53 protein-coding genes (1 of these 53 only partly in view) are annotated in these 57,177 nt (G+C 59.1%); 32 read left to right on the top strand and 21 right to left on the bottom strand.

What is annotated here, in order from left to right:
- Positions 1 to 1,205 carry the 5' portion of a murein biosynthesis integral membrane protein MurJ gene (gene murJ, locus ACIPR4_RS19825; RefSeq protein WP_144312497.1) on the bottom strand. The gene continues 619 nt to the left of window position 1, outside the view, so 1,205 of the gene's 1,824 nt are visible here — the first part of the coding sequence; the start codon lies at positions 1,203 to 1,205; its stop codon lies beyond the left edge, outside the window.
- A gap of 31 nt (positions 1,206 to 1,236) precedes the next feature.
- Between murJ and ACIPR4_RS19830 the strand changes: the two genes are divergently transcribed.
- From ACIPR4_RS19830 to frr, 10 genes are all read left to right on the top strand, one after another.
- Positions 1,237 to 2,316: an IS30 family transposase gene (locus ACIPR4_RS19830; protein ID WP_013570452.1), complete on the top strand. Its 1,080-nt coding sequence runs from the start codon at positions 1,237 to 1,239 to the stop codon at positions 2,314 to 2,316.
- 73 nt (positions 2,317 to 2,389) lie between these two features.
- Positions 2,390 to 3,958 (top strand): D-alanyl-D-alanine carboxypeptidase/D-alanyl-D-alanine endopeptidase, encoded by a 1,569-nt coding sequence (gene dacB / locus ACIPR4_RS19835; RefSeq protein ID WP_013570453.1) that lies wholly within the window; start codon positions 2,390 to 2,392, stop codon positions 3,956 to 3,958.
- A 204-nt stretch (positions 3,959 to 4,162) separates the two neighbouring features.
- Positions 4,163 to 4,597: a hypothetical protein gene (locus ACIPR4_RS19840; RefSeq protein WP_245536393.1), complete on the top strand. Its 435-nt coding sequence runs from the start codon at positions 4,163 to 4,165 to the stop codon at positions 4,595 to 4,597.
- A gap of 16 nt (positions 4,598 to 4,613) precedes the next feature.
- Positions 4,614 to 4,958 (top strand): c-type cytochrome, encoded by a 345-nt coding sequence (locus tag ACIPR4_RS19845; protein ID WP_245536394.1) that lies wholly within the window; start codon positions 4,614 to 4,616, stop codon positions 4,956 to 4,958.
- Between the two features lie 6 nt (positions 4,959 to 4,964).
- Positions 4,965 to 5,333 carry a hypothetical protein gene (locus ACIPR4_RS19850; RefSeq protein ID WP_013570456.1) on the top strand — a complete coding sequence of 123 codons (369 nt, stop codon included), beginning with the start codon at positions 4,965 to 4,967 and terminating at the stop codon, positions 5,331 to 5,333.
- Positions 5,334 to 5,368: 35 nt separating this feature from the next.
- Positions 5,369 to 6,280, top strand: coding sequence for a lipoyl synthase (lipA, locus tag ACIPR4_RS19855; RefSeq protein WP_013570457.1), 912 nt, complete (start codon positions 5,369 to 5,371; stop codon positions 6,278 to 6,280).
- Between the two features lie 337 nt (positions 6,281 to 6,617).
- On the top strand, positions 6,618 to 6,914 hold the full coding sequence (locus ACIPR4_RS19865; protein WP_013570459.1) for a type II toxin-antitoxin system Phd/YefM family antitoxin: 297 nt from the start codon (positions 6,618 to 6,620) through the stop codon (positions 6,912 to 6,914).
- Entirely contained in the window at positions 6,904 to 7,215 is a 312-nt protein-coding gene (locus ACIPR4_RS23585; protein WP_041586215.1) for a type II toxin-antitoxin system RelE/ParE family toxin, read from the top strand. Before ACIPR4_RS19865 ends, ACIPR4_RS23585 begins: the two co-directional genes overlap by 11 nt.
- A complete protein-coding gene (locus ACIPR4_RS19875; protein ID WP_013570461.1) occupies positions 7,212 to 8,717 on the top strand; it encodes a CehA/McbA family metallohydrolase in 1,506 nt (501 codons plus the stop codon). Before ACIPR4_RS23585 ends, ACIPR4_RS19875 begins: the two co-directional genes overlap by 4 nt.
- Positions 8,718 to 8,795: 78 nt before the next feature.
- A complete protein-coding gene (gene frr / locus ACIPR4_RS19880) occupies positions 8,796 to 9,380 on the top strand; it encodes a ribosome recycling factor (RefSeq protein WP_013570462.1) in 585 nt (194 codons plus the stop codon).
- 57 nt (positions 9,381 to 9,437) lie between these two features.
- On the opposite strand, the gene ACIPR4_RS23590 is transcribed toward frr, so the two are convergent.
- The 3 genes from ACIPR4_RS23590 to ACIPR4_RS19895 are packed head-to-tail and all read right to left on the bottom strand — an operon-like array spanning position 9,438 to position 10,382.
- Positions 9,438 to 9,659: a type II toxin-antitoxin system HicA family toxin gene (locus tag ACIPR4_RS23590; RefSeq protein WP_013570463.1), complete on the bottom strand. Its 222-nt coding sequence runs from the start codon at positions 9,657 to 9,659 to the stop codon at positions 9,438 to 9,440.
- Positions 9,660 to 9,666: 7 nt separating this feature from the next.
- Entirely contained in the window at positions 9,667 to 9,876 is a 210-nt protein-coding gene (locus ACIPR4_RS19890) for a type II toxin-antitoxin system HicB family antitoxin (RefSeq protein ID WP_013570464.1), read from the bottom strand.
- Positions 9,877 to 9,908: 32 nt separating this feature from the next.
- Positions 9,909 to 10,382: a YybH family protein gene (locus ACIPR4_RS19895; RefSeq protein ID WP_013570465.1), complete on the bottom strand. Its 474-nt coding sequence runs from the start codon at positions 10,380 to 10,382 to the stop codon at positions 9,909 to 9,911.
- Positions 10,383 to 10,417: 35 nt separating this feature from the next.
- Here ACIPR4_RS19895 and ACIPR4_RS19900 point away from each other — a divergent pair, with 35 nt between their 5' ends.
- Positions 10,418 to 12,685, top strand: a complete 2,268-nt coding sequence (locus ACIPR4_RS19900; protein WP_144312498.1) for a molybdopterin-containing oxidoreductase family protein — start codon at positions 10,418 to 10,420, stop codon at positions 12,683 to 12,685.
- 125 nt (positions 12,686 to 12,810) lie between these two features.
- Positions 12,811 to 15,663, top strand: coding sequence for an outer membrane protein assembly factor BamA (gene bamA, locus ACIPR4_RS19905; protein ID WP_144312499.1), 2,853 nt, complete (start codon positions 12,811 to 12,813; stop codon positions 15,661 to 15,663).
- A gap of 301 nt (positions 15,664 to 15,964) precedes the next feature.
- On the opposite strand, the gene ACIPR4_RS19910 is transcribed toward bamA, so the two are convergent.
- Entirely contained in the window at positions 15,965 to 17,344 is a 1,380-nt protein-coding gene (locus ACIPR4_RS19910) for an RDD family protein (protein WP_013570468.1), read from the bottom strand.
- An 86-nt stretch (positions 17,345 to 17,430) separates the two neighbouring features.
- Between ACIPR4_RS19910 and ACIPR4_RS19915 the strand changes: the two genes are divergently transcribed.
- The 3 genes from ACIPR4_RS19915 (at position 17,431) to ACIPR4_RS19925 (ending at position 22,292) form a co-directional block, all read left to right on the top strand.
- Entirely contained in the window at positions 17,431 to 20,034 is a 2,604-nt protein-coding gene (locus tag ACIPR4_RS19915; protein ID WP_013570469.1) for an LPS-assembly protein LptD, read from the top strand.
- Between the two features lie 140 nt (positions 20,035 to 20,174).
- A complete protein-coding gene (locus ACIPR4_RS19920) occupies positions 20,175 to 21,176 on the top strand; it encodes a DsbA family protein (protein ID WP_013570470.1) in 1,002 nt (333 codons plus the stop codon).
- Between the two features lie 33 nt (positions 21,177 to 21,209).
- Positions 21,210 to 22,292 carry a SurA N-terminal domain-containing protein gene (locus ACIPR4_RS19925; RefSeq protein ID WP_013570471.1) on the top strand — a complete coding sequence of 361 codons (1,083 nt, stop codon included), beginning with the start codon at positions 21,210 to 21,212 and terminating at the stop codon, positions 22,290 to 22,292.
- 6 nt (positions 22,293 to 22,298) lie between these two features.
- Here the strand turns inward: ACIPR4_RS19925 and ACIPR4_RS19930 are convergent, their stop codons facing one another.
- Entirely contained in the window at positions 22,299 to 23,549 is a 1,251-nt protein-coding gene (locus tag ACIPR4_RS19930; RefSeq protein ID WP_013570472.1) for a hypothetical protein, read from the bottom strand.
- Positions 23,550 to 23,704: 155 nt separating this feature from the next.
- Positions 23,705 to 24,493 (bottom strand): energy transducer TonB, encoded by a 789-nt coding sequence (locus ACIPR4_RS19935; protein WP_013570473.1) that lies wholly within the window; start codon positions 24,491 to 24,493, stop codon positions 23,705 to 23,707.
- A 77-nt stretch (positions 24,494 to 24,570) separates the two neighbouring features.
- Here ACIPR4_RS19935 and ACIPR4_RS19940 point away from each other — a divergent pair, with 77 nt between their 5' ends.
- Positions 24,571 to 26,253 (top strand): hypothetical protein, encoded by a 1,683-nt coding sequence (locus ACIPR4_RS19940; RefSeq protein WP_144312500.1) that lies wholly within the window; start codon positions 24,571 to 24,573, stop codon positions 26,251 to 26,253.
- Positions 26,254 to 26,291: 38 nt separating this feature from the next.
- On the top strand, positions 26,292 to 27,479 hold the full coding sequence (locus tag ACIPR4_RS19945; RefSeq protein WP_013570475.1) for a serine hydrolase domain-containing protein: 1,188 nt from the start codon (positions 26,292 to 26,294) through the stop codon (positions 27,477 to 27,479).
- Positions 27,480 to 27,549: 70 nt separating this feature from the next.
- Here ACIPR4_RS19945 and ACIPR4_RS19950 read toward each other — a convergent pair whose 3' ends face one another.
- The 6 genes from ACIPR4_RS19950 to ACIPR4_RS19975 all read right to left on the bottom strand — a co-directional run bounded on the left by ACIPR4_RS19950 (position 27,550) and on the right by ACIPR4_RS19975 (position 32,057).
- Positions 27,550 to 28,368 carry a tetratricopeptide repeat protein gene (locus tag ACIPR4_RS19950; protein ID WP_013570476.1) on the bottom strand — a complete coding sequence of 273 codons (819 nt, stop codon included), beginning with the start codon at positions 28,366 to 28,368 and terminating at the stop codon, positions 27,550 to 27,552.
- A 267-nt stretch (positions 28,369 to 28,635) separates the two neighbouring features.
- Positions 28,636 to 29,073: an ExbD/TolR family protein gene (locus ACIPR4_RS19955; protein ID WP_013570477.1), complete on the bottom strand. Its 438-nt coding sequence runs from the start codon at positions 29,071 to 29,073 to the stop codon at positions 28,636 to 28,638.
- 49 nt (positions 29,074 to 29,122) lie between these two features.
- Positions 29,123 to 29,545, bottom strand: coding sequence for an ExbD/TolR family protein (locus ACIPR4_RS19960; protein ID WP_013570478.1), 423 nt, complete (start codon positions 29,543 to 29,545; stop codon positions 29,123 to 29,125).
- 132 nt (positions 29,546 to 29,677) lie between these two features.
- Complete coding sequence (locus ACIPR4_RS19965; protein ID WP_013570479.1) at positions 29,678 to 30,433, bottom strand: MotA/TolQ/ExbB proton channel family protein; 756 nt, start codon at positions 30,431 to 30,433, stop codon at positions 29,678 to 29,680.
- A 105-nt stretch (positions 30,434 to 30,538) separates the two neighbouring features.
- Entirely contained in the window at positions 30,539 to 31,270 is a 732-nt protein-coding gene (locus tag ACIPR4_RS19970) for an energy transducer TonB (RefSeq protein WP_013570480.1), read from the bottom strand.
- A 259-nt stretch (positions 31,271 to 31,529) separates the two neighbouring features.
- Positions 31,530 to 32,057, bottom strand: coding sequence for a GNAT family N-acetyltransferase (locus ACIPR4_RS19975; protein ID WP_013570481.1), 528 nt, complete (start codon positions 32,055 to 32,057; stop codon positions 31,530 to 31,532).
- 65 nt (positions 32,058 to 32,122) lie between these two features.
- Here ACIPR4_RS19975 and ACIPR4_RS19980 point away from each other — a divergent pair, with 65 nt between their 5' ends.
- Positions 32,123 to 33,562 (top strand): deoxyribodipyrimidine photo-lyase, encoded by a 1,440-nt coding sequence (locus ACIPR4_RS19980; protein WP_013570482.1) that lies wholly within the window; start codon positions 32,123 to 32,125, stop codon positions 33,560 to 33,562.
- A gap of 352 nt (positions 33,563 to 33,914) precedes the next feature.
- Here ACIPR4_RS19980 and ACIPR4_RS19985 read toward each other — a convergent pair whose 3' ends face one another.
- From ACIPR4_RS19985 to mltG, 4 genes are all read right to left on the bottom strand, one after another.
- Positions 33,915 to 35,345, bottom strand: a complete 1,431-nt coding sequence (locus ACIPR4_RS19985) for a phytoene desaturase family protein (protein WP_013570483.1) — start codon at positions 35,343 to 35,345, stop codon at positions 33,915 to 33,917.
- On the bottom strand, positions 35,345 to 36,493 hold the full coding sequence (locus ACIPR4_RS19990; protein WP_013570484.1) for a glycoside hydrolase family 130 protein: 1,149 nt from the start codon (positions 36,491 to 36,493) through the stop codon (positions 35,345 to 35,347). The genes ACIPR4_RS19985 and ACIPR4_RS19990 overlap by 1 nt, the downstream gene beginning before the upstream one ends.
- Before the next feature lie 22 nt (positions 36,494 to 36,515).
- Complete coding sequence (locus ACIPR4_RS19995; RefSeq protein ID WP_041586218.1) at positions 36,516 to 37,406, bottom strand: DUF4292 domain-containing protein; 891 nt, start codon at positions 37,404 to 37,406, stop codon at positions 36,516 to 36,518.
- A 91-nt stretch (positions 37,407 to 37,497) separates the two neighbouring features.
- A complete protein-coding gene (mltG, locus tag ACIPR4_RS20000; RefSeq protein ID WP_013570486.1) occupies positions 37,498 to 38,466 on the bottom strand; it encodes an endolytic transglycosylase MltG in 969 nt (322 codons plus the stop codon).
- Positions 38,467 to 38,521: 55 nt separating this feature from the next.
- Here mltG and ruvX point away from each other — a divergent pair, with 55 nt between their 5' ends.
- The 3 genes from ruvX to ACIPR4_RS20015 are packed head-to-tail and all read left to right on the top strand — an operon-like array spanning position 38,522 to position 40,168.
- On the top strand, positions 38,522 to 38,995 hold the full coding sequence (gene ruvX / locus ACIPR4_RS20005; protein ID WP_013570487.1) for a Holliday junction resolvase RuvX: 474 nt from the start codon (positions 38,522 to 38,524) through the stop codon (positions 38,993 to 38,995).
- A gap of 42 nt (positions 38,996 to 39,037) precedes the next feature.
- Positions 39,038 to 39,511, top strand: coding sequence for a GreA/GreB family elongation factor (locus tag ACIPR4_RS20010; RefSeq protein ID WP_013570488.1), 474 nt, complete (start codon positions 39,038 to 39,040; stop codon positions 39,509 to 39,511).
- A 24-nt stretch (positions 39,512 to 39,535) separates the two neighbouring features.
- On the top strand, positions 39,536 to 40,168 hold the full coding sequence (locus ACIPR4_RS20015; protein WP_013570489.1) for a CDP-alcohol phosphatidyltransferase family protein: 633 nt from the start codon (positions 39,536 to 39,538) through the stop codon (positions 40,166 to 40,168).
- Between the two features lie 17 nt (positions 40,169 to 40,185).
- Here ACIPR4_RS20015 and ACIPR4_RS20020 read toward each other — a convergent pair whose 3' ends face one another.
- On the bottom strand, positions 40,186 to 40,515 hold the full coding sequence (locus ACIPR4_RS20020; protein ID WP_245536395.1) for a KTSC domain-containing protein: 330 nt from the start codon (positions 40,513 to 40,515) through the stop codon (positions 40,186 to 40,188).
- A gap of 168 nt (positions 40,516 to 40,683) precedes the next feature.
- On the opposite strand from ACIPR4_RS20020, the gene ACIPR4_RS20025 reads away from it, so the two are divergent.
- Positions 40,684 to 41,601: a D-hexose-6-phosphate mutarotase gene (locus tag ACIPR4_RS20025; RefSeq protein ID WP_013570491.1), complete on the top strand. Its 918-nt coding sequence runs from the start codon at positions 40,684 to 40,686 to the stop codon at positions 41,599 to 41,601.
- Complete coding sequence (locus ACIPR4_RS20030; protein ID WP_013570492.1) at positions 41,598 to 42,167, top strand: Maf family protein; 570 nt, start codon at positions 41,598 to 41,600, stop codon at positions 42,165 to 42,167. Before ACIPR4_RS20025 ends, ACIPR4_RS20030 begins: the two co-directional genes overlap by 4 nt.
- A gap of 5 nt (positions 42,168 to 42,172) precedes the next feature.
- Here the strand turns inward: ACIPR4_RS20030 and ACIPR4_RS20035 are convergent, their stop codons facing one another.
- Entirely contained in the window at positions 42,173 to 43,303 is a 1,131-nt protein-coding gene (locus ACIPR4_RS20035; RefSeq protein WP_013570493.1) for a M20 family metallopeptidase, read from the bottom strand.
- A 217-nt stretch (positions 43,304 to 43,520) separates the two neighbouring features.
- On the opposite strand from ACIPR4_RS20035, the gene ACIPR4_RS20045 reads away from it, so the two are divergent.
- The 5 genes from ACIPR4_RS20045 to lpxC all read left to right on the top strand — a co-directional run bounded on the left by ACIPR4_RS20045 (position 43,521) and on the right by lpxC (position 49,620).
- Positions 43,521 to 44,954 (top strand): hypothetical protein, encoded by a 1,434-nt coding sequence (locus ACIPR4_RS20045; protein ID WP_013570494.1) that lies wholly within the window; start codon positions 43,521 to 43,523, stop codon positions 44,952 to 44,954.
- A 157-nt stretch (positions 44,955 to 45,111) separates the two neighbouring features.
- Positions 45,112 to 46,752 carry a M28 family peptidase gene (locus ACIPR4_RS20050; RefSeq protein ID WP_013570495.1) on the top strand — a complete coding sequence of 547 codons (1,641 nt, stop codon included), beginning with the start codon at positions 45,112 to 45,114 and terminating at the stop codon, positions 46,750 to 46,752.
- 282 nt (positions 46,753 to 47,034) lie between these two features.
- Positions 47,035 to 47,892: a subclass B3 metallo-beta-lactamase gene (bla, locus tag ACIPR4_RS20055; RefSeq protein ID WP_013570496.1), complete on the top strand. Its 858-nt coding sequence runs from the start codon at positions 47,035 to 47,037 to the stop codon at positions 47,890 to 47,892.
- Between the two features lie 79 nt (positions 47,893 to 47,971).
- Positions 47,972 to 48,499, top strand: coding sequence for an SRPBCC family protein (locus ACIPR4_RS20060; protein ID WP_013570497.1), 528 nt, complete (start codon positions 47,972 to 47,974; stop codon positions 48,497 to 48,499).
- A 245-nt stretch (positions 48,500 to 48,744) separates the two neighbouring features.
- Positions 48,745 to 49,620 (top strand): UDP-3-O-acyl-N-acetylglucosamine deacetylase, encoded by an 876-nt coding sequence (lpxC, locus tag ACIPR4_RS20065; RefSeq protein ID WP_041586220.1) that lies wholly within the window; start codon positions 48,745 to 48,747, stop codon positions 49,618 to 49,620.
- Positions 49,621 to 49,925: 305 nt separating this feature from the next.
- Here the strand turns inward: lpxC and ACIPR4_RS20075 are convergent, their stop codons facing one another.
- Entirely contained in the window at positions 49,926 to 51,491 is a 1,566-nt protein-coding gene (locus ACIPR4_RS20075; RefSeq protein WP_013570500.1) for a flavin monoamine oxidase family protein, read from the bottom strand.
- Positions 51,492 to 51,646: 155 nt separating this feature from the next.
- Between ACIPR4_RS20075 and ACIPR4_RS20080 the strand changes: the two genes are divergently transcribed.
- The 3 genes from ACIPR4_RS20080 to ACIPR4_RS20090 all read left to right on the top strand — a co-directional run bounded on the left by ACIPR4_RS20080 (position 51,647) and on the right by ACIPR4_RS20090 (position 54,919).
- The gene (locus tag ACIPR4_RS20080; RefSeq protein ID WP_013570501.1) at positions 51,647 to 52,981 is read left to right on the top strand and encodes an alpha/beta hydrolase; all 1,335 of its coding nucleotides are present in this window, start codon (positions 51,647 to 51,649) and stop codon (positions 52,979 to 52,981) included.
- A gap of 17 nt (positions 52,982 to 52,998) precedes the next feature.
- A complete protein-coding gene (gene folK, locus ACIPR4_RS20085; RefSeq protein WP_013570502.1) occupies positions 52,999 to 53,463 on the top strand; it encodes a 2-amino-4-hydroxy-6-hydroxymethyldihydropteridine diphosphokinase in 465 nt (154 codons plus the stop codon).
- Between the two features lie 139 nt (positions 53,464 to 53,602).
- Complete coding sequence (locus ACIPR4_RS20090; RefSeq protein WP_013570503.1) at positions 53,603 to 54,919, top strand: glycosyltransferase; 1,317 nt, start codon at positions 53,603 to 53,605, stop codon at positions 54,917 to 54,919.
- A 7-nt stretch (positions 54,920 to 54,926) separates the two neighbouring features.
- Here ACIPR4_RS20090 and ACIPR4_RS20095 read toward each other — a convergent pair whose 3' ends face one another.
- Positions 54,927 to 55,898, bottom strand: coding sequence for a hypothetical protein (locus ACIPR4_RS20095; protein WP_013570504.1), 972 nt, complete (start codon positions 55,896 to 55,898; stop codon positions 54,927 to 54,929).
- A 146-nt stretch (positions 55,899 to 56,044) separates the two neighbouring features.
- Here ACIPR4_RS20095 and ACIPR4_RS20100 point away from each other — a divergent pair, with 146 nt between their 5' ends.
- Positions 56,045 to 57,160: a CofH family radical SAM protein gene (locus ACIPR4_RS20100; RefSeq protein ID WP_083811972.1), complete on the top strand. Its 1,116-nt coding sequence runs from the start codon at positions 56,045 to 56,047 to the stop codon at positions 57,158 to 57,160.
- Positions 57,161 to 57,177 lie beyond the last annotated feature (17 nt).

Below are 57,177 nucleotides of genomic sequence, written 5' to 3' on the forward strand. Positions count from 1 at the left end.
CGGTCTACAGATGCAGAGAACTCAGGGATTTTCTTCTGTGCGAAGAGGGAGGCAAAGAAGGGCAGTGAAGCCGCTCCCGCTGCCTGTCCAAGAATCATCAAAGGCGACTGAAAGACGGTCTTCGCCATGTTGATGTGTGTGATTTCCACGATCGAGCTGAAATAGGTGAGAATCCACTTGTCCGCGATGACAAGCGAGACACCGATCATCAGCGGCAACGAAATCCTCAACCACTCCAGGAAGAGTGGATGGCGCAGATTCAGCACAGGCTTGTACCGCATGCCGGAGCGGTACGCACCAATCGCCGTGAGTAGAAACGGCCCGGCAAACGCACCGCCCACCACACCGTACGCCAGCGAATAGATACCTGCCGAATGTGAAAACAGGACACCGCCAGCGATGACACCGATTCCGTAAATGAGCGGCGTAATAGCTTGGTAAACAAAGATCTTCCGTACTAGCAGCCGGGAACCGAGAACTCCACCAGCAAAGAGAAAGAACGGCTGCAGAAGAATGATGCGCGTCAGCGAGGTGCAGAGCGCAAGTTGATCCGGAGCGAACATCGGAAACTTATAGCGCGTGTAGATAGGAGCAAAGATCTCCGCAAGAACGATTGCAACTCCAAGCACCACGGACATGGCATTCAGAATGACGGACATCGCAAGGTTCTCGCGCTCGTCGTCTCCTTCCGCACGAATCCGCGAGAGCATGCTGACCAGCGTGATCGAGATCGACCCGCCAACGATCAGGTAGCCCAGCATATCCGGCATCTCGAAGGCGGCCTGATAGGCGCCCATTGCCGGAGTCGCACCAAAAACATGCGCGATGTACTTCGTCCGCACCAATCCTACGAGCGCGCTCAACAGCGTCGCCCCACCCAGCAGCACCGCAGCCGACCGCGCCGTATGCACCCGCGAGGGAAGCAACATCTGCTTCCATTCACTGCCTGTTTTCTCCGGAACCGCCTCTACCCCTGCATCATCCATCTCAGGTAAGGATATCGTCCCCTCGACCTGTGCCCCATTCTTTCGCGGCTTCTTGCGAAAGGGTGGGGTCGCGCAGAGCGCACAAACCTGATCCATCGGGAAACCAAGATTGAGTGCCCCATGTCCCGCTTCTGGGACATGGGTATACGCAAAGCTCATCGTTCGCTCGAAGAGCGACCCTGACGGCGAAAGAAAAAGCAGGCTGGTGTCAGACTCCAAGTGCAATATTTCTGAAGAGGGAGTGTTGTGTATGGGGATTTGTTATGGTCAGCTGGATGATTTTGAACGTGTTGTGATTCAGAGTCAGCTGCAGATGGGTTGGAGACCAGCGGCGATCGCCGCCGGTCTGCAGCGTTCGCGATCGACGGTGACGCGGGAGCTGCGCCGCAACGGCTGGAAGCGGTCTTGCGAGAGCAGTGCGCAGAGCCGTCGCTGGGGCAACGGCGGCTACGTGGCGCGGCGTGCCGGCCAGCGGGCGCGGCAGGCTCATCGCAAGCCCCGCGTGGAGCGGAAGCTGGTGCCGGGCACTCCGTTATGGACCGAAGTTCGCCGGTATCTTCACCAGCGCTTGAGTCCGTTCCAGATCGCGTCCACACTGTCACGTATGCCCGAGCCTGTGCGCATCTCGCACGAGACCATCTACACCGCGCTGTACGCCATGCCGCGCGGCGAGCTGCGCACGGAGCTGCTGCGCCTTCTGCGACGCAAGCGTCCCCAGCGCGGCACACGCGATCCCAACCGCCACCAGCGGCCCTTCGTGGACGGCATGACCCTGATCGACGAGCGGCCCACCGAGGTGGACGAGCGTCTCGTTCCCGGCCACTGGGAGGGCGACCTCATCAAGGGCAGGATGAACCGCTCCCGCGTCGGCACCCTGGTCGAGCGCACCACGCTCTTCCTCGCCCTGGTCAAGCTCGAGGACGGTCGCGCCGAGACCACCGCCAACGCCTTCGCCACCATCCTCAACCGCTTCCAGAGCCCCATGCGCCTCACCCTCACCTACGACCAGGGAAGGGAGATGGCCCAGCACCGCACCCTCACAGAGAAGTCTGGCGTCAAGGTCTACTTCGCCCATCCCCACAGCCCATGGGAAAGAGGCATCAACGAAAACACCAACGGCCTGGTCCGTGAATACCTCCCCAAGGGACAGGACCTCAGCGTTTACTCCCAGCAGCAACTCGACGAAATCGCCATGCAGCTCAACGCAAGAATCAGAAAATCCCTCGGAAACAAAGCCCCAGCTGAACTCTTCCTCCCAAAAGGAGACTTCGACTTCGTACACTTCTGGCAAAACCCAGATAAAGTAAAAAATGTTGCACTTGAATCCTGAATCCACCCAGATCCCTTCGTTTCACTGTGGGATGACAAAAAAAGGAGTGAACCCAAAATGCTAAACTCCGCCCATGCTCCGGCAAATCTTTCCTTTCCTCGCAGGCTCCGCGTGCTGTGCCCTCGCGCTGTCCGTCTCAGCACAGGACGTCGCCCTCCAGAGCACGATCCAGAACATGCTCGCCACGCCCGCCGTCTCGCGCGCGCACTGGGGAGTCCATGTCACCCAGCTCGACGGCACGCCACTGGTCACCATCAACGAAGGCCAGTTCTTCCAACCCGCCAGCAATAACAAGCTCGCCACCACCGCAGCCGCCATGGCGCTGCTACCTATCGACCAGCGCCTCACCACCACCGTCACCGGCGTCAACCAGAACGGAACCGTCCACGGCGACCTCACCCTCCACGGCGCAGGCGATGCAAACCTCTCCGGCCGCGCCATGCCTTACGTAAGCCCAGCCCTGCGTCCTCCCGGCCCCGCTGAGCCAGTGGACGAACTCCGCTACCTCAACGAACTTGCAGACCAGCTCAAGGCCACCGGCATCACGCATGTCGACGGAGATATCGTCGGCGATGACACCCTCATGCCCTGGGACCCGTACCCGCAGGACTGGTCGATCGACGACGCACTTTGGTACTACGGCGCTCCGATCAATGCGCTGATGATCGGGGACAATGCCTTCAACCTCAAGATCGCCCCAGGAGCGAAAGAGGGCGCGCCTGCCGTCATCACCCTGGATCCCGCCCTGCCCTTTTACTCCATCGAAAACCAGATCGTCACCGTCGCCAAAGGCGCGGAGACGCACACAGACATCCAGCGCAGCGTGATGGTTACTGGCGGATCGCGCGTGCTACGCCTCTACGGGACGATTGCACTCGAAGCGAAGCCGCAGAGCGAAGACCTCGCCATCGAAGACCCCGCTGAGTACGCCGCCCGCGCTCTGAAAGCAGCCCTGGAACAGCGTGGCATCACCATCACGGGAGCCGCCCGCGCCAAGCACCGCGTCGAACCCGTCTTCGGCTTCCACCGCGAAGCTACCGAACCGCTCAACCTCGACACCGCCACGGCGAAGATGCCCGCCCTGCCCGCGAATGTTCTGGCGAAGCACATTGGCGCCCCGCTCTATGACGACGTCGTCTGGACCAACAAGATCTCGCAGAACCAGCACGCGGAGATGTTCCTCCGTCTGCTCGGCCTTACGCTGGCCAAAGACGGCTCCGACGCGCAGGGCGTCCGTGTCGTTCGCTCCTTCCTGTCCACGCGCGCAGGAGTCGACCCGGAAGACTTCGTCTTCCTCGACGGCAGCGGCCTGAGCGGACACGACCTCGTGACCCCCCGCGCCCTCACGCAACTCCTCCGCTACGCCACGACCCAGCCCTGGGGAGCGCGCTGGAAGGCCTCGCTCCCGGTCGGTGGCGAAGACGGCGGTTTGCGCGCCCGCTTCCCTAACTCACCATTGAAAGACCACATCTTCGCCAAGACCGGAACGCTCGGCGAAGTCCACGCGCTGAGCGGCTACCTGGAATGCGCCAGCGGCCAGACGGTCGTCTTCAGCATCATCTCCAACTCCCATACGCCGCGCAGCAGCGGGGATATGCAGGTGATGGATAAGGTGATCGCCGCGATTGCGGCGGCGGAGTAACGGATCTCCACTGGTAAAATGAAGACATGGCCATGGATAAGACAATCCGGCGAGCGGGAAGCTTCGAAGAGCAGAAAGCAGAAGAATACCGCTACTGGCAGAGCCGTTCCATTAGCGAGCTGACGAGCGCCACGTGGCAACTTAGCTTCGAACAATATAGATCACAGGGGCTGGCCCACGATGGACAAAGACTTCAAAGAACTCTTGTCTCTCTTGAACGAAGAGTACGTTAGATACCTCGTCGTGGGTGGATACGCCGTCAACGTCTATTCCCAACCACGGGCGACGAAAGACCTTGATATTCTGATCAGCAACGATCGCGAGAACGCCGAGAAGACGTATCGCGCCTTGATACGCTTCGGCGCTCCGCTCGCGGAAATACAAGTCTCCGACTTTGAAGATCCGGACATCGTCTATCACATGGGTCAACCGCCTCTCCGGGTTGATATTTTGAAGGCGATAGATGGGGTTCTGTTCGAACAGGCATGGGAATCTCGCGTTCCATGCGAGATTGATGGCGAGTTGACTGCTTTTTATATCGGGAGCGACGCCCTCATCCAAAACAAGCTTGCCTCCGGTCGCCTGCGAGACCTTGCGGACGTTGAGGCAATACGTGCCGCACGAAAAGCTCGCGCGTAATGAGAAAATCGAAGTTGTGAAGCTTACCGCCCCATTGATCGCATTTGCCCTGATCCTCACGGGCTGCAAGTCCACACCTCCGCCCAAACCGCTCAGCGAACTCACGCCGACAGAAAGAAGCGGCCGCGCGGTCTACTCCGCGCGCTGCGGAGCCTGCCATAACGATCGCGTCGACAAGCCGCTCAACGGGCCCTCGCTCCTTGGCCTCTACAAAAAGCCTTATCTTCCCAGTGGAGCCCCGGCCAACGACGACCGCATCACCAACACCATCCAGCACGGACGCAACAACATGCCTGCGCTCGGCGATACGATCTCCGCGGAAGAGACCAGCGACCTGCTGGCGTACCTTAAAACCCTGTGAACCTTTATGAGCGATAAAAAGTTAGTCCCCGGGCCGAAGATGCTGCCCGGCATGGCCATGATTGCCATCTTCATGCTGGTGATCTCCATCGGCAACGCCTTCTCCGCAGCGCGCAACACGCAGGCGCGACCCAGCGCCCGCTACGCCATCCTCGCGCTCTGCTCGCTGATCGTGGTCGGCGTCTTCGGCTTCCTGCGTCTCCGCCGCTGGGGTTGGGCGCTGCTGGCGGGCGGGGCGTTCTTCTACTCGCTGGGCAATGTGGTGCTGTTTCTTCAGATGCGCCCGCGCCAAGTCGGCTATCTGCTGCCGGCGGCGTTTACGCTGGTTTTCTTCCTCTACCTCATCCGTGACGAGGTCCGGGACCGCGTCCACTAGCCCCCGCCTCCCCTCCGGCGTAGACTTGGAACTGCATGGCAAGTCCGGTCCTCGACCTCATCCAGATCGATCTTTCGCCGCAGAAACCCGCCGCCAAGCCCCAGTGGCTGAAGGCGCGTGCACCCATGGGCGAGGTCTACCACTCGCTTAAGAAGCTCACCCGCGAGCTTGGCCTGCACACCGTCTGCGAGAGCGCCCATTGCCCCAACATCGGCGAGTGCTGGAACCAGAAGACCGCCACCTTCATGATGTTGGGCAACATGTGCACGCGGCGCTGCGGTTTCTGCGCCGTCCCCAGCGGCAAACCCGATCCCATCGACTATGACGAGCCCCGCCGCGTAGCCTACGCCGTCGCGCAGCTCGGCCTGCAGCACGCCGTCATTACCAGCGTCAACCGCGATGACGACAACACCGGAGCCGCCCGCGCCTTCGTCGAAGTCATCGAAGAAATTCGCAAACAGGCCCCTGGTTGCCAGATCGAAGTCCTCACGCCGGACTTTCAGGGAACGGAAGAGGCAATCCGCCTCGTCGTTGCCGCGAAGCCAGAGATTCTGAACCACAATATCGAGACCGTTCCGCGCCTCTATCGCGTCGCGAAATCCGGCGGCCGCTACGAGCGCTCGCTCGGCTACCTCCGCCTAGCGAAGGAGCTCAATCCGAACCAGATCACCAAGACCGGCATCATCGTAGGCATGGGCGAAGAGACGCACGAGTTGCTGGACGTCTTCCGCGACCTCGCCGCAATCAAGGTCGACATTCTCACCGTCGGCCAGTACCTCCGCCCCAGCAAAGACCACATCCCGATGAAACGCTACTACACGCCGGAAGAGTTCGCCTTCCTGAAGGAAGAAGCGCTGGCGATGGGCTTCCGCCATGTGGAGAGCGGACCTCTGGTGCGCTCCAGCTACCACGCGCACGAGCAGGCGCAGAGCACCGGCCTTGTCTGATCTCAAGGAAGACAAGAGAACTCAAAGTATCCCCCGGCGTCGCGATCTTCATCGCGCGATACAGAGAATTTTTATCGAAGTTTGGGATCCTATTGGGGTAATGAGTGATCCCACCTGGCCTAGGGATGAATATGACGCTTATATCGGAGAGATATCTGATCTTTTAGCGGACGGAGCCTCTCACAACGAAATTGTGGCGTATCTGTTTCAAGTCGTCGACAAGCGTATGGGAATGAGCCCCCCGGTAACGCCGGACGATATGAATCCGACGGCAGAGGCGCTTCTTCAGCTAGTTCGCACACAAGAGGTACGATAAAGTACCTCCAGAGGTCTTTCCATGGCGAAGATCAAACTCTCCGAAGACGTTCAACCCCTCACGACCTTCCGTAACAATTCCGCAGCGATGCTCCAGAAGATGAAGCGTTCCGGACAATCACTCGTTCTTACGGTGAACGGCAAGCCAGAGGCCGTGATGCACTCTGTCGAAGAGTACGAGCGGTTGATGGATCTAGCAGCTGCAGCAGACTTCCATGAAGGAATCCGCCAGGCGGAGGACGATATCCGTCACGGCAGAACCTATCCCGCAAAAGAAGTCTTTGAAGAGCTGAGAGCCAAGCGGAAACGTGCAAGTTGAACTCACAGCCAGAGCGCGCCGAGACCTCTTCGCCATCCATAGCTACGTTGGCGCGGAGACATCCACTGCGGCAGAAAAATGGTTCGACGGACTTCAAGAGGCGATTCTCGGCATGGACCAACTTTCCGCACGAGGAACAGTAACGCCGGAAGATCCTCGGTTTCGCCAAGTCCTCTTTGGTAGAAAGCCTCACACCTACCGCATCATCTATCGCATCGAGGCGAAGAATAAAATAGTTCGTATCATGCAGATTCGACACGGCGCGCGCGATCGCTTTCAGCTCCGGAAAGTCAACTCATGAAAACCTTCCGCGCTCGTCTGCTTCGTTTCCTGGTGTTTGCTGGAACGGCTTCACTTACGCTTCACTCACAATCCAACGAATCCAAGCCCGACCTCACCCTCCACGGCACCGTCACCCGCGCGGACTTCATGCACTACCGCGAACTTCCCTTCACCGTCCCCGCAGGCGTCACGCGCCTCTCCGCCGAACTCTCCTATACGGACAAAGATAAGCGAACCAGCATCGATCTCGGCCTGCTCGACAACGAACGCTTTCGCGGCTGGAGTGGCGGCAACAAGAGCTTCTTCACCCTCTCCGATACCGACGCAACGCCCAGCTACCTCCCCGGCTCCATCCGTCCCGGAACGTGGAAGATCCTGCTCGGCATTCCCAGCATTCGCCCGGGTATTACCAGTCATTACGAGGTAAAGATCTGGTTTGGGCATGCAACGGACGCAACAGCCGTCTCCACCTTCAGCCGCGAACCTCTCCGCGCGGGTCCGGCCTGGTATCGCGGCGACCTGCATATGCACGATGCCCACTCGGACGGCAGCTGCACCTCGCAGTCGGGCAAAAAGATCCCCTGCCCGCTCTACCGCACCGTCGAAGCGGCTGCCGCGCGCGGGCTCGACTTCATCGCCATCACCGACCACAACACCACCGCGCATTTCGACGACCTGCGCGAGTTGCAACCGGCCTTCGATCAGCTGCTCCTCATTCCCGGGCGTGAGATCACGACCTTCCTCGGTCACGCTAACGTCTTCGGCACGACCGCTCCCATCGACTTCCGCCTCACGGACACCGTTCCGAACTTCAACGCTCTGCTCGATCAGGTCCAGCAGCTCCACGGTCTCCTCTCCATCAACCACCCCGCACAACCAAGCGGCGAATCCTGCATGGGCTGTGGTTGGACCGCGCCCAACACCGACTGGAGCCGCATCCGCGTCCTCGAAGCCGTGAACGGCGGCATCACCTCCGGTCCACTTGCGGGCATTCCCTTCTGGCAGACGAAGCTGAACGCGGGATTTCGTATCGTGGGCATCGCGGGCAGCGACAACCACAACAGCTCTGCTTCGCCCGAACACGCCACCTCCATCGGCTATCCCACCACCGTCGTCTACGCGGAGAACCTCTCAGAGCGCGCCATCCTCGACGGCATTCGCGCGGGCCACGTTTTTATCGACATCCAGGGAACGAAGAGGCGCGGCATGGAGTGGAGCGCCACCGCTGACGTGGAACACGTAGCCACTGCGGCGCAGATGGGCGACCTCCTCGGAGCTACCACCGGGCACCAGGTGCGCTTCACGCTGAAGCTGCATCACGTCAAGGGGGCTTCCCCCGTGATCCTCTGCGATGGCAAAGCCGTGGATTGGCTTCCCACGAAGCCTGCGGAAGACGAAGAGGACGAGCGGGGCGGAACGTGGCAGAGCGATGGCGAGCCCCACTGGGTGCGTGTGGACGTTCGCGGACCCGACGGTTCGCTCTGGCTGATGGGCAATCCGATCTATTTCAACCCGCGCTAGGACCTCTACCGGAAAGACGAGACGGTTCCTCGTCCGATAGAATCTCCTTCACGCGTATTTTACGAACGAGGTTGATTCATGGCATCGCAGATGGCAAATATTCCCGCTCTTAAAGAACTTCAGGGCCAGATCCAGACACGCATGAACAAGACGGTGGACGACTTCCGCGCCAGCCTGGTGGGCGTTCGCACCGGCCGCGCCAGCGTCCACATGCTGGACGCCATCCGTGTGGACTACTACGGCAGCGAGATGCCGGTGAACCAGCTTGCAACGGTGAGTACACCCGAAGCGACCCTCATCGTCGTCTCCCCCTTCGACCCCACCGTCGTTCCCATGATCGAAAAGGCCATCCGCAACTCGGGCCAGGGCTTCAACCCGATGCACGATGGCAAGGTGATCCGCATCCCCATTCCTCCCATGACGGAAGAGCGCCGCAAGGAAGCCGTAAAGCAGCTCGCCAGCGTTCTGGAAGACCACAAGACCTCGATCCGCAACATCCGCCGCGATGGCAACGACACCATCAAGAAGGCCACCAAGGACAAGCTCATCTCCGCCGACGACGAAAAGCGCGCGATGGAAGAGACCCAGGCCATGACGGACACGGAGATCAAGCGCGTCGAAGATCTATTCAAAGCCAAGGAAAAAGAAGTTCTCTCGCTGTAACTATTCTCCCCATAACAAAAAGAGAGGCCCCACAAAAGCGGGGCCTCTCTTTTGCGCCTAGAGAAGTTTTAGGAAATCCTCAACCGACATGCCAGCATTCCGTATCAGGGCGCGCAGAGTGCCCACGGACAGTTCTTTATGTTGAGGGACCGACAGATTTGCGCGTTGGCCCTCTTTGGTCAAGACCAGATGGCTTCCGACTTGGCCACGAGAAAACCATCCCGCACGTATAAACGCGGCGGCAGCTTCACGTCCGGAGATATTCGAAAGAGTTCCCATACTCGAATCAGACAGCGACCAGCATCTGTCTTTGATCGCTCGGAAGATTCTCCGAGGCCTTCTGATCCTCAGCCCATAGCCACGCAGTAATTGCTTCTTTCGCGTTAGCGAGGGCTTCTTCGTCATCCACGCCCTGCGAAACGCATCCAGGAAGAGCCGGAACTTCGGCAACAACCCAACCGTCTTCTGCCTTCGAAAGCACAACATGGAAGAGCATGGAGATCCCCTGCCTATGATTCTACTTTGCTTCTAAGTCGTGTGATCCAGAATGATCTTCCATCCGGCATCCGTCTTTTCCAGCACCAGCGAAAACGCACCTTCCGCCGAGCCGCCAAACTTCTTCGCACGCTCCAGGTGGAAGGTGCCCGTGATGATCGCGTAGCTGCCGTCCAGAATCTTCGGGTCGAGATCGCTGAAGGTCAGCTGCCCCATCGTCTCCCGCGTCGGATAACTCTTGTGATAATTCGTCAGCATGGCTTCGTAGCCGCGTACGAAGTTGCTGCCCATGAACAGAATATCGGGGGCATGTTTGTATCCTGTCGCGAAGGCGTCGAGGTCGCCGCGGTTCCAGTCGCGCTCCTGCTGCAGAAGGACTTTCAGGATGTCCAGCTCCGGCTGCGTCATCATCCGGAGCTGTTCGGGACGTTTGTCCTGCGCAGAAATCGGCGCTGCCACCATGAATACAAAGACAAAAGCGAAGACGAGCCTGCGAAAAATCTGCATGAATTGCTCCTGGGATACGCCGTAGAATGCAGGATATGCCCACAGCGGAAGCGGCATCCACCACAATCGTGAAACGCGCCACTTGTTCGCTCGACTGCCCGGACTCCTGCGGCATTCTCGCGACCGTGGACACCGCAAGCGGCCGCGTGGTGAAGATCGGCGGAGACCCGGCCCATCCCGTGACGCGCGGCTTCCTTTGTGGCAAGGTCGCCAAGTACCTCGACCGCGTCTACTCTCCCGACCGCCTGCTCTATCCCATGCGCCGCCGCGCTGACGCTGCCAAAGGCTCGCTCTCGCATGGGCACGAGGCGGAGGCCTTCGAGCGCATCTCCTGGGACGAGGCGCTCGACACCATCGCAAAGAATCTCCAGCGCGTCACCGACCAATACGGCCCGGAATCTGTTCTTCCGTATTCCTACGCCGGGACGATCGGCAAACTCGGTTACGGCTCCATGGATCGCCGTTTCTTTCATCGCATGGGAGCTTCGCAGCTCGACCGCACCATCTGCGCCTCTGCCGGCACCGAAGCCCTGAACCTGGTCTACGGCACGCGTCTCATCACGCCGCCGCAGGACTTCGCCCATGCGAGGCTGATCCTCGCCTGGGGCGCGAACATCCACGGCAACAACATCCATCTCTGGCCTTTCATCGAAGAGGCCCGCCGCAACGGCGCGCGCCTCATCGTGATCGACCCTTACGCCACACGCACGGCAAAGCTTGCCGACTGGCACATCCCCATCCGGCCCGGCACAGACGTCGCGCTCGCCCTGGGCATGATGCACGTCATCCTTCGCGGAAGCCTGGAGAACACGGCCTACCTTGAAGCCTGCACCCACGGCTTTGAAGCGCTCTGCGAGCGCGCTCTCTCCGCCACCTACACGCCCGACAACGTCGCACGTATCACCGGCATGTCTACGGACGACATCGTTAAACTGGCGCGCGAGTACGCCACCACAAAGCCCGCCGTGATCCGCATGAACTACGGCGTGCAGCGCAGCGAAAACGGCGGCACCGCCGCGCGCACCATCGCGATGCTTCCTCTGCTGACGGGGGCGTGGCAGCATCGCGGGGGCGGCTTCGCCCTCTCCAGTTCGGGCGCCTTCGGCTTCAACGGCGCACGCCTGGAGATGCCGGAACTGATGCGCGCCAGTCCCCTCCGGCGCGATGCCCGCGTGGTGAACATGAGTCAGCTCGGCCACGCGCTCACGGAGTTGAACGAGCCGAGAATCCACGCGATGTTCGTCTATAACTCCAACCCGGCTGTTATCGCCCCAAACCAGAGCGATGTCCTGCGCGGCCTGCGGCGCGACGATCTCTTCACCGTCGTCCACGATCAGACCTTCACAGACACCGCCGATTATGCGGACATCCTTCTGCCCGCGCCCAGCTTCCTCGAACAGAGTGACGTGCAGGGATCCTACGGCCACTACTTTGTGCAACTCTCCGAACGCGCCATGGCCCCGCTCGGCGAAGCGCGCTCTAACGTACAGGTCTTCGGCGAGCTTGCCCAGCGCATGGGCTTTGCCGAGCCGTGCTTCCGCGAAACCGCAGACGAGCTCATCGCCCAAGCCCTCGACACCAAACACCCCTGGATGCAGGGCATCACGCGCGACCGTCTACGCGCCGAAGGGCCGATCGAACTGATCTTCCCGCGCAACGCGAACGGCGAATATCTTCCCTTCAGCGACGCGAGCTGGTTCCGAACACCCAGCGGACGCGGCGAGTTCTACTCCGAAACCCTCGCTCAGCGCGGCATGGATCCCCTTCCAGGATGGATCCCAAATCGGGAGTCGCGCCACGGCAACCACGGCACCGCTTATCCACTGGAGCTTCTCGCCCGCAAAGCCGACAACTGGATGAACTCCACCTTCGCGGACATTCCAACGCACCGCAGGTTGGAGGCGGCCCACCTTGGCAAACTGGAGATACACCCGGACGATGCCGCGGAACGCGGTATCGTCGCGGGCGCGGTCGTCACCGTAGCCAATGATCGCGGCACGTTGCGCCTGCTTGCGGAGATCGGCCCCACGGTTCCGCCCGGCGTCGTCGCTACGCGTATGGGATGGAACAAGCTCTCCGCGGACGGCCATGGCGTCAACCTGCTCACCAGTGAAAGGCTCACGGACTTTGGCGGCGGGCCTACCTTCTATTCCACGATGGTCGAGGTGGGGGTGGAAGTTGCCGTAGCCGTCGAACTTGCTCAGATTTCCGCTTTGTCAGGTAGCGCGGAAGATACGTTCTTTCAACCCGCATCCGCAGATGCACCGGATAAGGTGCATACTCCGGCTCTGCCGCTCGTTTAAGCCTCGTCCCTCCCATATAATCAAGCTCTCCGGAACAGTTGGTTCGCGGGCAGATTTCAGGCAGTGAAGGTGTTCGTATTCTTACCGTGAAACAGGAGGGCGTCAGCTCTCTGAAGCATGTGCAAATGATTCTGCGGTCTCCTGGAAGCCAATTCGGCAGATGGTTCCGTCCCGTAGCTGCGGCAGCATTTCTTTCTGCTGCTGTAGCTCCCGCGACCTATGCTCAGGCCACCACCGGACAGACGTTCTGCCAGCCCCAGGTCGTCGGTAACCGCCGCATTCCGAAGGAATCCGTCATTGCGCGCCTCTTTGAGCGCCAGGGCGATGCCTACGACCCCTCCATCGTCGAACGCGATTTCAACTCGCTTTGGAATACGACGTACTTCGAAGACGTCCGCATCGAGAAGGTGGAAACGCCTTCCTGCGTGCAGATGGTGATCTACGTTCACGAGAAGCCGACGATTCGCGAAGTCAACTACAAGGGCCTCAACGCCGTGACGCAGTCCGACGTTTTGGACCGCTTCAAGAAGGCAAAGATCGGCTCCCTCGTCGAAAGTCAGCTTGACTTCACCAAAATCAAGCGCGCGGAAGTTGCCCTGAAGGGACTTCTCGCCGAGCACGGCCACCAGTTCTCGACCGTCCGCACGGAAGTCAAGACGATTCCTCCCGCTTCGGTCGCCATCACCTTCTCCATTAAGGAAGGTCCCACGGTTAAGGTCGGCAAGATTGCGTTTGAAGGCAATCACGAGATCAGTAGCCGTACGCTTCGCGCCGCGATGCGCAACTCGCGTCCCATTGGCATCCCGCACTCGATCATCCTGGAAAATCTCTTCTCCCGCACCTTCGACGCGACCAAGCTCGACGAAGATGCAGAGCGCGTCCGCGCTGCCTATGGCGACAAGGGGTACTTCAAGGCGCAGACCGGTGAACCGCAGACGAAGATCCGCGATGCTGGCGGAGTCAACTTCCTGCTCATGCCCTCTCACGGCAAGCGCATCGATATTCTCGTGCCCGTGGAAGAAGGCAAGCGCTATCGCCTGGGCGGCATCAAGTTCCTGAACGCCAAGGACAAGAACGTCAACATCCTGCGCAATCAGTTCCCCATGAAGGACGGCGATTACTTCAATCGCACGGTCTTCGGCAAGGGTCTTGAGAATCTTCGCAAGGCCTACGGCTCGCTCGGCTACATCAACTTTGTCGGTACGCCGCAGCCGCGCTTCGACGAAGCCAAAAACCTGATCTATCTCGATATCGACCTCGACGAAGGCAAGAAGTTCTTCGTCTCGCGTATCGAGTTCTCCGGCAACACGGTCACACGCGATCGCGTCATCCGCCGCGAACTGATGCTCGAAGAAGGACAGCAGTACAACAATCAGTTGTGGGAGCTTTCCATCCTGCGCCTGAACCAGTTGAACTACTTCGAAAACCTCAAGGCCGATCAGGACTCCGAAACACGCACCAATGCCGACGAAGGCACCGTGGATCTTCTCCTCAAACTGAAGGAGAAGGGCAAGAACTCCATCGGGCTCAACGGCGGTATCAGCGGTCTCTCCGGCTCCTTCATCGGCTTGAACTACGAGACCAACAACTTCCTCGGTCTCGGCGAAACGCTCTCGGTCACCGCGAACGTTGGCGATCTCTCGCGCAACCTGACCCTCGGATTCACCGAGCCTTACTTCCGCAACAAGCCCATCTCGCTCGGCTTCCAGGTCTTCGCGACCAAGTACGACTACAACCCCGCAAAGAGCTACGGCGCTACCAGCGGACAGAGCGCCAACCTCACCAACGCACAGCAGAGCCTGCTGACGAACTACAACCAATCCACAACAGGCCTCTCCATCTCGTTGCAATACCCGATCCGCCGGACCTTTAAGCGTCTCGGTGTTTCGTACTCGCTGCAGCGCGCGTCGGTCACAACCTTCAACGACAACACGCGCAATATCTTCGAGACGCTCGCGTTCCGTAGTGGTCTGGCTGGACAGAACCAGCTCAACGGCATCATTACCTCGACGATCACGCCGAGCTTTACGTACTCGTCGATCGATCGTGCCGTTGGCCCACACAGCGGCCGCGATCTTAACGTCGCCGTGCAGATCGCCGGTGCGGGCGGCAACGTCAAGTACTTTTCGCCCGTAGTTTCACTGCGCCAGTACTACCCGATGAAGGGTCTGCGCATCAGCCGCGACGGCCATAACGTCCTCGGTATGCGTGCGCAGCTTGCCCACGTCGAAGGCTTTGGCGGACAGGTCGCACCTCCGTTCAATCGCGTCTACGCCGGTGGCGAAACCGATGTACGCGGATTCGATATCCGCTCTGCATCGCCCTACACCTTCATCCCCACCAAGGTGATGTTCAACCTCACCAACCCCGACGGTTCCACGGTTCCGCGCGATCCCACGAACCCGACCCTGGGCAACGTGCAGGTCCCGCTTCCTGTCTATCGCCTCACCTCGGTCGGTGGTGACACCAGCTTGACAACCAACATCGAGTACCGCATCCCTGTCGGCAACTCGGTGACGTTTGCCTTCTTCGACGACTTCAACCTGACCTTCGACGCGCTCAAGTCGCAGCTGCGACAGAGCGTCCTTGGACAGACACAGATCGATTCGCCTCTGTACGGTTGCCCCGTCTTCGTCAACGGTGCATGCTCCGGCGGAAAGCAGGTCAGCTTCCCGAATCTTCTGCAGACTGCACCGGGCACAAATTACGTTCCGCGTATGTCCATGGGCGCGGAAGTTCAGGTCATCCTCCCGATCGTCAACGCTCCCTTCCGTATCTACTACGCGTACAACCCGCTTCGTCTGTATGAGGACCTGCCACAGAAGCTCGCAGTCGACAACACGACTTTCCGCAGCTTCTTCCCAAACACCGGCGCGGGTCTCTACAGCTACAACCAGGCGCTCCAGTTCTACGGTGCGAACTACCAGTTGCGCGAACCGCGAAAGACGCTTCGCCTGACCGTAAGCACTACCTTCTAGAAAACACCAACAAGCAAATAGAAAGGGCAACCGGAATCCGGTTGCCCTTTCTATTTGCCTAACCTTAAACCCTCTCTGTACCCCATTCTTCGCGGCTTCATCGCGAAAGGGTGGGGTCGCGCGGAGCGCACAAACAGATTCCAAAGGATTACCAAAAAACGGGTGCCGAAGCGCATCGTTCGCTCGAAGAGCGACCCTGAAAAAGCAGATCCCTTCGCTTCGCTACGGGATGACAAAAGTTAGATCCGAGGAGAGGACAAAGTTGAGGTACTGGATGACAAAAGTAGAATGATCGCGAACCCTAATAGCCTCTGGGATACATCCGCGACATACGATCATGCCAGCCCAAACCGTCATCATCCAGGCAGGCCCAGAGGAATCCGATCCCTACAGGGCAAGCCGCCAGCAGCATCGCGAGGATGCGGCGGCGCATCGCCGAGCGGGACGGGTTTTCATCGGAAAAGGTACACAGCGCGATCCGAGCATAGCGCATGCCGGGCGTGGCATCCGAGATCGTAAAGAACAAGCCCTGGTACAGAAGCGTCAGTGCCAGGAGTACGCCCGCGCTTCCCATCAAGGCAATCTTTCCTCCCGGCAACTCCGGCGAGACATACGCCACCGTTGCGGCAAAGGCGACAAACGCAGCACCGATGCAGCACAGATCGACAGCCGCAGCCATGGTGCGCAGCTGCAGACTGGCGGTCTGCGGAGGCAGAACGAACGAAAGCTGTGCGGCCAGCGAAGCCGGGGCATAGGGCTCCGTGCTGGCATCCAGCCGGATCGAACTCCACTCCGGAAGTGCATTTGCAACAGGAGGCTGCGGCGAAAGCATCTCCGGCTCCACCTCAAAGATGCGGAGCTGAGACTTGTCCGGTGCCGCACTCGCTTCTTCGCGCAGCGGACCTTCCGCCAGACGCGGACGGGCCTTCCGCGCAGCAACGAGCTGACGCGGAAACTCGATCAGATTGGCCGGGATCGCCACAGCAGGTTCCGCAGGAAGAGAAGACTCCAACTCTGCCCGGATGGAAAAGGCAGGAGGAGCGGCGACCATCGTCTTTTCGATCGCAGTATTTTGGGTAACGGGGCCAGCGATCTTTTCAGAGGCTTTTTCCGAGACCAGAGGCTCCGCCGCAATGGCAGCCGCCTGTAGGACCGTCTCCTCGGTTGCGGTCGGATCTATGGCCACTTCCTGCAGAAGCTCTGTGACGCTTTCGACCGGAGTCGCTACCACCATCTCCACCGAAGCTTCCACCAGCACCGGCTGCGGAGCGGCTCCAGCTTCGACCAAATGTGGATTCGCCGCATTCGCAGCCGCGATGCGTGCATTCCAGTTGGCAATCTCTTCCATCAACTCGCGCTGGGCGGTGGCGATAGCTTCCGCATTGCGACGGGCGATCTCTGCCGCCGCTTCAGCCTGCTGGATCTCCATCTCAGCCTTGCGCGTGGCTGCTTCCGCCTCTGCCGCCAGGAAGTCGCGGTAGGAGACTGTCTGCGAAAATCTTGCCGCTACGGCAGCCGCAACAGGGTGCGACTTTTCACTCTCGGAGGGTAAAGCCTGCGGAATCAGGTCCTGGCCGCGCCGCCGGCGATGCTGGGCCAGACGCTCCGCGACCTGCTGTTTCAGCAGAGGCGCGGATTCAGGCTCAAACGGCTCAAGAGGAAGTGTACTGACGCTGCTCAAAATGATTCCCGCTTTCGCAAATGTTGTAGCCTCAAACTGTGGCTCAGAAGATGTCTCCGAACCTGCCGGCGAATGCGAGAAAAACGATGCGCACTTCGCTTTCGGCGGCCTGCATTTCAACCTGTATTTCCTTGTGTATCACGCTGGGATGGCTGCACGTGCCTGTCATCTGCGCACAAGAGGTAACGACCTCGACACCTGCCACCGGGAATAGCGTGTCCGAGGCCTCGCTACCTGACGATCCGTCCACCTCGCGTTTCCCTGTGGCTACGCCGCTGCCCAGCACTGCGGGGCAAAAAGTCATCATGGAATCGACCACGCAGACCAAAACAGGCGCCCTCTTTACGCTCGACGGCGACGTCTCCATTACGACCGAAACCTATCTGATCCGCGCGGACAAGATCACCTACGACTCGGACACGGGCGACGTCACCGCCGAAGGACATCTCCGCGTCACCGGCGGCCCGTCGCAGCAGACCATCTCCGCGAGCCATGGCAACTTCAATCTCCACACGGAGACCGGCCGCTTTTACGATGTCATCGGCTCCATCGGGATCCGCACTGGCAGAAAGTCCACGGTCTATACCGTAGGCAATCCCTTCATCTTCACCGGGCGTCTTGTCGTGAAGACAGGGCCTGAGAGCTTCCAGATCTTCGACGGCACCGTCACCTCCTGCCAGCTTCCGAACCCCGACTGGCGTCTCTCCTCCGCCAAGTTCATTGTGGAGAACGGACGCGCCACCGCCCGCAATACCTTCTTCCGCCTGCTGAATGTTCCCGTGCTTTATCTCCCCTACGTGACGCATCCGGTCGAAGCCGAGCAACGCCAGAGCGGCTTCATGGTGCCGGTCTTCGGGCAATCGTCTTCCAAAGGCTTCATTCTTGGCGAAGAGTTCTTCCTCGTCATTAACCGCTCCATGGATCTCACCGTCGGAGCGGAGTACTTCTCCCGTCGCGGCTTCGCGCAGTCCGCGACCTTCCATTACAAGGGACCGGGGCTCGACTTTCTCACCGCGCACTACTCTGGCCTGCTTGATCGCGGCTACACCCCAACGGGTGGCGTCTATACCAACCAGGGCGGCGAAGACTTTACCGTGAGCGGGCGCAAAGACGTTACCGAACACACGCGCGCGGCCGTGGATATGGAGTACCTCAGCAGCTATATCTATCGCGAGGCCTTCACGGACAATTTCAACCAGGCCGTCGCCTCCGACATCAGTTCGTTCGCCTATGCCGTCCATGAGAAGAACGGCGTGATCGCAGGTCTTTACCTGGATCGCTACCAAGGGCTCAAACGTGTCGCAAGCACTACGCAGACCCAACAGGAGGTGCGCATCTTCCATGTGCCCTCCGTGGATCTCGATCTGATGGAACGCCGCATCGGCGCTTCGAAGCTGATCTTCAGCGCGGAGAACTCCGTCGCGACGCTCAAACGCGTGCAGAGCAACTTCACCTCGGACATCAGCGAACGCATTGACGTTCATCCGAAGCTCTCCCTGCCCCTGGCCGCCTTCGGTTGGGACTTCCGCCCTTCCATCGGCGTGCGTGACACCTTCTACTCCCACTCGCGGACACCTGCGCCTATTCCGGGCGCGACCCCCGTGGAACTCTCTACCTCCACCAACCGTGCCCTCTTCGAAGCCGAAGCGGAGGTACGTGCGCCCGTGCTGGAACGGACCTTTGATACATCGGGATTTCTACAGCGCTTCCTGGGCAGCAGCGTGAAGCACACCATCGAACCGACGCTGAAGTACCGCTTCGCCACCGGAGTCAACGATTTCTCCTCCATTCTCCGTTTCGACGTAAAAGATGTCGTCGCCGACACGAACGAAGTGGAGTACGGCATTACCCAGCGGCTCTTCCTGCGTCCGACGAAAAGTCACGCCTGCGGCGTCGGCGAAACACCTCCCGAGCCGGGCACAGAGTGTGGCGGCACGCGTGAGGGCTTCCGCTGGCGTATCGCGCAGAAGCGTTTCTTCAATGAAAACTTCGGTGGCGTCGTTCCAGAGCCGACCTACGTCACACCGGTGGGGCAGGCTGCGCAACCCATCATTCGTCGCTACGTTCTGGACTCCACACTCGATTACTCCGGCGTCGCCTTCCTCACCGAACCGCGCGGACTCTCGCCGATCCTCTCGGAGATGCAGCTCTCCGCAACCGAACACCTGGATATTGAGTGGGACATGAACTATGACACCCACGCTGGAAAATTCACGCAGTCCAATACGTTCGTGAACTACCACTCCGGCAACTACTTCGGCGGCATCTCGCACGCTCGCCTAAATGCTCCGGGACGCTTCACCACGGGTACGGACACCAGCGGCAGCGGCGAAAACTGCACCGCGACCACCACCTGCACCTCTCCCTATTCCAACTTCTCCCAGCTCCGTCTTCTGGTCGGCTACGGCACTCCGACAAAACAGGGACTGTCGCTCGCGGCGAACGTCGGTCTGGACCTTCCGCATCCCCTCATCACCGCCGCCACCACCTCCCCCATCGGCAACACGGCGACCGCTGTGCAGTACGCCACGATCCAGACGGGCTACAACTGGAACTGCTGCGGTTTCGCCCTCGAATACCGCAAGTTCGAACTCGGCCCCGTCCGGAACGAGAATGTCTACCGCTTCAACTTCACCCTCGCCAACATCGGCTCCGCCGGCAACCTGCGTCGCGCCGAACGCCTCTTTTAGCAACGATCGCCGTACCAGCCCGCAAGCCCTGTCCGCCAGGTTCCAATCCGCCGTGCCTACGCAACTCGGCAGGTTCCCCAACCCAATTCCAGAGCCCCTCGTTCCGTAGCAAATCCAGCATTGGTGCGATAATCAGGGTTGTGCAAAAGCGTTTTCAACCCCTGCTCCGCCGCGTCTCTGTCGCCGTTCTGGCCCTCGCGGCAACCTCTTCGATCGCGACCCTCGGCTGCCATGCGCAGAGCCCCAGGCCGCTCACACCGGAGACGGCCCGGCGCATCGTCATCCTCATCCGGCAGAAGGCCAGCGTTCCCTTCAACGTCGACGTGCAGGTCGTGGATCGCAAGACCAGTACCTTCCCCGGCTATGACGAGGTCACGGTGAACTTCCTTTCGCAGGGCCAGCCTTCGCATCCGTTGAAGTTCCTGCTCTCGCAGGACAACAAGACCATCGCACAGTTCAACACCTTCGATATCTCCAAAGACCCGAGCACACTCATTGCGGAAGACGGTCGCCCCGCGCGCGGCGGTCCGCCCTCTGCGCCCGTACATATCGTCGTCTTTGACGATCTGGAATGCCCGTTCTGCCAGAAGATGCATGCGCAGCTCTTTCCCGCGATCCTAGCGCGCTACAAAGATCAGGTCCGCATCATCTACAAAGACTTTCCGCTCTCGCAGCACCCGTGGGCGATTCACGCTGCTGTAGATGCCGCCTGCCTCGGCACACAGAACGCACCCGCCTATTGGGACTACGTCGATGGTGTGCATGCGCGTCTCGCCGAGATCGGTCATGACACCAACGCGAACACGGACAAATCCGCTCCCGACACCGCGGAGAAGGCCCTTGCTCGCGCCGACACCGATCTCGACCACCTCGGCATGGACATCGCGAAGGCACACAAGGTGGATGACAAGAGCTTCAACGCGTGCATGCTGAAGCAGGATACGACCGCCGTGACCGCCTCTCTGAAAGAAGCCGAAGCCATCGGCGTTGACGGTGCACCGGCCCTCTTCATCAATGGATTTCGTATCAGCGGCGCCATCCCCATTGAGTATGTCTGGAAAGCCATCGACGAGGCGCTTGTAGCCCAGGGTAAAACGCCTCCACCCGCCGTCCCGCTTCCCCAGGCGCCCTCGGGTCAGTAAACAATTTCGCACACAGCATCAAGGAAGAAGCTCATGACTCCCATGCATCCTAAGAACATTTTCCGCTCCGCAGGCTCGCTCCTCATCGCGGGAACACTCTCCCTCGCTCTCACCGGTTGCCACCCAACCCATGGGGCAGACGTTGTAGCCAGCGTGAACGGCAAAGCCATTCCTCGTGCCGACCTGGACCGCTTCTACCAGAGCCAGATGGCGCAGAACCAGAACCAGCAGCCGGTCAACGAAGATCAGGCCGACAGCGCGCGCCTCACCATCCTGCGCTCGCTCATCGACGAAGAGATCATCCAGCAGCGCGCCGCGAAGATGAACCTCACCGCCTCCAACGAAGATGTGGACGCGAAGGTCACGGAAATGAAGGCGCCCTACACCGAGGAGCAGTTCAACGAGCGCCTGAAGGCCTCCAATCACACCCTCGATGATATGAAGCGCGAGATCCGCCGCTCGCTCACCTTCGACAAGCTCCTGAACAAGGAGATCAACTCGAAGATCAACATTACCGATGGAGACGTAAGCAGCTACTACGCCGCGCACAAGAGCGAGTACAACCTGATGGAGACGCAGTACCATCTCGGCCAAGTACTCGTGACCAGCTTTCCTTCGCCGCAGGCGGTCAACCTGCAGAGCAGCAAGGCCACCAATGATGCGGAAGCCAAGAAGAAGATCCAGACCCTCAAGAACCGCATCGACAGCGGCGAAGACTTCAGCGCCATCGCCATGAACTTCTCTGAGAACCCGCAGACCGCGCAGAACGGCGGCGATATGGGCTTCATCTCGGAGTCGCAACTGCACACGGACATCCTGTCTTACACTGCGGTCACGAAGCTGAAGGCAGGCCAGGTGACCGACATCCTTCCCGTCTTCGATCAGCCCGCAAGCCCCTCGAAGAAAGTTGTCGGCTATGTCATCCTGAAGCTCATCTCGCGCGATGCCGCCGGACAGCGTCTTCTCACCGATCCCGCTGTGCAGCAGAACATCCGTCAGCAGCTCCATGACGCCCGCTCCACGCTGCTGAAGAACGCTTACTTCGAGATGCTCCGCAACCAGTCGAAGGTAGAGAACTACTTTGCCGAAGAAGTTTTCAAAAAGGGCGCAAAGTAACTCGACTTATTCATTGGCCGCAATCACTTTCGGTCCGTCCTTCTTCGGGGCATTTGGATCGGAGGTGGTTGCGGTCTTTCCAAGACTGCTGTCTGAGTCGCTGCCTCCCAGCGTGGACAGCGTGTTGATGAACTTATTCCCCACGAAATAGGCCACAAATCCGATTGTCAGAGCACCCCACCAGTCGTTGACCGACACTTTGACAGGGAAGTGCGTATCCGACAGGCGCGAGGCCACAATCGTGACCACTCCGCCCAGCACAGCAGCCAGGAATGCATTGCGAACCAGAGATAATCCGGCCAGCCACTTCTTCGACGCGGGCAACGGTGGTGCAGGTTTTTCCCCAGGCGGCGTCACTGGACCTTCGAAAACGAGAATGAAGGCGTCCCAGTCCTGGCCCGGCTTCAGAGCGACGACCCAATAGGCAATGAACGCTCCGATCATCGCGGCGAAGAGCGTCGTCAACTGCGAGAGACCGACATGCAGCGTCTTCGTCTCGGAGAAGCGATGCGCAGGAATCGCTCCAGCCGTCGCCCGGCTCAGTAGATCGCTTACGAGAGAATCGTGCGCGAGAGAAGAAGCAGCCGCTTCAGTCTTTGTTGCAGCGGCTGCTGGAGTAACTTCCGGTGTACTTGCGGCACTCGGAGGTGTGGCAGTAGGAGGTGGTGCTTGCAATGCATACGCATTCCCCTCCACCGTAAAGGCATAATCTCCCGGAACAAACCCAAGCGAGCTGTACCAGCGGGGCGGCAACTCACACCTGCTGCTGTAGGACCGTGGGTTCTTTTTGGAAGCCGGCTCAAGATCCCAGAACGCAAGATAGTGCTCCCCGCGTTCAATCAGCAACGGATTGTCCCAATGATTCTTTCCCGCAGGGTCCACCACTTTCTGCTTTTCCGCAGAGGCTGGCGACTCCGTGGGAAAGATGGCGGGTTCCCAGTTCACGCAGGCGCTGGGCTGAGACGCTTCGGGTAGAACCACGAGCGTCGTCTGATTGGGAAAGATCATGACGGGAAACGCAGAGATGTTTTCCAGGTCCGCATAAACCCCATACGATCCTGTCGGGACCACTTCGTTGCGCGATGGGTAGATCGTGACCTTGATGAGTTCTGAGAGCGTCGTAGGCGCACTTAGGGACGCGACGGTTGGCACAGGACCTTCAGCCGACTTACGGACCACCGTGGAAGGACGCACTTGAGCAAGAAGCGTCGACACCCAAAAAACGGGAATCGCAAAAAGGAGCAGCCTGGGTTTCATCGTGCCATCCTTGCTCTGTATTCTCAGGAACACAAGTCAGATAGGGGCCCAAAGGTGAGCAGAATTCTATACCCACGATGTAACCCCGACACCGCTCTATTTATTCCTGATAAGTGAAGAATTGAGAGGGTGGCCGAAAGCCCTCATCAAACAATTCATCCACCGAGACTAAAGTTCACCGTCACCGTCGTCTCCACCTCCGTCGGTTCGCCGTTCAGCAGATAAGGCCGATACCGCCATGACCGCACAGCCTCCACCGCGGCTGCACGCAACATCTCCGGCCCGGAGACGATGGTCAGTCCTTCAATCGTTCCTGCCTTCGAGATACTGGCATGCAGCACCACCACACCGGACACATGCGCCGCTCGCGCAATCGCCGGATAACTCGGTACTGTCTTCGTAAGAATCTGCCCAGCCATCACGCCGCTCGAAACACTTTGCCGCCCCGGCTTCACCGCTGCCTTCACGATCGGAAGCGGAGTCGCCGCAATGCTCAAAGCAAGCGGAACCCCCACAGGTCCACTCGACAACGTGGGATTCATCGCCACAGTATTCTCCATCGGCGGAGGAGCATCGTCCTTCACCATCGTGATCTTCGTCGGAGTCGTAGGCACAACGAAAGGATTGCTTGCCGCCACAGCATGAACAGCCTTGACCACCTGCGCCACCTTAGGGACAGCAGCACGCGGAGGAACAGGAACCGTTAGCTTCGCCATCACCACGCTGCGCGGCAGGGCCTCCGGATACAACAAGGGGAAGAGGATCACAATGGCCATCACAATGGCCTGAAACGAAAACGTCGCGACCATCCAGTAACGCGACGACGTCCGTACTCTCCCCGCCGACTCCACCAACGCCTCTTCAAACATCACAACCCCGAATCTGCGAGAGACGAAGCTATGAGTAAAGACACCGGCGTTGTATCCCTTTGTTCCTAGGTCCACGGCAAATCGGTGAGAATCAAGATATTTGGCAAAGGAATAAAAAGCATAACGCGCACGAGGTATTAGAATTTGGATCCATGTCCCTTAAGAGAGATTCTCCTCGCGAAGTTGTCGATGATATAGATATTTTGGAGAAACAGGCGGACCGCTGGGGGCAATCTCACGTTGTACTGAAGAAAGAATGGAATCTCGCAGCGTGGCATGGTCTTACCGCTTGCGCAAGAGCGCTAGAACTTGACGTCCCATTGGGTCGCCGTGGCGGTTCTTCTCATCAGACTAGCGCCATGAATTTGAGTCACGCGGGGTATCAAATTTATCATGCTGCTCTTAGACATGGACACAAACAAGCGGCGCCCCAGAGGAGGATGCGCTGGTCTCTTTCAGAGGTTGAATCTAAACAGCTTGTTCTGGCGGGCTTCTCTTACTCGCTTTGCTGGGCTGATTTTCCCGCTTGGCACTCTAACTTGTATAACCTTGTCTCGCACACAAGCTCCTCCATCACCTTTGCAGCAGCAACTTCAGAGCATAGTCAGCGAGTAATGGCGTACGAGAAAGGGATTCGGCCATTCGGAGATCGCGGCGAATTTGGAAAGCAAATCGCGGCGGAAGACACAGGCAAAGCTTTCTCAAATGCACTAGCCAAGGTTTCTTCGGAGATGCGAGCAGCCGGCACCAAGGGATTCGTAGAGCCGCCTCTTCATGAATTGCATGACTCTCTTTTCCCTATATATCTAGCGAAAATTGGAGAGCTTTTTCGAAGAGCTGAAAATATTGCCCTTGGCGGATACTCGATGGGCGAGTTCAGGAGATTTCAGGCCGCGCTCCTATGCATTGCTGGAACGAGAGAGCACCTCTGCTATGTATGGTCACAGAAAACCGGGAAAATCCCTTGCAATAATCTGCTTCTATTAATGACTCTCGACAAGTGGACGACAGAAATCTGTCGCCTTTCGGCACTTTCGAGCGATCTTGTCGCGCAGATTATTGATGGTTTGACCCTCGGACAAGAGGAAGTCCCTAACCGCGATTTAAACGTTTACCCCTTTATCCCCCTGAACAGCAAAGGCGATTTGCTCGCTGTCGTACCCGGAATAGTGATGACCAGCAATATTGAAGAAAGTATTTTACGTAATCGGGCATATCGGAATAAGCGCTTTTTTGACGCTGCAACTTCCGTCAAAGAGGACGAGACTCGAATAGAACTTCAGCGTGAGCTTTCTCATATGCACATCTACGGGCCGCTGAAGCTGTCAAACGGAATGCCAGATATTGATGTCATATTTGAAGACCCTAAATCGAATGCACTGTTGGTAGCAGAGCTGAAGTGGTTGCAGATGCCTGGAAGTTTACCTGCACGAGCCGAGCGAAACAGAGAGATTGAAAAGGGAGTTAGACAGGTTCGCTTTATTCGCGATTTCCTGAACACACATCCTGACTATCTGCTGAAACAAGGAAAGCTTGAACGATCCCTAAATATCTACGACTCGGTTAGCTTCTGCGTCCTGTGCCGGGATTACATCGGAGATATTGCATCAGGAGATGTACCGATATTTAGCTACATAGCGTTCAAGAATTTTCTGAAAAACGGAGAGTCGCTACCCGCCGCAATAGCGCATATGAAGAGTGACGCGTGGTTGCCGTCTCAAGGACGAGACTTCACATACGGCTTATACACGCACAATTCCAACGGCGTGATGATTAGCACCGAAGTCTTGAAGACTACGTACGCGAATGAATTGAATCTCTTAGAGAATACATAGGTCGGCCGCTATTCTCGAAGCTGCCGTAGAATCCAGCCATGCGCCTTCTTCCCGCTCTCTGCCTCGCACTCACCCTGCCCGCAGCCGCACAGGATATCCGCCGCCTTGACGGCTCACACCTTTCCAAGGCGGAAGCGGATACCTTTGCCCGCAAGACTCTCACCGATGCACACGTTACCGGCGCGCAGATCACCGTTCTCGACCGCGGCAGGCCTGTCTGGAGCGCCTCTTACGGCCTGCGCCGCCGCGATCCGGACACGCCCATGGACCGCAACTCCATCACCTGGGCCGCGTCGATTACCAAGAGCGTCTTCGCCACCTACGTCATGCAGCTGGTCGAACGCGGCGAGTTCAATCTCGACCTTCCCATCGCGAAGCAGCTACCCAAGCCCCTGAATACGTATGAGCCCTACCGCTCCTCCGCCTCGGAGATTGTGAACGATGCGGCCTGGCCACTCGTGACGCCGCGCATGTTGCTCGCCCACATCTCCGGTCTGGCGAACTTTGCCAGCCTGGAGCCCGACAAGAAGATGCATCTGCACTACAAGCCAGGGTCGCAGTTTCTCTACTCTGGTGAAGGCATCAATCTGGTGCAGTTCGTCATCGAACAGCGGAAGCAGAAGCCGCTCGACGAACTGATGCAGCAGGCCATCTTCACGCCGCTCCACATGGACCACACCGGCCTCGTCTATCGCAAGGAGTTCGGCGTGGACGCAGCCGATCGCTTCGACGCCAGCGGGAAGTTCATCGCGAAGACGCGTCGCTTTCCCGCGCGCGCTGCTGGCTCCATGACCACCAGCGCGGACGATCTCGCTCTCTTCGCCTCCGCCCTCTTCAGTGGCAAGCTGCTGAAACCTGCCACCATGCGGGCGATGCTCACTCCGGTAAAGCAGATCCCTACGTTGCATCAGTTTCCGCTCGCACTGGCAGAGTCGCCGGGGGCCGAGGCCAAGGCAATCGGTCTTGCGTATGGTGTCGGCTGGGGATTGCTCACCCACACGTCCTTCGGTCCGGCCTTCTTCAAAGAGGGGCACGGCGATGGCGCGCAGAACTACATGATCTGCTTCACCAAACGCCAGACCTGCATGATCCTTCTGACGAACAGCGACAACGGCGAAAGCACCTTCCGTCCGCTGCTGGAGCACATCCTGGGGGACACGGTCACGCCATGGGAGTGGGAGGGCTACACGCCGTCCTACATCGCAGCAAGCCGCAAGTCACAGTAGCTGTTTGCAGGTTGGACCCAAAGCAAAACGGCCTCCGCAGGGAGGCCGTTTCGATTCTTCAGGAGAGAGGTTACTGCGATACCACTCCGTGCGTTGCCTTCTCTTCCTTCTTCTGCTCGTTGATCTTGCGAGCACCCATCGCCTTCTGGTTCCACTCGTCCGCTTGCGCAAGCGAAGCCTTTAGAGCGGCACTGTCGCCGCAGGCGAAGTCAGCCTGACGACGGTAGGTGAGGTTGAGGTACGACATGGCATCCTCGTACGTCGGATTGATCTCGACGGCGCGATGCAGATACTTCAGGCCTTCTTCGACCAGCGGCTGGTTCACGGCCTTGATCTTGGCGCAGGCGCCCTTGCTCATCTTGACGTTGCCTTCGCCATCTTCCTTAATGCCGTCGGCAGCCAGGATCGTGGTGGCATTCTTGTACTCGTCGATCCAGTCCACCGCGCCGATCGTGTAGTTCGCTTCAGCATCGTTCGGGTCAACATCGATGACCTTTTGCTCGTACTGCTTCGCTAAGTCGCTGCGCTTGGTCTGACGATAGATCGAGGCGATCTGCTTGAGCGCAGTCAGGTCCTTCGGATCGCGGTTCAGAACTTCCTGGAAACCGTCGATCGCCTTCTGCGCGATCTTCATATTCTCTGGCGTTTCCATGTTCGGAACAACCTGCGAGGAGTATGCCGTCGCGAGATAGAGTTTGGAGGTTGCGTCGGTGGGGTCAAGCTCGACAGCTTTTTGGAAGTGGTTGGTCGCTACTTCATACTGCGCATTCTTGAAAGCAGCGATGCCCTTGACCAACTGGTCGCGAGACCGGAGCTTGTTGCATCCTGTCGCCGAGATCATCAGCACCAGAAGTGCGGCGGTTGCGGAAATACGTGCAGTAAGTGTCATGGAACGAGTCATCTCCTTCAGAGCCGCATACGATGTCGGGGTCGTCTTACGAAAGACGTAGATGGTGCTTCGATTGTGATTGTAATGGTAGCGAGTTACGAATGACCAGCAACAACAGAGGTTTCTTCTTCACGAATCAGCTTTGGGAGGGAGATACTGCACAACACCCCATGACGGCCTTTGCCTGCTGCCGTACGAATCCAAAGCCTTTGTTTGAGACAGAAACAGGCCGGACCGAAGAGCATGCTCTTCGGTCCGGCCCGGGATCTACTGTCCAGAGAGAACGCGAGGGGTAATGATACCGATATTGTCCACGCCTGCCTGATGGCCGAAATCGATTACCTCTGCCACCCGGCCGAAGTCCAAATCCTTATCGCCCTTGACGAACATGACCTTGTCGTTCCGGGTCGCGAAGATGTCCCTCAGCTTGGCGGTCATGTCCTGGCGCGGAAACGGCTGCTCGTTGATCATGTAAACAGGCTCTCCCTTACCGCCGCCAGGCTGGACCGAGACCACGATGGTGCGGGGGTCGACATCCTGGTTCTGCGGGTTCTTGGGCGGCTGCGGAACGAGAGCATCCATACCGCGAACCACGTTCGGCTGGATCACCATAAAAATGATGAGCAGCACAAGAAGAACGTCAATTAGAGGTGTGACGTTAATGTCGGACCTTGCTCCGCCACCGCCACCTGCTGCCATACCCATGGGAGAATCTCCTTTTGCTCCGCCGCTTCGGCGAAGACGATACTACAGGTTACTGTTCTGACTTTTCGGTTAACATGCCGAGCTGGCTCACACCCGCGGCGCGCACACCATCGATCGCATCCATCACGCGACCATAGTTGGCACGATTGTCGCCACGAAGATAAACCTCTTTTTCGGTCTTGTTCTCAAGCAGGGAAGAGATCTTGGGGCCCATGTCGTCTACCTGTACCTGGTCGCCGCCCAGAAAGATCTTGCCGTCGCGCGTGACCGCAACCACAACTGAATCTTCCTTGTTCGCGTTTTCCATGACGATGGCAGAAGCCGCTGGCGGCAGGTCTACGTTCACCTTGTTGTTCACCATCGGTGTGACGACCATGAAGATGATCAGGAGCACCAGCATAACGTCCACCATGGGAGTTACGTTGATGTCTGAGTTGACCTTCTTGCCCTCATCGCGTTTTGAAATTGCCATAAGCCATACTCCGTTCGGAAAGTTCGATTAGAACCGCGCCCCCGCAAGATGTGGAGTCTCCGGATGCCGCTTCGCTGCGGCATCCGGATCCAATCCATGTTCTCGCGTCATCGCTTGTGACAGCGTTCGAGCTTAGCGGTGCGACTGCTTGATGAAGTAGTCCACGAGCTCCGAGGAGGAGTTATCCATCTCGACGTCGAATGCTTCGACCTTGTTCGTGAAGTAGTTGAAGCACATAACGGCAGGGATGGCTACGAGAAGACCGAAAGCGGTCGTAACCAGAGCTTCCGAAATACCGCCGGCCACAGCGCCGATACCGGTGCTCTTGGACTGCGCGATCTGCTGGAAAGCGTGGAGAATACCGATAACCGTTCCGAAGAGGCCGATGAAGGGCGCCGTCGAACCGATGGTTGCGAGCGAACCCAGGCCGCGCTTCAGCTTGGCGTGAACGATCGCCTCAGAACGCTCAAGAGCGCGCTTGGAGGATTCAATCTGCTCCTCGGTGATTGCACCACCCGAACCGTAGGAGCGGAACTCCTGCAGGCCAGAGGTCACCACTTCAGCAAGGTGAGACTTCTTGGTGCGGTCAGCCACCTTGATCGCCTCGTCCAGACGGCCATCCTTGAGAGCGCCAGCAACCTTGGGAGCAAACTCACGCGACTGCTTGCGGGCAGCGGAGAAGTACAGGGCACGATCGATCATGACCGCGAGCGACCAGATCGACATGATGAACAGGATGGCAACGACAACGAGATCGATCCAGCCCATGTTCTTCAACATGCCGAGAACGGAGAAGCCGCCGGCCTCTGCACCACCGGCTGCAGCTTCCTGCAGATAGAGGGCGAGAGACGAAGTATGAGCGAAGTTTGCGATGTGAGCGAGAATCACGGAAATGGTTCCTCCTGGATCTGGGTCGTTCTAGAGTGGTTGAAGCTTTGCTGTATTCCCTGTCTCCGTCTCCGGAGACAGGGGCTTACTTTGCGTGAACTTGTATTACCCGCCGATGTTGAAGTTGACGGTGATCGTCGTATCGACTTCCGTCGGGTCGCCGCTCAGAACGTAGGGCTTATAGCGCCACGTGCGAACCGCATCGACTGCAGCTGCGCGCAACATCTCAGGTCCTGAGATGACGTTCAGGTTCTCAATGGTGCCTGTCTTCGAAATAATGGCGTGAATCACCACTGCACCGGAGACGTGCGCCGCGCGAGCGATCGGGGGGTAGGTAGGCGTGGTCTTCACCAGGATCTGGCCGGCCATTACGCCGCCCGAGATACGTGCAGGGCCCTTGGGTTTCTCCACCTTGACCTGAGGAACCGGCGCATTGCCGATACCCAGGCTGCCCATAACGCCACCTGCGGCACCACCAGCGGAACCCATCCCCATACCGGCAACGCCAGCAACCTGCTGCGGCGGCGGTGGGTCTTCCTTCACTGCCTTAATTTCTTTCGGAATCTTGGTGGGAGCCGTCATGGCGTCAAGCGCCGCAACAACCTTGATCACCTTCACAACTGCTGCCGGGGGCGGCGGAGGAGGCGGTGGGGGTGGCGGCGGAGGCGCCGTGAGCATGGCCGTCATGGCTGTCTTCGGCAGTGCCTCAGGATAGAGCAGCGGGATCAGGATCATGACCGCCAAAATCACGACGTTGAACGCGAAGGTGGCAATCATCCAGTACTTGGACTTCGATTGGATCTTACCGCTGGATTCTACGAGCGAATCTTCAAACATAATCGGCCTCGGATTCTGCGAGAGGTGGCACTACTTCCTGTAGACACCAGGCACTTGTTATTTGTTCCCAGGATTTTGCTCGGAAGTTTTCCCAGTTATTTCTTACTGCATTCACCCCACACGTTCAGACTTCCGTTCAGAGAAAACAGAACAATGTGCGAAGGAAGATAGTTCTACACAATGGAAACACCGTTGTCCAATGCGCAACGAAATTCAAAAGAGAAAGCGCACAGGAAGCAGTGCAGATTTGCACGTTTTCTTAGAGAGTCAACGCCATAATGTCGTCTTTGCATGCGGTGGCACCCACGATAAATTGACGCTCACCGACCTTCTTGAAACCGGCCTTTTCATAGAAGGAGATCGCAGCAAAGTTCACGCAATTGACCCCAAGCAGAAGACGCCTCCGTCCCATCTCACGGGTGGCCTCCACGGCCTGATTCATCAGAGCACGGCCGATTCCAGTCCCATGAAAACGATGAAAGAGATAGATTCTCCGCAGTTCGTAATCCGCTGGCAAGAGATCGACCGGCAAGTCGGGTTCGCAGAGCAGAATGTACCCAACCGGAGCATCACCCGGCTCCGCCTCTGCGAAAAAAGCACGCGTCGTCGGCGCAGAGAGATACTTCGTAAACGCTGCGGGGGAGTTGTTCTTCTGGCAGTGCGCCAGAAGATCGGACCCATCCAAAATTCCGGCGAATGTTTCGATGAGCGTGCCTGAACCCACCAGAGAAAGCAGATCACTGTCCACCACACTGCATGCGCGCAGGTGAAATTTCAATGTCGTCATCGTGACAGCATAACGCGCACGTCCCACAAGCACTTCGGATGGTTGGGATACGTAGACTGGCTCAGATGCCCGCCCAGGAACTTTCGTCCGCGCTCAAAAACTTTTCGCAGGACCCACGCGTTACCCTTCGCCGTGCAGGCGTGCCCAACCCGGACGGGCGATGCGTCGTCTACTGGATGCAACGCGCGCAGCGCGGACGCGACAACGCTGCTCTGAACCTGGCCGTGCAGATCGCAGACGAACTGGGTCTGCCGGTCGTCACCTACTTCGCGGGCATCTCCAACTTCCCCCACGCCAACCTGCGGCACTATCACTTCCTGCAACAGGGCCTGCTCGATGTCGAAAACGATCTCGCGGAACGCGGTATCGGCTTCGTTCTGCGCAACGCTCCGGAATGCAGTCCTGTTCAGTTCTTCGCCGACGCACACGCAGCTATCGTTATCGGAGACGAGAACCCGCTGCGCGCCATGGAGCGCTGGCGCTCCATGGTTGCGAAGAACATCGAAGTCCCCTACTGGACCATCGATACCGACGTCATCGTGCCTTCAAAGCTCCTTGAAAAAGCGCAGTACGCCGCGCGCACCATCCGTCCGCGCCTGAAGAAGTTTCTGCCGGAGTTTCTGCACCTCGTAAAGAGCATCGACAATTCGGCTCCTGCAAAAGAATGGCAGCAACCACGCGGACTGCGCCACGACAAACTCTCGATAGACATGACGAAGCAGTGGCCCGATCTCGACCGCTCCGTCCTGCCTGTAGACGAATGGAACGGCGGCTCCGGCGCTGCCTACAAACGTCTCCATCTCTTCACGAAGAACCTCGGCAATTACGATCGCGAGCGCAACCACCCGGAGACCGACGGCACCTCGATGCTCTCTCCCTTTCTGCACTTCGGACACATCGGCCCGCTCACCATCGCGCTCGCCGTACGTAAAGCAATACAGACCAACCCCGCAGCCAAAGTGAGTGGAGAAGCGTATCTTGACCAACTCATCACCTGGCGCGAACTATGCATCAACTTCGTAAAGTATGAGCCCAACTACGACACTGCTGCCTGCGCCGATCCCTGGGCGAAGGTCACCATCGGAGAGCACGCGCGCGACGAGCGCTCTCCGCTCTACTCGCTTGAACAGCTCGAACGCGCCGAAACCTACGACGAGCTCTGGAACGCATCGCAGCGGCAGATGGTCTACCGGGGATGGATGCACAACTACATGCGCATGTACTGGGCGAAGAAGATCCTGGAATGGTCGCCGTCCGTCGACGTCGCTTTCGAACGCGCTGTTCATCTCAATGACCGCTACTTCCTCGACGGCCGCGATCCCAACGGCTACGGTAGCATCGCGTGGGCGCTGGTCGGCAAGTTCGACCGCGCCTGGGGAGAACGTCCCATCTTCGGAAAGATCCGCTACATGTCCGGCGCATCGACCGGACGCAAATTCGACTCGAAGAAATACATCGCGCAGAATCCGCCGGCCGGGAAACCAGCAGAACCATTGCTGTTTTGACGGAAACGAATACATCGTCAGTGCAACGGAAGCCTTGTGATTTCGACTGAGACTTCACACACAAAGAGGAGCAGCCTCGTCATTTCGACCAAGACTTCGCACAACAAAGAGGAGCAACTTCGTCATTTCGACCGAGACTTCGCGCAGCGAAGACGAGCGGAGAAATCTGCTTTTGTTATGTGCCGCAGGCACATCCGATCGCGCTACGCGCGATAACAAAAGCAGATCTCTCCGCTCACGCTTCGCGTTCGGTCGAGATGACGGAAGCGGAATGAGCCGCAAACACCGGGTGCCCCATGTCCCGCTTTTGGGACATGGGTTATGCGCAAAGCGCATCCCTACAAAACACCGACTACTCAGAGATCCCAAAGCAATCCGCCATCGCCCGCCGCGCCGCATGAAATCCACACATGCCATGCACCCCTCCACCCGGCGGCGTGGAAGCCGAACACAGATACACCCCATCCATCGACGTCCTGTAAGGCGAGCGCAGCAGCACAGGCCGGGCCACGATCTGCCGCAGCGTCAACGCGCCTCCGTTGATGTCGCCGCCCACGTAGTTCGCGTTGTACGCCTGCATCGCATAAGTATTCATCGTATGACGCGCAAGGATGCGATCCCGAAATCCAGGAGCGAAGCGCTCCACCTGCGCTTCAATCGCCTCGATCCTATCCACGGTCGAGCCATTCGGAACATGACAGTATCCCCACGCGGTATGCCTTCCTGAAGGCGCTCGCGTGGCATCGAACAAGCTCTGCTGCGCAAACAGCAGGAAGGGGTTTTCGGAATGTTTGCCTGCGGCAATCTCCGCCTCCGATTGCGCGATCTCCTCAAACGTCCCGCCCAGATGCACCGTCCCCGCGCGTCGACAAGTCTCCGAAGCAAAAGGCACAGGACCATCCAGCGCCCAGTCCACCTTGAACGCGCCCGGCCCATACTCGAACTTCTCAAGCTGCGAGCGATACCTGGATGAAAGCTTCCCCGCAGCGATCTGCAGCAACTGCTTCGGCCCAACATCCAGCAGAGTCACACGTGCAGGCGGCAACGCTTCCAGTCTCTCCACCGCAACGCCCGTCTCCACCACGCCGCCTAGAGAAACAAAGTACGCCGCCAGCGCATCCGCGATCTTCTGCGAACCTCCGCGCGCCATCGGCCAACCGCTGCGATGCCCTGCAATCATCAGCACCAGCGCCGTCGCCGCCGTGGCGACGGAGGTGAGCGGCTGCATCCCATGCGCCGCCATGCCTGCCAACAGACCACGCGCATCGCGCCCACGAAAGCGCTTTGCTAAAGCCGAAGCCGGTAGAAGCGCCTTCACTCCGAACTTCACCATCTCCAGCGGATGCGGCGGCCACGCCAGCACCGGCCCCAGCACCTCGCGCTCGATCTTCGGCCACGCCGCAATCAGCGGACGGTAGAGCCGCGCATACGCCTCGCGATCTTCGCCCAGCCCCGCAGTCGTCTCCTCCAGGGAAGACATCAGCGCTGCAGCCGTTCCATCGTCGAACGGATGCGCCGCCAGCACCGGCGGTTCAATCCACTCCAGGCCAAAATCCTTGAGCGGCAGTTCGCGAAAGAACGGCGACCCAGCACCCAGCGGATGAATCGCCGAACAGACATCGTGTACAAACCCCGGCAGCGTCAGCTCCGCCGAACGCATGCCTCCGCCGACGGTAGACTTTGCTTCCAGTAACAGAACACGAAGCCCCGCACGCTGCATCGTGATCGCCGCCGCCAGACCGTTCGGCCCCGCACCCACAACGACCGCATCGAAGTCCCCCATTACTCCACTGCAACCGGCGCCGTTGCCACTCCCACAAGCGAGTCGGCGCAGCCGTAGTAGAGGAACCACTTGCCCGCAAAGCGCACCAGGCCCTCCGCAAAGGTCGTTCCGTCGACGTACTGTCCGCTGCGTTCAAACGGGCGCTCGGGACGAAACACGGGCGTCTCCGTCCGGTCGAGCATCTTCGATGGATCGTCCGCCGCAAACAATGCCTCGCCCACGGAGTACGTCCCCGCCGCCAGATCCGTCGATCCATCGCCCTCCGGCGGATGCGTGGCGTTCTTCGCGTTGTAGAGCATCACAATGCCCTTCGCCGTCAGCACCGGCGGCGGACCCGTCTCCGGAAATCCGCTGTCGAAGTGCCCCGGTCGCGGAGCCAGCATCACCTTCGGTTCCCCCGTCTTCGCATCGACCACTGGCGTCCAGTGGATCAGATCGTCCGAGGTCGCCAGGCGGATCGTAATCTCGCCCCAGTACATCCAGTACTTTCCGTGGATCTTCGCCGCCACCATGCGCCTGCCATCCCAGCGCGTCACAATCCCCGAAGACTTGTATTTGAAGCCGCGATACTTGCCGTTCTGGGCCGCGTCGAAGATCGGCCCGAACTTCGTCCAGTGGTGCAGATCCCGCGAGGTGGCAATCCCGATAGTGTACGTCTGCCGCTCGCGTGCGTACTGCGTGTAGGTGACGACATACGTGCCATCTTCTTTCTGCACGACGCGCGGATCTTCCACGCCGCCAAGGTACTCGTTCGCCTTCTGCGCATCGTTGTCGCCATAGAGGACGGGCTTCGGCTCCGTCGTAAAGTGCAGGCCGTCGCTGCTCGTCGCCAGCCCCAGCCGCGAAGCGTGTCCACCCACCATCATGGTTCCGGAATCGTCTTCCGCGCGGTACAGGACCGCCACCTTGCCCTCGTAGATCGTCGCCGCGGGATTAAAGGTGTGCAGCTTCTCCCAAGCGACCGCCTGCCGCGTCACCGGGTCGAGAAAGCTGGAAAGGGGATTGGGGCGGATCACCGGCGTATCCACAGGACGCGTAAACGGGCCGATCAGCCAGCTGCGGTCTTTGGTGCGCGTATCGCTCTGCGCCGCAAACGAAAACGCGCACATCAGGGTCGTTACGACAAGTGCAGCGGACGACAGGCGCATCGGCGAACCTCCGCCTGCCATCTTACGGGAGCTTTTCTACCTTCACATTGTCGGGAATCTTCAGTTCGAACTGGTCGTCCCCAAGCGCCTGATTCACCGTCAGCTTGGTAATGGTCAGCGTCAGGCTCAACTGGTCCTTGGGGCGGCGGATCGTGATCTTCGACGGAAACTCCACATCCCCGAACTTCTGATAATTCTCATAGGTCGTCTGCGTGTCCAGCTGACCGTCCGCGTCGTAGATGTCCTGCTGAAAGGGAAGCAGGTTTGCCCGGCCCAGGTGGACCGTCCGCAGGGTCTTCAACTCCACACTGTTTTCCACCGGCTGGTGGAAGCTGAGCTCGTAGGTCGGCTCCTGCACAAAATACTTCTTCGCTGGATCGGGCTGGTAGGTACGGTCGTCCGCAGTCACCGAGACGAACTGGCCCTTCTGCAACCCCTGGATCAGCAGCGAGTCGTAAAACACGCCCGGACGCAGGTTCTCCAGGGCGTTCTTGGAGGGAGTCGTCAATACGTTCGAACCGGTAATGAACCGGTTGCGCGGCGGAATGGCCATCTTGAAGGTCGAACCGTCCGTCACCATGTCCAGGGCGCGCACATGGGCAAACGGTGCAAACAGCAGAACGCGCAGATCGCCCGGCTTGCGCAGCAGGATATAGCCGGTAAAGCCTGTGGTTTCTGTAATCTGGCCTTCTTTACTGCCACCGGTCGTGGCCGAGATGTCCACCGACGCGTTCATCGTCTTGATCGCGTCGTAACGCGCGTCCGTCTGCTTTACCAATTGGTCGAGAGAGACCGTCAGCACCTGCGAAGGAGGATGCGTCTTCTGCACCGAGCGTGTGGTCTGATAGCAACCCGTCAGCGAAAACAACAACACGCCAGCCGTGACCGCAAAACCTAATTTTTTCGTCGTCAAGCTCAAACCAGAAGTATACCGTTTTGGCGTCGCGATCAGGCGCGAAAACCATCTCTTTGAGAGATGCGTTTTGCCGTTGGCACGGTGCGATTTATCTAGTTGCCTTGCGATAAGCCTGTACCTGCGCCGCATGCTCCTGCAGCGTAGCCGAAAAACGTGTGTGCCCCGCCGCGTCCGCCACAAAATACAAATTGTCCGTCTGCATCGGATGAAGCGCCGCCCGCAGGGCGGCCATGCCCGGCGAACAGATCGGCCCCGGCGGCAGACCGGCGTGACGGTAGGTGTTGTAAGGGTTCAGGTTCGCCAGGTCGCTCGCGTAGATCGTCCCGCGCCAGCGGCCATCCAGCATGGCCGCATACGCCACAGCCGGATCGGTCGCCAGCGGCATGCCCACGCGCAGACGATTCTCGAAGACCCCCGCCACCATAGGCCGCTCGCTGTCGATGTGGACCTCTTTTTCGACAAGCGATGCCATCGTAACCATCCGGGATACATTGCCCGTCACACCAAGCTCTGCCATCGCCCGCCCGAACCGCCGCACCATCGCCGCCAGCATCTGTTCGTCGGTCGTATGCCGGCTGAAGCGATAGGTATCCGGGAAAAGATATCCCTCCATCGAGGTCGCCGCAGGGCTCCACTGCGCAATCAGCTTGGTGTTGGCCTTCGCTGCCTTGAGAAAATCCGCCTGCTTGCCCAGCCCTGCCGTCTCCACGGCTGCGGCAATATCCCACAGATTGTAGCCCTCCGGAACCGTAACCGCCCGCGTGTACACATCGCCCCGCGCGATCCGTTCGTAGACCTCGACTGCCGTGGCGGGATGGTCGAAGCGGTACTCCCCGGCCTTCAGACGCCCGCGTTTGACCACGCGCACCAAGTCGAAGGCGTATTCGCTGCGAATCACGCCGGCCGCCGCCAGCTTCTGCCCCATCCCACGGGTCGAAGTCCCCACGGCAATGTCCACAAAGGTCTCCGTGCTCGGCCCATAGGGAGCCAACACCAGAAAACCGGCCACACCCGCGCCAATCACGACCAACAAGAGCAGGAACCCGAGAAACTTCACGCGCTCATGCTATCGCACTGCCGCCCTCCGCCTCGCTGGTGCATGATGGAAAGCGATGAATCAACCCCCGCAGCCCGTGATGAACCTGGCAAGAATCATGGGGCTGGACATCGGCGACCGCCGCATCGGTGTCGCGATTTCCGACGGCCTCGGCCTCACCGCGCAGCCCGTCTTTACGCTTCACCGCTCCAACCCGCGCGAAGATATCCGCTCCATCGCCCGTCTCACACGCAAACACGAAGCCACGGCCATCGTCGCCGGTCTTCCGCTGCATATGTCCGGTGACCTGAGCCCGCAGGCGCAGAAGTCGCAGGCCTTCGCGCAGGAACTCGCCAAACGTACCGGCCTCCCGCTGTACTTCTGGGACGAACGGCTGACCTCGCACGCCGCGCATGAGATTCTGGACGTTTCCGGTTTTGGAACTACGGGCCGTAAAGCAGTGATCGATCAGGTCGCCGCCGTACTTATTCTGCAAGGCTTCCTCGACGCGCAGCGCGGACCGACGCTCCTGCCACCCCAAAACGTATAATCTTTCTTTCAGTTCAATCTCGTTGTATATGCAAGGCCACGGATGCCCGAACACATCAAAAAGAAGCTCGAAGAGCAGATCAAGCAGCTCGAATACGAACTGACCAACGAGCTCCCGGCGGAGATCAAGCGGGCCGTCGCCCTGGGCGATCTCTCCGAAAACGCCGAGTACCACTCCGCCAAGCAGCGCCAGGAGTTCGTCAACGCGCATCTGGGCCAGCTTAAGAAGCGCATGGCCGAGCTGTCACTCGTCAATCTGGCGAACATCCCGCACGACCGCATCGGCTTCGGCTCCACTATCGTCGTCTTCGACACCACGAAGAACGAGGAACTGACCTACAAGCTCGTCACCAGCGAAGAGTCGGATGTCACGCAGGGCCTGATCTCCACGACCTCGCCCATCGGCCGTTCGCTCGTAGGCAAGCAGGTCGGCGACACCGTCACCGTGGTCACGCCCAACGGGAAGCGAGAGTTGGAAGTCCTGAAACTCACCACCATTCACGACGCCGCCGAGTAGCTCCGGTAAACTAGAAATCGAATCATGACCTGGACAAGCGCATTCGGCAAGGCCTCCGGCTTCCTCCTCTGGAAGATCGTGCGGGGCCTCGCGCTCTCACGCATCTCGCCCAATACGCTGACGTTTATTGGTCTGATCATCAACATCGTCGCCGCCTTCCTCTTCGGCTACGCGCGCGGAGCCAACGCCAACCGCATGTTCGTCTACGCCGGGATCGTCATCATCGGCGCGGGTATCTTCGACATGGTGGACGGCCGCGTGGCGCGCGCCACGAACCAGGTTTCGGTCTTCGGCGCCTTCTTCGACTCCGTGATGGACCGCTACTCCGACGTGGCCATCTTCTTCGGCCTTCTGGTCTACTACGCCCGCGGCAACCGCTTCCAGTACGTCGTTCTGGTGGCGTTTGTGATGACGGCGTCCGTCATGGTCAGCTACACGCGCGCCCGCGCGGAAGCCCTGATCGGCTCCTGCAAGGTCGGCTTCATGGAACGCCCGGAGCGCATCGTGCTCGTCATCATCGGAGCGCTCTTCAACACATGGGGTGTCATGGCTCCCGCGCTTTGGGTCCTTGCGGTGCTCAGCACGATGACGGTGATTCACCGCATCCGCTACACCTACCTCGAGACTGAGCGACGCAAGCTGCAGCCCGCCCGATAGGTTCAACTAAAAACTCATCACTCCCAGATCTCAAGAGCCGTGTCCGAGAGCCACGATCCATCCGTAATTTTGGCGAAGCGGTAGTTTTTCGCCTTGAAGACCTCGTTGAGATACGTTCCCTTCGACGGCGCGGTATGGAAGGCAAGCCACTCCTCGGGCGCCACATCGAAATAGCGATAGAGCCCCCGGTCTGCCCTGAAGTCGATCTCCAGGGTTTCCAGACTGGGTGCGTAACGCATGGCGCGGATGACACTCGAAGGCATATCTTTTGGATGCTTTGTCGGCACGGCGGTTTGTGCGCCTGAAACGGCAGATCCCAAAGGAAGCCCCAAGACCGGGTGCCCCATATCCCGCTTTTGGGACATGGGTAATGCGCGAAGCGCATCCCTTCGGACCTCCATCAACCTCCGGTTTCTGCGCTCCGCGCGACCCCACCCTTTCGCCAAAAGCCGCGAAAGAATGGGGCACACAGCTCCCATGTGACTTGGTTTGCCACGGGTAATAGACTGTTCTGCATGTCCTTGCATAACGCAGCATCGCTCAATCCGAAGTTTGCCATCCTGGATCACGTCCGTTTCGAAAACACCCCCGAAGGCCTGACACACATCGTGGTGAAGACACCCAAGGCAGAGGCCACGATCTACACCCACGGCGCGCACCTGACGCAGTGGAACCCCGTGGGGCAGCATCCCGGCATCTATCTTTCTCCTAAATCCGCGCTGGAGCCAGGCAAGGCGATTCGCGGCGGCATTCCGGTTCTGTTTCCCTGGTTCGGACCGCGCTCCGATGGCAAGGAAGGTCCGATGCACGGCTTCGCGCGTATCTCGGAATGGAATGTAGAGAGCACCCACTTTTCGCCCGAAGGCGTCGTGACCATCACGCTTTCGCTGGAAGCGGATGACCACACGCGATCGCTTGGCTTCGACAAATTTCGCGCGGCCATCCAGTTTGAGATCGGCGAGCATCTGGATATCACCTTCGAGGTGACGAACCACGGCTCCGAGGATCTGGTCTTTGAAGAAGGCCTGCACACTTACTTCGCCGTGGGCGACATTACGAAGGTGGCGACCGAAGGACTGGAAGGCACGACCTATCTCGACAAGCGCGACGACCTCAAGCGCAAGGTACAGACCACGCAACTCCTTGAGTACACGCGCGATGTGGACCAGGTGCATCTCAATACGACCGCAGCGCTGACCATCCATGACGATGCGTGGAAGCGCGAAATCCACATTGAAAAGCAGGGATCAAATACCACCGTAACGTGGAACCCGTGGAGCGTACTCTCTCCCGGCCTGCCGGATCTCGATCCCGAGAGCTGGAAGCACTTTGTCTGCGTGGAAACGGTCAATGTGAGCGAGAACAAGATCACACTCGCGCCAGGAGCGACGCATCGTATGGACTCCAACGTAAGGATCACAGCGAAAGCATGAAGTTGATTCTCGCCTCCGCATCGCCGCGCCGGCGCGACCTGTTATCGCAGGCCGGGTTCGAGTTCGCCATCATTACGGGCGACATCGACGAGTCGCAGCGCGAAGGCGAAAACCCCGTGGCCTATACCAGCCGTCTGGCGGCAGAGAAGGCCATCGCCGTCTTCGACGCCCTGGTGGAGACGGACGACGTCTTCGTCCTCGGCGCGGATACTACCGTGGCGGTGGACGGCGTCATGCTGGGCAAACCCGTGGACGTGGCCGACGCAGAGTACATGCTCTACCGCCTGCAGGGCCGCGCCCACAGCGTCACAACGAGCGTCGCTCTGGTAGCGGCGAAGAAGTCACTCGTCGCAGCGGAGACAACGCACGTCTTCTTCGAGCCTATGAGTCCGGACGAGATCAGCGCGTACGTCGCAACAGGCGAACCGATGGACAAGGCCGGAGCCTACGCCATCCAGGGCGGCGCGGCACCGTGGATCACGCGGATCGAGGGAAGCTACGACAACGTCGTTGGCCTTCCGGTAAACCTGGTGCGCGAGATGCTTGCCAAGCTGGAAGTTTCCTAAACGAACTACGCTTCCACCTGGGCTTCGATCATCGCCGCCAGAAGCGCTGTGCGTGGCACCAGATGCTCCACCAGAAGCGACTCATGCACTGCATGAGCACCTTCGCCAACGGCTCCCATACCGTCCAGCGTGGGAATTCCCAGCGCAGCAGTAAAGTTTCCGTCGGAGCCGCCGCCGGTGGAGGCTTCGGTAAGCGCGATGCCAAAATTCTTTGCGAGCGCCTGCGCCTGGCGGAAGAGACGGGCGATGCCTTCGCTGCGCTCCATAGGCGGACGATTGAGGCCGCCGGTGACCGTGAGACTGCAAGCCGGGTCTTCGCACTTCAGCTCATGCAGGCGCCGATGGATCTCGTCCGTGTCCGCAATGCGTGCAACACGGACGTCGATCTCGGCGAAGGCCTCCGCCGCGATCACATTAGAGCGCGTGCCTCCACCGATGACACCAGGATTCACAGTGAGTCCAATGCTGAGGTCGGTGAAGGATTCAACCTTCAGAAGCAATCGCGCAAGCTCAAGCACAGCGGAGTGTCCACGCTGGAAGTCGACGCCCGAGTGCGAGGCAAGACCCTTCACTTCCAGCCGATAGTTCGCAATGCCTTTACGCGCAGTCTTGTAACTGGCTTCGAGGACGCCCTGCGCAGGTTCGAGAACGAAGACAGCGCTGCACTGATGCGCGAGTCTTTCCGTGGTCGCCCGCGACGCGCTGCTGCCCACCTCTTCGTCTGGATTCAACAGAAGGATCACGGGCGGGGTCCGCTTCTTGAGTTGTCGCAAAACCTCAATCGCTTCAAGCGCCATGACGACGCCGCACTTCATATCGAGCGCACCCGGTCCCCAGATGCGGCCCGACTCTTCCTTGTACGGCATCCCGGCAAGCGTGCCCTTGGGCCAGACGGTATCGAGGTGAGCGAGAAGCAGGACGGGCTTCTGCGAAGCGTCGCCAGGGAAGCGAAGAGTAAGAATGTCGCCGAACTCTTCTGTTCCCTGGCGCACCGCATCGGCTCCAAGGGCTTCAGCCCAGGCCTGAACAAGATCGTTGGCACGATTCACGCCCGCGGGATCTTCGCTGGGAGATTCGATCTCGACGAGCTGCTGCATGCGTGTGCGGATGCGATTGAGGTCGACGGGCTGGAGCATGGATTTGTTATAGCGGAGAGAGCAGTGTGATGTCTGGCATTGTCGTCAAATTGGGAGAATTGAACACGTGCGGTAATCCGTTGTGTTCCTGTATGCGTCGTCGGTAAGCGGATGCGTACGATAGAATGACGTCGGATTGCCCGTTGCAAGATGGGCTTTGACCATATACGTGGTAGCCAGCGCTGAACCGGTGGGTCCCAGCAAAAGGAGATATTTGGTGAAGAAGATCATTCTTTTCGAGCTAAACGAGGTGCCCTTTCGGATCCTGGATAACTACGTTTCCAGTCGGCCCCACTCGTTTCTTGCGAAGTTCCTCTCAAAGAGCCGACAATACGAGACCTTCACCGAAGACAATATCGCGCTGGATCCGTGGATCAGCTGGCCAACGTTTCATCGCGGCGTCAATGATGAACAGCATGGCATTCTGCATTTGGGGCAAGTTGCAGATCAGGAAATCGACGATCGCTTTCCGCCGATCTGGAAGCGGTTACGCAAAGCAGGAGCAAGCGTTGGCGTGTTCGGCTCCCTGAACACGGCGATTACACAGGAGAGTCTGCGAGATTACGCTTTCTATTTGCCTGACTACTTTGCTGGAGATGCTTCGGCTTATCCCGAGACTTTGCTCAACTTCCATCGCTTCAACCTGGAGTTGACGCGCAAGTCCGCACGCAATGTATCGCGAGGCATTCCGTGGAAGGGTAGCTTTGGATTCCTTGACGCAACGATTCGCGGAGGACTGCGCGCAGATACGGTCTTCGAACTTTCATCACAAATTGTGAGCGAAGTGATGAACAAGCAGAACAGGATCCGCCGTCGCGCGATGCAGCCGTTGATCATGTGTGATCTGTTTCTGAAACAGCTTGCGGAGACCCGTCCTGACTTCTCAACTTTTTACACGAACCATGTGGCTGCCGCCATGCACCGCTATTGGGCAGCTCTTCTGCCCGGTGATTATAAGGCGGGAGAACTTGATTCGGAGTGGGTGTCTTCCTACAACGAAGAGATCCCCTTTGCCATGGAGAAGCTGGAGCTGATGCTTCGCAAAATCGTGCGCTTCACCGAACAAAATCCTGAGTTCAGCCTGGTGGTCGCGAGCAGCATGGGACAGGCGGCGATCGCGTATCAAAAGACCTATGAGTTCCTGACCATCACGGATGTAAAGAAGTTTATGGCGGTGGTTGGAGTCCCGGAGGCAAGCTTCGAGCTCACTCCGGCCATGGTGCCCTGCATTTCGTTGCAGTTGAAGAATCTGGACGTCGTCGACCTGCGGCGCAGACTGGAAGATGTGAAGATCGGCACGGAAGCGATGGTTTTCTCCAAACGTCCGGACAAGAGAGCCTGCTTCGAACTGCGTGAGGGTTACCTTCACCTCTTCGTTCAGTTCGACAACTACGATGGACCACTCACCATGTCCTACCGTGGCGTCGAGAAAAGCTTCCATGAGGCGGGGCTGAGCATGATGGCGCATGAGGACGGCGTTAACTGTACGGCGCAGCATATCCCTCAGGGTAGTTTGTTGATTTACAGCCCGGACAGTCCGGATGCAAGCAGAACCTCGATCTCGACGGCGGATTTTGTGCCCAGTGTGCTGAGGAATTTCGAAATGCCCAAGGCTCGGGAGCTATCCGGCACAGCCTCTATCCGCTTCTAGCAAGCTCCCTCGATCATCGTAGATTCACCGACACTCATCCCTCTACCCCCGGGATGCGTGTTTCTTTTAATTCCTATGGATGAGCTACGTTTTGGAGCCAGCGGCCAGCAGACACTGTGCTACGCTCAACCCACTTCACAAAAATTCAGGGGGCTGGATGCGGATTGCTGCGCAGGTATTGCTGTTGACGACGTTGCTCGGGCCGCTGACGGCTGGCGGGCAGAACACAGACGAGGCCCGAGGCAAAGCGTGGTGGGCGCATGTACAAGTGTTGGCGGACGACTCCATGCGCGGCCGTCTCACCGGAAGCTCAGAGTATCTGAAGGCCGCGGAGTACGCCGTGGGCAAGTTCAAATCCTACGGTTTGAAGCCCGCCGGGGTCGACGGCTTCTATCAACCCGTGCACTTCGACGTGCAGCGCGTCATCGCCGACAAGAGCTCGCTGAGCTTGAACGTACATGGCACCGCCGAAGCGCTGGTGCTGGGCAAAGACGCGACCCTGGCCGCGGGCTCGCCACAGCCCGCGAAGATCGATGCACCGCTAGTCTTCATTGGCTACGGCCTGCACCTGCCCGAGGCTAAATATGACGACTTCGATCTGCCCGAAATCTCTCTACGGGGAAAGATCGTGGTCGTCATCAACGGCGGACCGGCGGATCTGCCGGGGCCATTGAAGTCGTACGCGCGCACCGCGCCGCGCACGAAGGCGATGGCGGATGCCGGGGTCGTCGGCATCGTGAGTATCCCTACGCCGAAATCGATGGACTTTGGTTGGGAGCGCGTCGCGAGCGGAGCTTTGCAGCCCGGAATGCGTCTGGCAGCCGACCCGGAGGATGCGGCCGTGGCAGCGAAGCATCCCGCGCTGGCGAATAACCACAGAGCGCTGTTCTCCGCGACCTTCAATCCCGCGATGGCCGAAAAGCTCTTCGCAGGAACTGGCCACACCTTTGCAGAGATGCTCGCACTCGCCGATGCGCAGAAACCCCTGCCGCACTTTGCCTTGAACAAGAGCATGATGGCAACTGTGACCACGGAGACGAGCACCGTCGAATCTCCTAATCTGGCGGCAAAGCTCGAAGGCAGCGATCCGAAGCTGAAGTCTGAGTACGTCATTGTCAGCGCGCATCTCGATCACCTCGGTGTCGGCGCGCCGATTCATGGAAAGACAATCTACCCCGGAGCGATGGATGACGCTTCCGGCGCAGCCACCGTATTGGAGACAGCAAAGTGGTTTAGCGAAGAAGCCGCGAAGGGCCACAGGCCGAAGCGGTCGATCCTCTTCCTGCTCTTTACGGCGGAAGAAAAGGGTCTCCTGGGATCGCGGTACTTTGCCAGCCATCCCACGGTGCCTGCGGGTTCGATCAAAGCGGCTCTGAACCTGGATATGTTCCTGCCGCTGTTTCCTCTGAAGAAGCTGCACGTGCAGGGGCTGGAGCAGAGCACGTTGCAGGAGCAGGCGCAGCGCGTAGGTGCGGCACACGGCATCGTGATCGCGGGCGATCCGGAGCCGGACCGCAACAGCTTCACCCGCACCGACCAGTACAGCTTTGTGCAGGCCGGCGTGCCCGCGCTGGCGATGAAGTTTGGATGGACGATGGGATCGCCCGAATACAAAGCCTGGAGAGCGTGGCTGGCGGAACGGTATCACTCCACGGCGGACGATCTGAATCAGCCGGTAGACCTCGTCGCCGCAGCGCAGTTCAACTCCTTCTTCGCCGATCTGGCGCTGGCCGTGGCGAACGATCCAACGACGCCGCACTATCTCGATTCGAGCTTCTTCCGCCGCTTCGAGAAGTAGTGCCGACTTCGTACCCCATTCTTTCGCGCTTTTTGCGAAAGAATGGGGTCGCGCGGAGCGCACAAACCGGATCCACCAGGAAGCCAAAACCGGGTCCCCATGTCCCGCTTCTAGGACATGGGTTATGCACGAAGCGCGTCGTTCGCCCGAAGAGCGCCCAACCTAAAGCAGATCTCTCCACTTCGGTCGAGATGACGAAGATAGAAGCAAGGGATAACGAAGTGGATTCTCTGCAGATGACCCGCTCAAGGATGCACTTCAAGACAGGATTATCCTCGGGCTATGCTCGCTCGAACTCTGCTGCTTTTGCTCGCTTTCGCCAGCCCTCTATTCGCTCAGATGGACTCCACCTGGACGACGAACCACCCGCCCTTCCGCATCGCCGGAGACCTCTACTACGTCGGCAGCGACGATCTGGCGGCCTATCTCATCACCACGCCGCAGGGCAACATCCTCATCAACACGAACCTTGCCAGCTCTGTTCCGCAGATCCGGCAGAACATCGAGAAGCTCGGCTTTCGCGTTGCGGACACGAAGATCATGCTGAACAGCCAAGCCCACTTTGACCACGTAGCAGGCACTGCGGAGATGAAGCGGCTCACGCACGCCAAGGTCGAGGTCATGGAAGGGGACGTCGTTCCCATGGAGTCCGGCGGACGCAAGGACTTCTTCTTCTTCAACGATCCAAGCGCGTATTTCCCACCCGTCAAGGTGGACAAGGTGCTGCATGACGGCGAACAAGTGAGCTTGGGCGGCACCGTTCTGACCGCGCACCTGACTGCGGGTCACACCATGGGCTGCACGACGTGGACGATGCAGATCACGGAAGACGGCAAGACCTACAACGTCGTCATCGTCGGCGGAGCCAGTATGAACGGCGGCAACAACCTGATCCACGATCCCCGCTATCCGACCGAGGCCGAGGATTTTCTCCGCGCCTTCCGGACGCTGCGCGGTCTGCCCTGCGACTTCTTCCTTGGAGCGCATGGAAAGTACTTCGATCTGAAGCTGAAGTATCCGAAGCTGCAGGCCGGTGCGGCGAATCCGTTTCTGGATCCCGACGGATATAAAGCTTTCCTCGACGACCGCGAACAGGCCTTCCGCAAGGAACTGGCGAAGCAGACTGCCGCGCACAAATAGAATTTGCTCGAATCACCAAGATTTTGCTTTGCTTGCCTCTGGGCTGGGCTCTAGGATGATCCCGTCCCGGAGGTAAGGCATGCTGCGGAAGATTATGATCATTGTCGTGCTGCTGGTCGTAGTTTTGCTGCTCTACGCGTCGCGGCAGCCGGATATGTTCCACGTGGAACGCTCCCTGGTCATAGCTGCCGCGCCGGAGAAGATCTACCCGCTGATCGACGATTTTCATCAGTGGCATCTCTGGTCTCCGTGGGACAAGATCGACCCGGCGGCGAAGATCGTGATTGGAACTCCTTCAAGCGGCCCCGGCGCAACATACGCGTGGGAAGGCAACCGCAAGGTGGGCGCTGGGACGATGGTGATCCTGGACGATGCCGCGCCGACGCGGGTGCACATCAAGCTGGATTTCCTGAAACCCATGGCCGGTACCAGCGAAAACCTCTACACCCTGACGCCAGAGGCAGGCGGAACCCGGGTGACATGGCTGATGACAGGGCCGATGTCTTTTGTTTCCAAGATCATGTGCGTGTTCGTCAGCATGGACAAAATGGTGGGTGGGGATTTCGACCGTGGTTTGGCGAATATGAAGGCTGTGGCAGAGCGATAGGAAGCCGACAGATTGTGCCCCATTCTTTCGCGCTCTTTGCGAAAGGGTGGGGTCGCGCAGAGCGCACAAACCGGATTTGCCAGGAAAAGAAAGCAGATCCCTTCGCCTCGCTATGGGATGACAAAGAAAAAGAATGAGGCACCTCCCGAGGTTCGTGGGTGGGGTGTGGCAGATTTGCCACAGAGTGGAGTTCTATTTGGGGAATATTCTGGGCCTTGTTGCCGGAGAACCTGCGTTTGCCTGGAATGACCGCCCATACCGAACAGACCCTTGTGGAACCGCTGAGTTTTGCGGGAGTGGGCCTGCATAGCGGGGCCGAGGTGCAGATGCGGTTGATCCCCGCCGCAGCCGGTTCGGGCATCGTCTTCCGGCGAACGGACCTGGACAACTTCGAAATTCCCGCGATTGGTCGCAACGTCGCTAAAGTGAGCTACGCGACCAGCTTGATGCGGCAGGGCGTTCTGATCTCCACCACGGAACACCTTTTGAGCGCTCTGATCGGGTACGGCGTCGACAACGTCATCGTCGAGATCGACAACCTCGAAGTCCCGATCCTGGACGGCTCCGCCCTACCCTACATCGACGCCATCGAAGCGACCGGCGTGAAGAAGCAGCGGCGACGGCGCGAATACCTCAAGATTCTTAAGGATGTAGAGGTGCAGGACGGCGGAAAGTTTATCGGCGTCTACCCTGGGATGGGATACCAGATCGACTACACGATTGATTTCCCAGCTCCCATCGGGCGCGAACGGTTTCTCGGCGACCTGGAGACAGGTGCCTATGCGTCCCTCATCGCCCCGGCACGGACCTTCGGCTTCCGCGAAGACGAGCCGATGCTGCGCGACATGGGCCTGATCCGCGGCGCAACGGACGCCTGCGCAATCATCATCGGCGGAGGCGCGGTGCAGAATGGGCCTCTGCGGTTTGAAGATGAGTTTGTGCGCCACAAGGTGCTGGACCTGATTGGCGATCTGGCCCTGGCGGGACGGCGGATCCAGGGACGCGTAGTCGCCGAGCGTGCTGGGCATGCGATGCATACGGCACTCGTGAGCCGGTTGATGAAGGATCGCAGTGCATGGGAGCTGGCTCCGGTGTTTGAGGAAGAGGCTGTCGCGGTTTAAGTTTGTCGGTTCTCCGTGCCTCATTCTTTCGCGGTCTTATGCGAAAGGGTGGGGTAAGTTCGCCACAACACTTTCCCTCGATCACTTTGTCATCCCGTAGCGCAGCGGAGGGATCTGCTGTTTGGTTTCGTCGGGGTCGCTCTTCGAGCGAACGATGCGCTTTGCGCATACCCACACATCGCAAAAAGCGCGATGTATGGGGCACCCGTGTTTCGGTTTCCTCATACCTCTGGTTTGTGCGCTCTGCGCGACCCCACCCTTTCGCCGGTGAAGCTGGCGAAAGAATGGGGCACACATCCTCATCCTTACTTCATGGATTGGGCGATACGGGCGATGGCATGGTGGGCGCTGAGGACCGCGCCTTCCTGCCACGCTACAAGATGCGAAAGGTAGTCTCCTGCAAAGTAGGTGTTGCCCTGCGGCTTGTCCAGTTGGGCGTAGGCCGGGTCGCTTGTTGGAAGTTGGTTGACGGCAAAACAACCCAGCGAGTAGGGGATCTTGCTCCAGTTCACGTAGATCGGCTTCATCAACTGCGCGGACTTGCCCGGATGCAGGAGCTCCACTGCATCGCGAGAGGCCTGTAACTTGGCTTCCGTCGAAGGCAAAGCTCCGAACTCCGTGGGCTTACCGTCCAGGCCGATTTCGAGGTTGAAGCCTGCCACAACGACGCCCGTGGGCGAAAACAGTTTGTCGGTCGGGTACCAGACGAGATCGACGGTGCTCTTGGTGAAGGAGATGCCGCCGTAGATGTTGTTTTCTTTCTCCCAGAAGCGGGGCGATTCCCATGCAATCTTGTAGAGAGCGGCCATGGGCATGCCGGTAAAGGCTTTCTGCGTCTCCGGGCTGAAGTTGTTCTTCGTCTGCGCCAGCACCGAGATGGGCATGGTGCAGATGCAAAAGTCCGCCGTGATCGTCTGCGGCGTGCCCGCATGCTTGTACAGCACGGTCACCTTGCCGGAAGAGGTCTTGATCTCTGTCACAGGTGATTCGTACTGGATGATGCCTTCGCCGATGGCTTTGGCGAAGCCATAACCGATGCGGTCCATACCGCCGATGGGCTGGAACATGGTGGCCTGCCAGTCGATCTGTTCTTCGTAAAACTCGCCCTTGGAGAAGTTCGCGGCGAGGAGTTCGTGCAGCTTGAGCGGTTCGTAGATCGTGGCGGTGGAGAGGCCTGCAGCAGGAGAGGCGACGTATCCGGAGCGCGAGCTGCCTTTGTATTTGCCCGTGCTGGTGTCGAGGTCGCCGAAGTCCTTGAGGAAGTCCACCAGCATGGTCTGCTCGCCTGCGGTGAGTTCATCGTCGAGCGTGTGCTTGTTGACGGCCTTGGCAAGCAACTCGGCCAGGAAACCGCGCGTGTCGTGGATGACGCGGCGCTGGGTCACGGCTTTGCCGCCGTTAAGCACAGAAGACTGCATCAGTGCTGAGCGGGAGGTGTTGACTTCGACTTCAAGCGGCACGCCGAGCTTTTGACAGTAATCCAGTAGATGCGTGTGGATCGATGGAATGCGCGCGGGGCCGGGGTTGAGGTAGCTGCCATTACTCCAAGTGCAGGTCTGCTTCGTGCCATCCGTAAACTCGACGACAGAGCCGTCGCGCACGCTCCAGCTGCGTCCACCGGGACGGTTGCGGGCTTCCAGCACCGTGACTTTGAAGCCGGCGTTCTTGAGCTCATACGCGGAGGTGAGACCGGCAATGCCCGCTCCGAGGATGACGACAGACTTACCTTTACCGAAGTCTCCAGCGAGTTCGGGAAGGGGCGAAGCTCCCGCAGCGGAGGTCAGACCGAGCGCGTGCATGGCGGAAAAAGCTGCGGCGTATCCGCCGATTTGTGCGACACGCTGAATGAATACACGTCGAGTAAGGGACATTAAGAAAAGGCTCCTTCTTGAAACAGCTGCTATTCAGTTGTGGTTGGGTCCGGATTTCAGTTTGCCTTGTATATAACCCGCGAAGCAACTCAAAAATTCCCAGAGCCACCCCTTGTGGTCTGATGGTGACGATATTTTTTTCAGCGGAGGTGCGTGTGCTGCGATTCGTTTGTGTCGTCTTGATCAGTGTTTGCACGGGGATGGGGCTGGCGCAGAAGAGCGGCGCGCCGGAACTCATTGCGCTAAGCGGTTCGCCGAAGCTGCCTGCCGCCATCGCTGTGAGTTTCAGCGAGAAAGCACTGCAGGAGGGCACCGCCTGGAGTTCGCGCGGGAAAGATTTCTTCTTCGCCGTATCCTCCGGCGCGGAGCCGAAGCTGGTGATCGATGACGGCCCACCGAGAGCGATGCAGCGCGCCGGTGCCTACTGGTATGCCGTCGCGCAGGTGCCGAAGCTGGATGCTCTGCACGCATTTCATTACCTGGTAAAGGGCGCGGAGTTTGGCGGAAGCCACGACGTACCCGCCTTTGGGCCGATGTTCTATCCGGAGAGCGGCGTAGCCCAGGGTACGCTCTCGGAGAAGTTGACCTTCTCCAGCAAAATCTATGACGGCATGGTCAGCAGCTACTGGGTTTACGTTCCTGCGGCGTACAAAGCAGGAACACCAGCGGCGCTGATGGTCTTTCAGGATGGGCATGGCTATCTCAATCGCGAAGTAGGCGCGTTGAACGTGATCGACCATCTCATCGCTGCGGGCAAGATGCCGGTGACGATCTGCGTCTTCACCGATCCGGGAGAGATCGCCGGTTCGCCGGGCACACCGACGTACAAGTTTGTGCAGGCATACAGCGACAAGTGGCACCGGACATTGACCGATTCCATGCGCAGCACGGAGTACGACACGGTGAGCGACCGCTACGCACGCTTTCTGCGCGACGAGCTTCTGCCGCTGGTAGAGGCGAAGTATCCGCTGCGGAAGGACGCATACAGCCGCGCCATCACTGGCTCGAGCTCGGGTGCGATTGCGGCCTTCAACGCCGCATGGCAGCAGCCGGACCAGTGGAGCCGCGTGCTTTCGTGGATCGGCACGTACGTCGGCATTCAGTGGAGAGAAGATCCTGCGATTCCGGATGGCGGACAGGATTATCCCGAGAAGGTCTATCGCGAAGATCACAGGAACCTCCGCGTCTGGCTGCAGGATGGGGCGAACGATATGGAAGGCGCCTCGGGTCCGGTGCCCCGTTATGGAAGCTGGCCGCTGGGGAATCTCAAGATGGCCAATGCTCTGAAGCAGAAGGGATACGACATGCACCTGAGCTTTGGGACAGGCACGCACAACGGCTCGCATGGAACGGTGACTCTGCCGGAGAGTCTGACCTGGCTGTGGCGCGGGTACGACGCGGCAAAGACCTCCGAAGTCTACGAACAGAGCGCGGAGGAAAAGGCGCTGCCGGTCTTTCGTGTGCGTGTAGTCGGTCGTCCTTCGGAATAGTCCGTCAGAATAGAAGAATGAAAGCTGCTGTCGCACTGGGCGCTAACTTAGGAGACCGCGAGGCTTCGCTGCGTGATGCGGTCCATCGCTTAGGCGCACTCGGCGAGGTCGTTGCCGTCTCTTCGTTCTTCGATACAGAGCCCGTGGGCTATGTCGATCAGCCGCCGTTCCTGAACGGAGCCTGCGTGGTGGAGACTTCGCTCACTCCTCTTGCATTGCTGCGCGGTCTGCTTGCGATCGAGGTGGAGATGGGGCGCGACCGCTCGCACGGGATTGCGAAAGGGCCGCGTGTGATCGATCTGGACTTGCTGCTCTATGAAGATCTGACGATGGCTTCGGCGGAGCTGACGCTGCCTCATCCCGAGATGGCGGGCCGTCGATTTGTGCTGGAACCATTGGCCGAGGTAGCCGGAGACTGGTTTGTTCCACGAACCGATGCGACGGTCGGTGAGTTGTTGCAACGACTTCTACCGAACGCGTAGCTTCTGGGGTTCGCTCGCGTCAGTTGGGTGGAATAGAAACGACTCCCACGTGTTCTGTCTACGCGTTCAGTTTTCTTAGAACTTGTAGTTGAGATGTTCGATCGATGATTCTGGCGCACCAATTCGACTGAGGAACGCCATGAAAATTCTGATTGCAGCGACCGGTGTGCCGGGATATCTCAACCCGCTTTTAGCGGTAGCCAAACTTCTTATGAAACACAACCACGAGGTGCTCGTTCTGACCTCGCCCGAGTTGAAGGTGGCGGTGTTAGCCACGGGAGTGTCCTTCCGTCCGGAGATCCCGGAGTCGAAGACCTACTTTCTTCATGCCAGGGATACTCCCAAACGACCGGATACGGCTTCAAGCATGGAGATGTTCGCATTCGAGATGGAACACTTTTTCGCTAGAAGCATCTCCGCGCAGGCCGCAAGCCTGGAGCTGGCTTTGGAGAAGTTTCCGGCGGACCTCATTCTTGCCGACAGCTTCTACTTCGGGACGCTGCCCATGCTCATGGGTCCGCGCAGCGAGCGTCCCCTCATTGCCCACCTCGGCATGTCGGTACTGAATCTGGGCAGCGGCCGAAACCTGCCGAAGATGCCGGGCATCTTCCAGGAGTTACAGGAGGAAGAGCGCATGCGGCGCGAACGCGTGCTCCTGCGACCCACCCAGTTGGCCATCGATCGCGCGCTCATCGGGCTTGGTTGCGACACCCTTCCCTGTGCTGCGCTGGAGAGCATGGCTTCGCTCCCGGATCTCTACCTCCACCCCGGGATCGAGAGCTTCGAGTATCCGTACACCTCGGCGTGCCTCTCGCAGATACGGTATATCGGTCCGATTCCACTCCCTTCGACAGAAGCTCCACTTCCCGCCTGGTGGCACGATCTCGATAAGAAAAAGCGCCTGGTCCTCGTCACGCAGGGAACCATCGCCAATCGAGACTTCGGACAACTCGTCGGTCCCACTCTGGAAGGTCTGGCGAAAGAAGAAGATGTGATCGTCCTGGTGACCACGGGAGGACGGCCCGTCGACTCGATCCCCTGCGAAATTCCGTCGAATGCCCGCGTGGCTCCCTACCTCTCGTTTGCGCAGCTCATGCCTCATATCGATCTGCTCATTACGAACGGAGGCTATGGCACCGTCAACATGGCACTGGCGCATGGCGTTCCCATCGTCGCGGCGGGCCTGACGGAGGACAAGGAAGAGGTCTCCGCACACGTTGCGTGGGCCGGTGTGGGCATCGACCTTCGCACGAACCAGGCCGATCCGGTGATTCTGCGCAAGGCCGTGAGAGAGGTTCTGGAGACGCCGAGCTACCGGAGTCGAGCACAGGAGTTGGCCCTGGAGTTCGCGAGCCACGATACGGAGAAAGAGTTGCTGAGCCTGCTGGAAGGATGCGTCAGAGCGAAGTTCGGTTCTGCTTCACTGGAGCGGGAACTCTATGCCTGGGCAGGATAGTCGGCCACTACTTCTCTGAAGCATCCTTCTTTCCGAGGGCCTGTCCTACCTTGTGCAGGCTCTTGCCCAGGGCAGATTTGACGGAGCGATAGCTGGTGCCGAGCGCGGAGCCGGTGTTGTTGCCCGCGAGGACGAGGGCCGTATTGGTCTTGCGGTCCGAGAGAGTAAGGGCATCCGAGGTAGAGACACCCGCGGCGATGGTGGCTTGCGCGGGACGCTTGGAGGGATTGGCCCAGGCGATATCTGTCTCCGGCAAGTGATCCACGCGCGTGAGCAAGGGTGAACGCATGTCGGAGCGGGTCATCTTCTGCTGCAGCGGCCACTCCTTCGAAGCGATAAACGTGGAGCCATTCATGGGATGGCCGAATTCCCCAAGATTGAGCAGCGTGACATGCGTGAGCGGAATCATGGCTTCGCAGGTATCTCCACCACAGCCATGACGACAAAGCTCCTCCGCAAGAAAAGAACCGTGCTTGCCCGACGAGATCCATACGGTAGGCCCATGCGTGGTGGCGTTAAGCGTAGAGGCGCGGGTAATCTGACTCGCATCGCAGATGGTATCTTCATGGGCAGCGGCGTACCAATAGAGGGCCTGCCACTGAACTGCATCTCTGCTCCCTGACGCTTCCGACGCAAGAAGGACCGAGACGTGTTCGGTATCCAGGGCATGGCCCATGCGGCCACAGTCGACGCGCCAGAGATGGTAGTAGTGAATTTCGATACGGCGGTTCGCAGTGGGAAAGACCTGTCCGTAGACGGTGCTGTTCTCTTCCGCGACAGTGGGAGACTTTTCGTTCGGAACGAAGAGGGCCGGGGCAACGGAACAGTCCGTCTGGTTGACCATGAAGGTGGGAGCGAAGCGCTCCAGCAGGGCTTGTTCAAAACCGTCCGGCAGACCGTCACGATCCCTGTCGACACCCGCATTCTGCTGGGCGTGCAAGGCGATGGCAAGAGCGAGGACGACGACGAGCCGCTTCATGGCTGGTTGGATGCCGTTCGGTTCTCACGGTGTGACTGATTTTAAAGTTTCACGACTGGACTCTGAAAATCGGACACAGGGCTGTGGGTATGTTTCCCACCGGGCATTCTCTTGTAACTTAAGGGGTGCGTTAGGTAAAAAGACCTATGTTGAGTCAGTCGATGCACCACGTTACGAACGATCCCTTACGGCAGCGTATTGCAGCCGGCGAAAGAATCACCCCCGAAGAGGCGCTCTTTCTTCTGCAAGAGTGGCCCCTGCTCGACCTCGGGACGCTTGCCTTCGACCGGAAACGGGCACGTCACGGCGACGTTGCCACCTTTATCGTCAACAAACAGATCAATCCGACGAATCTCTGCGTGCACGCCTGCAAGTTCTGCGAGTTTGCGGCAAAGCCCGGAGATGCCCACGCCTATAGCCTGGAAGAAGACGGGATTCTGGCAAGCCTGAACGACCCGGATCTGGCCGAAGTGCATATCGTCGGCGGCCTGTGGAAGACGTGGACGATGGAGCGTTCTTTGGCCCTTGTTTCACGTATCCGCCGCGAATATCCACACCTGTGGATTAAGGCCTTCACGGCAGTGGAAGTCGACTTCTTTGCTCGTGTAACGAAGAACAGCTGGGAAGACGTGCTGGGCGCGATGCGCGGAGCAGGCGTGGACGCCATGCCCGGCGGCGGCGCGGAGATGCTCTCGGAGCGCATTCACCAGGAGCTCTACAAGGACAAGATGGGGCCGGACAAATATCTGGCCGTCCACGAGACCGCCCACAGAATGGGCATGCAGACGAACTCGACGCTGCTCTTCGGGCATATCGAGACCGACGAGGAGCTGGTGTCGCACCTCTTCCAGCTACGCGATCTCGAAGACCGCGCGCCCGGCTTCGAGGCCTTTATTCCGCTGGCCTTCCAGCCCGGCGAAACGGGCATTACGACCAGCCTTGTCTCTCCCATGCGTTGCCTGAAGGTCATCGCACTGTCACGGCTGGTGTTGGACAATATTCCTCACATCAAAGCCTACTGGCCCACGCTGCAACTGGAGACGGGCGTCACGGCGCTGAGCTTTGGCGCGGACGACCTGGACGGGACGCTGGGCGTTGAGCGCATCATGCAGCTAGCCGGTACCGGAGCACCGAGCGGCATGGGAATCCAACTGATGGAGCGTCTAATCCGCGATGCCGGACAGGTCCCGATGCGACGAACGGGCAGGTTCCAGCGTTTGGCAGTGGAAGGAATAAAAGAGAAAGTTGCGGTGTCATGCTAATGGGCGATCGCCCGGAG

This window comes from Terriglobus saanensis SP1PR4 (assembly GCF_000179915.2).
Lineage (GTDB): Bacteria > Acidobacteriota > Terriglobia > Terriglobales > Acidobacteriaceae > Terriglobus > Terriglobus saanensis.

What these genes read in the sequence shown, in the direction of transcription:
- ACIPR4_RS19830 (WP_013570452.1), top strand. Translation starts at nt 1,237, where the DNA reads ATGGGGATTTGTTATGGTCAGCTGGATGATTTTGAACGTGTTGTGATT.
- dacB (WP_013570453.1), top strand. Translation starts at nt 2,390, where the DNA reads ATGCTCCGGCAAATCTTTCCTTTCCTCGCAGGCTCCGCGTGCTGTGCC.
- ACIPR4_RS19850 (WP_013570456.1), top strand. Translation starts at nt 4,965, where the DNA reads ATGAGCGATAAAAAGTTAGTCCCCGGGCCGAAGATGCTGCCCGGCATG.
- lipA (WP_013570457.1), top strand. Translation starts at nt 5,369, where the DNA reads ATGGCAAGTCCGGTCCTCGACCTCATCCAGATCGATCTTTCGCCGCAG.
- ACIPR4_RS19865 (WP_013570459.1), top strand. Translation starts at nt 6,618, where the DNA reads ATGGCGAAGATCAAACTCTCCGAAGACGTTCAACCCCTCACGACCTTC.
- ACIPR4_RS19875 (WP_013570461.1), top strand. Translation starts at nt 7,212, where the DNA reads ATGAAAACCTTCCGCGCTCGTCTGCTTCGTTTCCTGGTGTTTGCTGGA.
- frr (WP_013570462.1), top strand. Translation starts at nt 8,796, where the DNA reads ATGGCATCGCAGATGGCAAATATTCCCGCTCTTAAAGAACTTCAGGGC.
- ACIPR4_RS23590 (WP_013570463.1), bottom strand. Translation starts at nt 9,659, where the DNA reads ATGGGAACTCTTTCGAATATCTCCGGACGTGAAGCTGCCGCCGCGTTT.
- ACIPR4_RS19890 (WP_013570464.1), bottom strand. Translation starts at nt 9,876, where the DNA reads ATGCTCTTCCATGTTGTGCTTTCGAAGGCAGAAGACGGTTGGGTTGTT.
- ACIPR4_RS19895 (WP_013570465.1), bottom strand. Translation starts at nt 10,382, where the DNA reads ATGCAGATTTTTCGCAGGCTCGTCTTCGCTTTTGTCTTTGTATTCATG.
- ACIPR4_RS19900 (WP_144312498.1), top strand. Translation starts at nt 10,418, where the DNA reads ATGCCCACAGCGGAAGCGGCATCCACCACAATCGTGAAACGCGCCACT.
- bamA (WP_144312499.1), top strand. Translation starts at nt 12,811, where the DNA reads ATGATTCTGCGGTCTCCTGGAAGCCAATTCGGCAGATGGTTCCGTCCC.
- ACIPR4_RS19915 (WP_013570469.1), top strand. Translation starts at nt 17,431, where the DNA reads ATGCGCACTTCGCTTTCGGCGGCCTGCATTTCAACCTGTATTTCCTTG.
- ACIPR4_RS19925 (WP_013570471.1), top strand. Translation starts at nt 21,210, where the DNA reads ATGACTCCCATGCATCCTAAGAACATTTTCCGCTCCGCAGGCTCGCTC.
- ACIPR4_RS19930 (WP_013570472.1), bottom strand. Translation starts at nt 23,549, where the DNA reads ATGAAACCCAGGCTGCTCCTTTTTGCGATTCCCGTTTTTTGGGTGTCG.
- ACIPR4_RS19940 (WP_144312500.1), top strand. Translation starts at nt 24,571, where the DNA reads ATGTCCCTTAAGAGAGATTCTCCTCGCGAAGTTGTCGATGATATAGAT.
- ACIPR4_RS19945 (WP_013570475.1), top strand. Translation starts at nt 26,292, where the DNA reads ATGCGCCTTCTTCCCGCTCTCTGCCTCGCACTCACCCTGCCCGCAGCC.
- ACIPR4_RS19950 (WP_013570476.1), bottom strand. Translation starts at nt 28,368, where the DNA reads ATGACACTTACTGCACGTATTTCCGCAACCGCCGCACTTCTGGTGCTG.
- ACIPR4_RS19955 (WP_013570477.1), bottom strand. Translation starts at nt 29,073, where the DNA reads ATGGGTATGGCAGCAGGTGGCGGTGGCGGAGCAAGGTCCGACATTAAC.
- ACIPR4_RS19960 (WP_013570478.1), bottom strand. Translation starts at nt 29,545, where the DNA reads ATGGCAATTTCAAAACGCGATGAGGGCAAGAAGGTCAACTCAGACATC.
- ACIPR4_RS19970 (WP_013570480.1), bottom strand. Translation starts at nt 31,270, where the DNA reads ATGTTTGAAGATTCGCTCGTAGAATCCAGCGGTAAGATCCAATCGAAG.
- ACIPR4_RS19975 (WP_013570481.1), bottom strand. Translation starts at nt 32,057, where the DNA reads ATGACGACATTGAAATTTCACCTGCGCGCATGCAGTGTGGTGGACAGT.
- ACIPR4_RS19980 (WP_013570482.1), top strand. Translation starts at nt 32,123, where the DNA reads ATGCCCGCCCAGGAACTTTCGTCCGCGCTCAAAAACTTTTCGCAGGAC.
- ACIPR4_RS19985 (WP_013570483.1), bottom strand. Translation starts at nt 35,345, where the DNA reads ATGGGGGACTTCGATGCGGTCGTTGTGGGTGCGGGGCCGAACGGTCTG.
- ACIPR4_RS19990 (WP_013570484.1), bottom strand. Translation starts at nt 36,493, where the DNA reads ATGCGCCTGTCGTCCGCTGCACTTGTCGTAACGACCCTGATGTGCGCG.
- ruvX (WP_013570487.1), top strand. Translation starts at nt 38,522, where the DNA reads ATGAATCAACCCCCGCAGCCCGTGATGAACCTGGCAAGAATCATGGGG.
- ACIPR4_RS20010 (WP_013570488.1), top strand. Translation starts at nt 39,038, where the DNA reads ATGCCCGAACACATCAAAAAGAAGCTCGAAGAGCAGATCAAGCAGCTC.
- ACIPR4_RS20015 (WP_013570489.1), top strand. Translation starts at nt 39,536, where the DNA reads ATGACCTGGACAAGCGCATTCGGCAAGGCCTCCGGCTTCCTCCTCTGG.
- ACIPR4_RS20020 (WP_245536395.1), bottom strand. Translation starts at nt 40,515, where the DNA reads ATGGGGCACCCGGTCTTGGGGCTTCCTTTGGGATCTGCCGTTTCAGGC.
- ACIPR4_RS20025 (WP_013570491.1), top strand. Translation starts at nt 40,684, where the DNA reads ATGTCCTTGCATAACGCAGCATCGCTCAATCCGAAGTTTGCCATCCTG.
- ACIPR4_RS20030 (WP_013570492.1), top strand. Translation starts at nt 41,598, where the DNA reads ATGAAGTTGATTCTCGCCTCCGCATCGCCGCGCCGGCGCGACCTGTTA.
- ACIPR4_RS20035 (WP_013570493.1), bottom strand. Translation starts at nt 43,303, where the DNA reads ATGCTCCAGCCCGTCGACCTCAATCGCATCCGCACACGCATGCAGCAG.
- ACIPR4_RS20050 (WP_013570495.1), top strand. Translation starts at nt 45,112, where the DNA reads ATGCGGATTGCTGCGCAGGTATTGCTGTTGACGACGTTGCTCGGGCCG.
- bla (WP_013570496.1), top strand. Translation starts at nt 47,035, where the DNA reads ATGCTCGCTCGAACTCTGCTGCTTTTGCTCGCTTTCGCCAGCCCTCTA.
- ACIPR4_RS20060 (WP_013570497.1), top strand. Translation starts at nt 47,972, where the DNA reads ATGCTGCGGAAGATTATGATCATTGTCGTGCTGCTGGTCGTAGTTTTG.
- lpxC (WP_041586220.1), top strand. Translation starts at nt 48,745, where the DNA reads ATGACCGCCCATACCGAACAGACCCTTGTGGAACCGCTGAGTTTTGCG.
- ACIPR4_RS20075 (WP_013570500.1), bottom strand. Translation starts at nt 51,491, where the DNA reads ATGTCCCTTACTCGACGTGTATTCATTCAGCGTGTCGCACAAATCGGC.
- folK (WP_013570502.1), top strand. Translation starts at nt 52,999, where the DNA reads ATGAAAGCTGCTGTCGCACTGGGCGCTAACTTAGGAGACCGCGAGGCT.
- ACIPR4_RS20090 (WP_013570503.1), top strand. Translation starts at nt 53,603, where the DNA reads ATGAAAATTCTGATTGCAGCGACCGGTGTGCCGGGATATCTCAACCCG.
- ACIPR4_RS20095 (WP_013570504.1), bottom strand. Translation starts at nt 55,898, where the DNA reads ATGAAGCGGCTCGTCGTCGTCCTCGCTCTTGCCATCGCCTTGCACGCC.
- ACIPR4_RS20100 (WP_083811972.1), top strand. Translation starts at nt 56,045, where the DNA reads ATGTTGAGTCAGTCGATGCACCACGTTACGAACGATCCCTTACGGCAG.